This is a genomic window from Paenibacillus glycinis (genome assembly GCF_009909185.1).
Taxonomy (GTDB): Bacteria; Bacillota; Bacilli; order Paenibacillales; family Paenibacillaceae; genus Paenibacillus_Z; species Paenibacillus_Z glycinis.
On sequence record NZ_JAAAMV010000003.1, the window covers coordinates 461,373 to 517,324 of the forward strand.

Annotated in this window: 54 protein-coding genes (1 of these 54 only partly in view); 11 read left to right on the forward strand and 43 right to left on the reverse strand. The window is 62.2% G+C overall.

Annotation, left to right across the window (positions count from 1 at the left end; genetic code table 11):
* The 3 genes from GT019_RS08625 to GT019_RS08635 form a co-directional block, all read right to left on the reverse strand.
* Nucleotides 1-537, reverse strand: the 5' portion of a protein-coding gene (locus GT019_RS08625) for an AraC family transcriptional regulator (RefSeq protein WP_161742705.1). 369 nt of this gene lie to the left of the window's left edge; only the first 537 of its 906 coding nucleotides appear in the window; the start codon lies at nt 535-537; its stop codon lies beyond the left edge, outside the window.
* Between the two features lie 9 nt (nt 538-546).
* Nucleotides 547-1,728, reverse strand: a complete 1,182-nt coding sequence (locus GT019_RS08630; protein ID WP_235947265.1) for a SulP family inorganic anion transporter — start codon at nt 1,726-1,728, stop codon at nt 547-549.
* Nucleotides 1,729-1,997: 269 nt separating this feature from the next.
* On the reverse strand, nt 1,998-3,566 hold the full coding sequence (locus tag GT019_RS08635) for a HEAT repeat domain-containing protein (RefSeq protein ID WP_161742706.1): 1,569 nt from the start codon (nt 3,564-3,566) through the stop codon (nt 1,998-2,000).
* 166 nt (nt 3,567-3,732) lie between these two features.
* Here GT019_RS08635 and GT019_RS08640 point away from each other — a divergent pair, with 166 nt between their 5' ends.
* Nucleotides 3,733-4,599, forward strand: a complete 867-nt coding sequence (locus tag GT019_RS08640; RefSeq protein ID WP_161742707.1) for an AraC family transcriptional regulator — start codon at nt 3,733-3,735, stop codon at nt 4,597-4,599.
* A 170-nt stretch (nt 4,600-4,769) separates the two neighbouring features.
* On the opposite strand, the gene GT019_RS08645 is transcribed toward GT019_RS08640, so the two are convergent.
* The 12 genes from GT019_RS08645 to GT019_RS08700 form a co-directional block, all read right to left on the reverse strand.
* The gene (locus GT019_RS08645) at nt 4,770-5,510 is read right to left on the reverse strand and encodes an ABC transporter permease (RefSeq protein ID WP_161742708.1); all 741 of its coding nucleotides are present in this window, start codon (nt 5,508-5,510) and stop codon (nt 4,770-4,772) included.
* The gene (locus GT019_RS08650) at nt 5,503-6,429 is read right to left on the reverse strand and encodes an ABC transporter ATP-binding protein (RefSeq protein ID WP_161742709.1); all 927 of its coding nucleotides are present in this window, start codon (nt 6,427-6,429) and stop codon (nt 5,503-5,505) included. The genes GT019_RS08645 and GT019_RS08650 overlap by 8 nt, the downstream gene beginning before the upstream one ends.
* A 31-nt stretch (nt 6,430-6,460) precedes the next feature.
* Nucleotides 6,461-7,312 carry an ABC transporter permease gene (locus tag GT019_RS08655; RefSeq protein WP_161742710.1) on the reverse strand — a complete coding sequence of 284 codons (852 nt, stop codon included), beginning with the start codon at nt 7,310-7,312 and terminating at the stop codon, nt 6,461-6,463.
* A complete protein-coding gene (locus tag GT019_RS08660; RefSeq protein WP_161742711.1) occupies nt 7,309-8,292 on the reverse strand; it encodes an ABC transporter ATP-binding protein in 984 nt (327 codons plus the stop codon). The genes GT019_RS08655 and GT019_RS08660 overlap by 4 nt, the downstream gene beginning before the upstream one ends.
* Nucleotides 8,289-9,476, reverse strand: a complete 1,188-nt coding sequence (locus GT019_RS08665; RefSeq protein ID WP_161742712.1) for a hypothetical protein — start codon at nt 9,474-9,476, stop codon at nt 8,289-8,291. Before GT019_RS08665 ends, GT019_RS08660 begins: the two co-directional genes overlap by 4 nt.
* Nucleotides 9,473-9,997: a sigma-70 family RNA polymerase sigma factor gene (locus GT019_RS08670; protein ID WP_161742713.1), complete on the reverse strand. Its 525-nt coding sequence runs from the start codon at nt 9,995-9,997 to the stop codon at nt 9,473-9,475. Before GT019_RS08670 ends, GT019_RS08665 begins: the two co-directional genes overlap by 4 nt.
* A 147-nt stretch (nt 9,998-10,144) precedes the next feature.
* Entirely contained in the window at nt 10,145-11,779 is a 1,635-nt protein-coding gene (locus tag GT019_RS08675; RefSeq protein ID WP_161742714.1) for an ABC transporter substrate-binding protein, read from the reverse strand.
* A gap of 132 nt (nt 11,780-11,911) precedes the next feature.
* The gene (locus tag GT019_RS08680) at nt 11,912-12,823 is read right to left on the reverse strand and encodes a carbohydrate ABC transporter permease (RefSeq protein WP_161742715.1); all 912 of its coding nucleotides are present in this window, start codon (nt 12,821-12,823) and stop codon (nt 11,912-11,914) included.
* 11 nt (nt 12,824-12,834) lie between these two features.
* Complete coding sequence (locus GT019_RS08685) at nt 12,835-13,704, reverse strand: ABC transporter permease (protein ID WP_235947432.1); 870 nt, start codon at nt 13,702-13,704, stop codon at nt 12,835-12,837.
* A 115-nt stretch (nt 13,705-13,819) separates the two neighbouring features.
* Nucleotides 13,820-16,888 (reverse strand): beta-galactosidase, encoded by a 3,069-nt coding sequence (locus GT019_RS31560; RefSeq protein WP_235947268.1) that lies wholly within the window; start codon nt 16,886-16,888, stop codon nt 13,820-13,822.
* Between the two features lie 314 nt (nt 16,889-17,202).
* On the reverse strand, nt 17,203-18,261 hold the full coding sequence (locus GT019_RS08695) for a LacI family DNA-binding transcriptional regulator (protein ID WP_328803929.1): 1,059 nt from the start codon (nt 18,259-18,261) through the stop codon (nt 17,203-17,205).
* A 182-nt stretch (nt 18,262-18,443) separates the two neighbouring features.
* On the reverse strand, nt 18,444-18,977 hold the full coding sequence (locus GT019_RS08700; RefSeq protein WP_161742716.1) for a general stress protein: 534 nt from the start codon (nt 18,975-18,977) through the stop codon (nt 18,444-18,446).
* Nucleotides 18,978-19,143: 166 nt separating this feature from the next.
* Here GT019_RS08700 and GT019_RS08705 point away from each other — a divergent pair, with 166 nt between their 5' ends.
* The 4 genes from GT019_RS08705 to GT019_RS08720 all read left to right on the forward strand — a co-directional run bounded on the left by GT019_RS08705 (nt 19,144) and on the right by GT019_RS08720 (nt 22,152).
* Nucleotides 19,144-19,473 carry an STAS domain-containing protein gene (locus tag GT019_RS08705; RefSeq protein ID WP_407945070.1) on the forward strand — a complete coding sequence of 110 codons (330 nt, stop codon included), beginning with the start codon at nt 19,144-19,146 and terminating at the stop codon, nt 19,471-19,473.
* Between the two features lie 44 nt (nt 19,474-19,517).
* Nucleotides 19,518-19,994, forward strand: coding sequence for an anti-sigma B factor RsbW (gene rsbW, locus GT019_RS08710; RefSeq protein ID WP_161742718.1), 477 nt, complete (start codon nt 19,518-19,520; stop codon nt 19,992-19,994).
* Nucleotides 19,994-20,767, forward strand: coding sequence for a sigma-70 family RNA polymerase sigma factor (locus GT019_RS08715; protein WP_161742813.1), 774 nt, complete (start codon nt 19,994-19,996; stop codon nt 20,765-20,767). Before rsbW ends, GT019_RS08715 begins: the two co-directional genes overlap by 1 nt.
* A 188-nt stretch (nt 20,768-20,955) precedes the next feature.
* A complete protein-coding gene (locus GT019_RS08720) occupies nt 20,956-22,152 on the forward strand; it encodes a magnesium transporter CorA family protein (protein ID WP_161742719.1) in 1,197 nt (398 codons plus the stop codon).
* 101 nt (nt 22,153-22,253) lie between these two features.
* Here GT019_RS08720 and GT019_RS08725 read toward each other — a convergent pair whose 3' ends face one another.
* Nucleotides 22,254-23,471, reverse strand: a complete 1,218-nt coding sequence (locus tag GT019_RS08725; protein ID WP_235947270.1) for a PP2C family protein-serine/threonine phosphatase — start codon at nt 23,469-23,471, stop codon at nt 22,254-22,256.
* 190 nt (nt 23,472-23,661) lie between these two features.
* Here GT019_RS08725 and GT019_RS08730 point away from each other — a divergent pair, with 190 nt between their 5' ends.
* Entirely contained in the window at nt 23,662-24,447 is a 786-nt protein-coding gene (locus GT019_RS08730) for a lipase family protein (protein WP_161742720.1), read from the forward strand.
* A 51-nt stretch (nt 24,448-24,498) separates the two neighbouring features.
* Here the strand turns inward: GT019_RS08730 and GT019_RS08735 are convergent, their stop codons facing one another.
* The 4 genes from GT019_RS08735 to GT019_RS08750 form a co-directional block, all read right to left on the reverse strand.
* A complete protein-coding gene (locus GT019_RS08735; protein ID WP_161742721.1) occupies nt 24,499-24,849 on the reverse strand; it encodes an MmcQ/YjbR family DNA-binding protein in 351 nt (116 codons plus the stop codon).
* A gap of 102 nt (nt 24,850-24,951) precedes the next feature.
* Nucleotides 24,952-25,170, reverse strand: coding sequence for a hypothetical protein (locus GT019_RS08740; RefSeq protein WP_161742722.1), 219 nt, complete (start codon nt 25,168-25,170; stop codon nt 24,952-24,954).
* Between the two features lie 106 nt (nt 25,171-25,276).
* Nucleotides 25,277-25,453, reverse strand: coding sequence for a hypothetical protein (locus tag GT019_RS08745; protein WP_161742723.1), 177 nt, complete (start codon nt 25,451-25,453; stop codon nt 25,277-25,279).
* Nucleotides 25,454-25,602: 149 nt separating this feature from the next.
* Complete coding sequence (locus GT019_RS08750; protein ID WP_328803930.1) at nt 25,603-27,231, reverse strand: glycoside hydrolase family 26 protein; 1,629 nt, start codon at nt 27,229-27,231, stop codon at nt 25,603-25,605.
* 275 nt (nt 27,232-27,506) lie between these two features.
* Between GT019_RS08750 and GT019_RS08755 the strand changes: the two genes are divergently transcribed.
* The gene (locus GT019_RS08755) at nt 27,507-28,394 is read left to right on the forward strand and encodes a M15 family metallopeptidase (protein WP_201755287.1); all 888 of its coding nucleotides are present in this window, start codon (nt 27,507-27,509) and stop codon (nt 28,392-28,394) included.
* Between the two features lie 88 nt (nt 28,395-28,482).
* Here the strand turns inward: GT019_RS08755 and GT019_RS08760 are convergent, their stop codons facing one another.
* The 7 genes from GT019_RS08760 to GT019_RS08790 all read right to left on the reverse strand — a co-directional run bounded on the left by GT019_RS08760 (nt 28,483) and on the right by GT019_RS08790 (nt 35,156).
* Nucleotides 28,483-29,400 (reverse strand): MBL fold metallo-hydrolase, encoded by a 918-nt coding sequence (locus tag GT019_RS08760; RefSeq protein WP_161742724.1) that lies wholly within the window; start codon nt 29,398-29,400, stop codon nt 28,483-28,485.
* Nucleotides 29,401-29,424: 24 nt separating this feature from the next.
* On the reverse strand, nt 29,425-30,495 hold the full coding sequence (locus GT019_RS08765) for an ABC transporter substrate-binding protein (RefSeq protein ID WP_161742725.1): 1,071 nt from the start codon (nt 30,493-30,495) through the stop codon (nt 29,425-29,427).
* Between the two features lie 34 nt (nt 30,496-30,529).
* Nucleotides 30,530-31,294, reverse strand: coding sequence for an ABC transporter permease (locus GT019_RS08770; protein ID WP_201755288.1), 765 nt, complete (start codon nt 31,292-31,294; stop codon nt 30,530-30,532).
* Nucleotides 31,227-32,066, reverse strand: coding sequence for an ABC transporter ATP-binding protein (locus GT019_RS08775; protein WP_161742726.1), 840 nt, complete (start codon nt 32,064-32,066; stop codon nt 31,227-31,229). Before GT019_RS08775 ends, GT019_RS08770 begins: the two co-directional genes overlap by 68 nt.
* A gap of 30 nt (nt 32,067-32,096) precedes the next feature.
* Nucleotides 32,097-32,753 carry a Crp/Fnr family transcriptional regulator gene (locus GT019_RS08780; RefSeq protein WP_161742727.1) on the reverse strand — a complete coding sequence of 219 codons (657 nt, stop codon included), beginning with the start codon at nt 32,751-32,753 and terminating at the stop codon, nt 32,097-32,099.
* Nucleotides 32,754-33,074: 321 nt separating this feature from the next.
* Nucleotides 33,075-34,019 carry a hypothetical protein gene (locus GT019_RS08785; RefSeq protein WP_161742728.1) on the reverse strand — a complete coding sequence of 315 codons (945 nt, stop codon included), beginning with the start codon at nt 34,017-34,019 and terminating at the stop codon, nt 33,075-33,077.
* A 219-nt stretch (nt 34,020-34,238) separates the two neighbouring features.
* Nucleotides 34,239-35,156, reverse strand: coding sequence for a nucleoside hydrolase (locus tag GT019_RS08790; protein WP_161742729.1), 918 nt, complete (start codon nt 35,154-35,156; stop codon nt 34,239-34,241).
* 203 nt (nt 35,157-35,359) lie between these two features.
* Here GT019_RS08790 and GT019_RS08795 point away from each other — a divergent pair, with 203 nt between their 5' ends.
* The gene (locus GT019_RS08795) at nt 35,360-36,133 is read left to right on the forward strand and encodes an AraC family transcriptional regulator (RefSeq protein ID WP_161742730.1); all 774 of its coding nucleotides are present in this window, start codon (nt 35,360-35,362) and stop codon (nt 36,131-36,133) included.
* Here the strand turns inward: GT019_RS08795 and GT019_RS08800 are convergent.
* From GT019_RS08800 to hisJ, 5 genes are all read right to left on the reverse strand, one after another.
* Complete coding sequence (locus GT019_RS08800) at nt 36,105-36,461, reverse strand: DUF1904 family protein (RefSeq protein ID WP_161742731.1); 357 nt, start codon at nt 36,459-36,461, stop codon at nt 36,105-36,107. The two genes, GT019_RS08795 and GT019_RS08800, sit on opposite strands and share 29 nt — an antisense overlap.
* Before the next feature lie 16 nt (nt 36,462-36,477).
* The gene (locus GT019_RS08805) at nt 36,478-37,035 is read right to left on the reverse strand and encodes a DUF1273 domain-containing protein (RefSeq protein WP_161742732.1); all 558 of its coding nucleotides are present in this window, start codon (nt 37,033-37,035) and stop codon (nt 36,478-36,480) included.
* 149 nt (nt 37,036-37,184) lie between these two features.
* Nucleotides 37,185-38,129 carry a metallophosphoesterase family protein gene (locus tag GT019_RS08810; protein ID WP_328803931.1) on the reverse strand — a complete coding sequence of 315 codons (945 nt, stop codon included), beginning with the start codon at nt 38,127-38,129 and terminating at the stop codon, nt 37,185-37,187.
* A 31-nt stretch (nt 38,130-38,160) separates the two neighbouring features.
* Nucleotides 38,161-38,907, reverse strand: a complete 747-nt coding sequence (locus GT019_RS08815; protein WP_201755289.1) for an MgtC/SapB family protein — start codon at nt 38,905-38,907, stop codon at nt 38,161-38,163.
* Between the two features lie 207 nt (nt 38,908-39,114).
* Nucleotides 39,115-39,942: a histidinol-phosphatase HisJ gene (gene hisJ, locus GT019_RS08820; RefSeq protein WP_161742733.1), complete on the reverse strand. Its 828-nt coding sequence runs from the start codon at nt 39,940-39,942 to the stop codon at nt 39,115-39,117.
* A 229-nt stretch (nt 39,943-40,171) separates the two neighbouring features.
* On the opposite strand from hisJ, the gene GT019_RS08825 reads away from it, so the two are divergent.
* Nucleotides 40,172-41,989: an APC family permease gene (locus GT019_RS08825; RefSeq protein ID WP_161742734.1), complete on the forward strand. Its 1,818-nt coding sequence runs from the start codon at nt 40,172-40,174 to the stop codon at nt 41,987-41,989.
* Between the two features lie 300 nt (nt 41,990-42,289).
* Here the strand turns inward: GT019_RS08825 and def are convergent, their stop codons facing one another.
* Nucleotides 42,290-42,805 (reverse strand): peptide deformylase, encoded by a 516-nt coding sequence (gene def / locus GT019_RS08830; RefSeq protein WP_161742735.1) that lies wholly within the window; start codon nt 42,803-42,805, stop codon nt 42,290-42,292.
* Nucleotides 42,806-42,836: 31 nt separating this feature from the next.
* Nucleotides 42,837-43,076, reverse strand: a complete 240-nt coding sequence (locus tag GT019_RS08835) for a helix-turn-helix domain-containing protein (RefSeq protein ID WP_161742736.1) — start codon at nt 43,074-43,076, stop codon at nt 42,837-42,839.
* Nucleotides 43,077-43,241: 165 nt separating this feature from the next.
* Here GT019_RS08835 and GT019_RS08840 point away from each other — a divergent pair, with 165 nt between their 5' ends.
* Complete coding sequence (locus tag GT019_RS08840; RefSeq protein WP_161742737.1) at nt 43,242-43,628, forward strand: RidA family protein; 387 nt, start codon at nt 43,242-43,244, stop codon at nt 43,626-43,628.
* 76 nt (nt 43,629-43,704) lie between these two features.
* On the opposite strand, the gene mgrA is transcribed toward GT019_RS08840, so the two are convergent.
* The 9 genes from mgrA to GT019_RS08885 all read right to left on the reverse strand — a co-directional run bounded on the left by mgrA (nt 43,705) and on the right by GT019_RS08885 (nt 54,738).
* Complete coding sequence (mgrA, locus tag GT019_RS08845) at nt 43,705-44,694, reverse strand: L-glyceraldehyde 3-phosphate reductase (RefSeq protein WP_161742738.1); 990 nt, start codon at nt 44,692-44,694, stop codon at nt 43,705-43,707.
* A 79-nt stretch (nt 44,695-44,773) separates the two neighbouring features.
* Nucleotides 44,774-45,619, reverse strand: a complete 846-nt coding sequence (locus tag GT019_RS08850; protein WP_161742739.1) for an AraC family transcriptional regulator — start codon at nt 45,617-45,619, stop codon at nt 44,774-44,776.
* A 313-nt stretch (nt 45,620-45,932) separates the two neighbouring features.
* Nucleotides 45,933-47,372, reverse strand: coding sequence for a bifunctional 2-methylcitrate dehydratase/aconitate hydratase (locus GT019_RS08855; RefSeq protein ID WP_161742740.1), 1,440 nt, complete (start codon nt 47,370-47,372; stop codon nt 45,933-45,935).
* Between the two features lie 23 nt (nt 47,373-47,395).
* Nucleotides 47,396-48,745 carry a citrate/2-methylcitrate synthase gene (locus tag GT019_RS08860; protein ID WP_161742741.1) on the reverse strand — a complete coding sequence of 450 codons (1,350 nt, stop codon included), beginning with the start codon at nt 48,743-48,745 and terminating at the stop codon, nt 47,396-47,398.
* 3 nt (nt 48,746-48,748) lie between these two features.
* Entirely contained in the window at nt 48,749-49,984 is a 1,236-nt protein-coding gene (gene prpB / locus GT019_RS08865; protein ID WP_161742742.1) for a methylisocitrate lyase, read from the reverse strand.
* A 22-nt stretch (nt 49,985-50,006) separates the two neighbouring features.
* Entirely contained in the window at nt 50,007-51,191 is a 1,185-nt protein-coding gene (locus GT019_RS08870) for an acyl-CoA dehydrogenase family protein (protein ID WP_161742743.1), read from the reverse strand.
* Nucleotides 51,192-51,198: 7 nt separating this feature from the next.
* Entirely contained in the window at nt 51,199-52,065 is an 867-nt protein-coding gene (locus GT019_RS08875; protein WP_161742744.1) for a 3-hydroxybutyryl-CoA dehydrogenase, read from the reverse strand.
* A 320-nt stretch (nt 52,066-52,385) separates the two neighbouring features.
* On the reverse strand, nt 52,386-53,660 hold the full coding sequence (locus GT019_RS08880) for an acetyl-CoA C-acetyltransferase (protein ID WP_201755290.1): 1,275 nt from the start codon (nt 53,658-53,660) through the stop codon (nt 52,386-52,388).
* Nucleotides 53,578-54,738: an acyl-CoA dehydrogenase family protein gene (locus GT019_RS08885; protein ID WP_161742746.1), complete on the reverse strand. Its 1,161-nt coding sequence runs from the start codon at nt 54,736-54,738 to the stop codon at nt 53,578-53,580. The genes GT019_RS08880 and GT019_RS08885 overlap by 83 nt, the downstream gene beginning before the upstream one ends.
* 143 nt (nt 54,739-54,881) lie before the next feature.
* Between GT019_RS08885 and GT019_RS08890 the strand changes: the two genes are divergently transcribed.
* On the forward strand, nt 54,882-55,790 hold the full coding sequence (locus GT019_RS08890) for an ankyrin repeat domain-containing protein (protein ID WP_161742747.1): 909 nt from the start codon (nt 54,882-54,884) through the stop codon (nt 55,788-55,790).
* The last annotated feature ends 162 nt before the right edge of the window (nt 55,791-55,952 follow it).

Below are 55,952 nucleotides of genomic sequence, written 5' to 3' on the forward strand. Positions count from 1 at the left end.
CTTCGCGTCTTCGGCCGCCAATCGCGCGACCCGGACGAGCAGTTGGGAAATGAGCAGATTCGTCATGTTTTCCCTGGATGCGCCCGATCGGCCGATATCCAGCTCGAGCACGAGGCTCTTCAGGATATGCTGCACGTCCGCCGAATCCCGCAGCACGACGGTCCCTAACCCGCGCTCGAGAAAAGCCGCGAATTCCGCGTCGTTGTCCGACAGCTGCTTGGCGGACGGGTAAATGCCGCCGCAAGGCTTGAACGTGAACTCGACGTTCAGCATCCGGCACGGGCTTGCCTTCTCGACGATCAGCTTATGGGGGATACCGGCATCCAGCATGATCAGATCGCCCTTGCGCAGCGCCACGGCGCCGTCATGCGTCTCGACCGTGCAAGTGCCGGACATGACGTACATGAATTCCGTCCAATCATGCGTATGGAAGCCCATATGAAAATCATCCCATTGCTTGTAATAGTACGCGACGATTTTCGGCCGGTAATCCCCGCTCCCCCGCCATTTCGCGTCGTAGATGCCTCCTGCTTGCATGGACGTCCCCTACCCTTCCATGGCCCTGCCCCGCGCTCTGCGCTGCAGCAGCACGAAAATGCCGCTCACGATCACTCCGGCGATAACGCCGATCGCGAGATCGTGCGTCGCGACGACCGCCGCGACCGTAATGACCATGACGACGGTCTCGCTCACGGGCACTTCCCGCATCTTAAAGATTGATTTCCAATCGAATATCGCGGCGCATACCATCAGCATGATGCCGACGAGCGCAGCCATCGGAACGAGCGACAGCAGATCGCCCAGCACGACGACGAGCAGCAGCAGGAACAACGCCGCCACGAGCGTCGACAACCGGTTGCGCCCGCCCATCTTCACGTTGAGCACCGATTCCGCCACGAGCGCGCAGCCGGCCATGCCGCCGAAGAAGCCCGCGATGAAATTCGCGATGCCTTGCCCGCGCATTTCGCGGTTTTTGTCCGTCTGCTCGCCGGTCGTCCCGTCCAGCAGATTTTGCGTCAGCATCGTTTCGGTGAAGCCCACGACCGCAAGCGACAGCGAATACGGCAAAATAATAAGCAGCGTTTCCCACGAAAACGGAACGTCCGGCAGCAGGAACGAAGGCAGCGACACGTCGATCGCCGCGATATCGCCGATGCGGCTGACGCCGTGCATGCCGAACGCCCAGACGACGAACGTCAGCAGCACGACGGCCGCCAGCGGCGATGGCACGGCTTTGAAGAACCGCGGCAGGATATAGATAATCGCGAGCGCCGCCGCGCCGAGCGCGTACATCGTCCACGAGGCATGCTCGAAATAGCGCAGCTGGGACAGGAAGATCAGAATCGCCAGCGCGTTGACGAATCCCGTCAGCACCGGCTTCGGCACGTAGTTCACCAGCTTGCCGAGCTTGAAGGCGCCCATCAAATATTGAATGATACCCGTCAGCACCGTGGCCGCGAACAAGTACGCGATGCCGTGCTCCTTCACGAGGGTCAGCATCAACACCGCCATGGACCCCGCGGCGGCGGAGATCATCCCCGGGCGGCCGCCCAGAAACGTAATGACCAGCAAGATGCAAATCGAAGCGTAGATGCCGACCGTCGGCGGAACGCCCGCCATAAACGAGAATGCCAGCGAATCCGGGATTAAAGCGAGCGTTGCCGTAATGCCCGCCAATACGTTCAATTTCACGTCCGTCGTCCATTGATTACGCCAAGAACCGTTCAAACCTTCACCTCTAACCGTAAGTTTGTCCGCGTGCCTTCCATGAAGACATGAAGCTTGCTCTAACGGTTAGCATAACCCCCTCGATGGAGCAGGTCAACGTTCATTTTTGGCAGAAAGACACAGCATTATGGCGTGTAAGGCGACGATATGCGCTCGGCTATCCTGGACCGGATGAATAAGCTAACGTATTGATAGAGTGCGCTTTTAACCGCTGGTATGGCAAGTTGCTTCTATATATAGAAGATAAACAAAAGTCCAAGCTCGCTCGTTTAGAACGTGCTCGCCGGATGCGTATCCGGGCACCAGCGGGCTGTTCGGTAGTGCTGGATCAGGACGCCGATCGCTTCTTCCGTGCGAAGCGCCGTAAGGGCTTCGAACGAATAGGCGCGCGTATAGCGGTCCTTGCTCGCCAGACCGGCCCGCAATCCGGAGACGACCAGTTCGGGATCGCCGAGCTTGCCGATGCGAAGCAGCGAGAGCGCCGCCGTGTAACCCAGCTTGTTCGCGATATACGCCTGATTCGCGACGTACAGGTTCGAATTGCCGTCGCTTGCGCCGGCTTCGGACTCCCGCTCGACCGACTCCCGCAGCAAGCGAACCAAGGCCGGAATCGTCTCGTCCGCGCGTTCGCCGATCATGCCAAGCGCCTCGGCCGCATTGCGGCGGACCCATTCGCTCTCGTCTCCGAGCGCTTCGATGAGCGCCGGCACGGCCGGCGAAGCCCCGGCCCCGTTCATGCCGAGCGCGAATGCCGCGAGTCCCCTGCCGTTCTCCTCCGCCTGCCGGAGCGCTTCGACAAGACCGGGCACGGCAGCCGCGCCGGCTGCTTGAATCCCGTAGGCCGCGCGCTGCGCCGCCTGCTTCGAGCCCCGCTTCATCAGCCCGAGCAGCGCTTCCGTCCCGGAAGCGCCGATGCGGCCGAGCGCATAGGCCGCGTTCAATCCGACATCCTCGGCCGCGTCCGATACGAGCCCGGCAAGCTTGGCGGCGCTGCCCGCCCCGGCTTTGCCTATCCACCCAAGCCGGTCGGCCGCGCGGGCGCGAACGACCGCATCCGCCGCGGACAGCGCCGCATTCAGCTCATCCGGCTCGCCAAGCTCGAAGGCTTCGCCCGCTTCGGCCGGTTTCCCGTCGCGATCCCCTCTGAGCCAATTCCACGTATCCTGCCACAAGACCCGATGTCCGTCCGGCGCGTCGACCGGAAAATCCGGCTCGCCGTCCGCATGGTTCCAGCTCGGCAAAACCGGCTCCCGCAAGCGGACGAATTGGAATTTGAGCATGTAGCGGTCGAGACCGGAGGTGTTGAGCGACGCTTTATGCCAGAGGTCGAAATGGACCAGGGCGATCGTGCCCGCCTTGCCCGTCGGCAGCACCGTCTCCCGTCCCGGGAGCTTCTCGCTGTACTGCGAGCCCGGCATGACGGCGGTCGGTCCCATGTCCTCCGTAATGTCCTGCGTGTAATAGAACATCATCACCCACCACGGACGGTGGCTGCGCATCGCCGACCAATACCCGTCCTTGTGCCATTGTCCGCCGCCCGGCGCTTGATTGCCCGGCTGATTATAATGCATATGCCGGTGCGGGTGCATATAATAGTCAGGTCCAAGAACGCTGGTCAGCGCGCCCTTTACGACCGGCGTGTCGAAGAACTTCCCGATGTCCGGCACGCGCGGCAGTATATTGTTGCCGGGATTGCCCTCGTTTTGCAGCGCATAGTCGATTTGGCGCATGACGCCGCGATGAAGCTCCTTCGGCAGGTCATTTTGCAAAACCAGGTAGCCGTTGACGATAAAGTCGGCCATCTGCTGATCGGAGAGCAGATTGAGTTCGTTGTTCATGGTATACAACCCCTTCGGTTGGCGAATAGATGTGCTATAGTTAATGTAAGCGAGCGGACAGCTTTTGTATTTAGCACACAGTCAGCTAGTTGCACGATCGTCAGGTCCGTTTATGGGCTGCATAACCCGCTATGCTCATTCAAGCCAAGGAAGGGCTGGACTTGCCATGAATTTCGCCTCATTCCATCCCTATGTCTACTACGCGACGAGATACGCGTTCTCGCCGGGGCAGACCAGCCTGTCCCGGCACTGTTATTCCGCCTCGATCTACTTCGTGACGGAAGGAAGCGGCGTTCTCCGCTTGCGGGGACGCGCGCATGACGCGCGCCCCGGCATGATGGTCTACATCGAAGCCGGCCAAAGCCATGATTGGATATCGAGCAGCGATGCCCCCATGACGCATGTATGCTGCTACTTCGACTGGCAGTTCGTCGACCGCTCCGCGGCCTTCCCCGACGTTGCCGGTCCCATCGCGTACGATGCGGCCCTGCTGCAACGGGAACTGCTCGGAGCAGCGTTTCCTTACCCGATTCCGGAGATCGCGGATGTCGGCGCCTCGCTCCGCAGCTGGGTCGAGCTGCTCCAACGCTGCTACACCTCGAACGCGCATACGACCGAACGGACGTTTATCCGCAGCATGGCGGCGCAGGCTCATTTTCTCCAATTCATCGAGCATTTCCTGAACGTCTCGCTGCAGGAGCATCAGATCCCGGACCCCCGAATCACGAAGCTGCTCGCGCAGATCGAGGAGGATCTGCTGAACGGCCGCCGCGTGCAGCCGGAAGACTACGCGGAGCTGCTCGGTTTAAGCCGCGGCTACTTCTTCGAGCTGTTCAAACGGACGACAGGCGCGACGCCGATCCGTTACATGAACCAGTTTCTCGTCAACCGGGCCAAGGACGACCTGCGGTCCTCGAATCTCAGCATCCTGCAGATCGCCGAAAAATACCATATCAGCTCCGTTCATTATTTCTCGCGTCTGTTCCGCCAGTATACGGGCAAATCGCCGCAGTCCTTCCGGTCGGAAGGCTGAAAGTATGGCTAATTAGGCTGCCTAAGGCGGCTGACCGAGAAGACATGCTGAGATGCAGGTTCACGGCCTTCCCACGTCTAATCGGCAACAAAGCCGCCATGCCAAAAAGCGGCCGGGGTCCGAAACCCCGGCCGCTCCTATCGCCGCCTCGACGGCGACTCCCTAAACCGCTACCCGCTGTGCACGTCCGCCCGGCGGAAATAGAAGGCGATGAAGACGAGCGGCACGACGAAAGCGAGCGCCATCGTCGAATACCCGATGGACGCGGAGTTATGTCCCGGCGACATATTCGTCGCCAGATTCAGCGTCGCGCTCCACGGATAATACATGATGTACTTGGACTGCATGATCGTCAGCTCCGAGATAACGGCGAAGATGCCGAGTCCCATGGCCGGGATATAGCTCCGCCAGAGCAGCGCGACCGCCGCCGAGATCGGCGTGAGCGCGTATTGCAGCATCAGCAGCAGGGCGTATTTGCCGGCTTCCTTCCCCAAGATCGACATCGTCAGCGTATCGCCGGCGCCGTGGAAGAAGAAGCCCGTCCCGAGCATAAGCAGGAAGGTCAGCAGCATCACCGCCAGCAGCACCGGGAACGCGATGATGAATTTGGCCGTCAGCACGCGGAGCCGCGAGTGCGGACCCGTCAGCATGTTGTTGACCGTTCGCTCTTGGAACTCGCGCGCGAACAAATAACCGATCAAGAGCGAGAATAAGGCCGGACACATCAACATTGCCATGATTTGCAGGTTGGTCTCGAAATAATTGACCCAATCCAACGACTTGCTGTCGCTCGCGCCGTTCAACTCGACCAGAAACACGAGCAGCGCCGGCAGCACCGCTCCGAGCAGCATCAGCCACAGCATCCGCGACCGCTTCCACTTCATCCATTCGCAGGCAATCAAATCAACCACGCGCGCCGCCTCCTTCCACTAAGCGTACGAAGTAATCTTCCAGCGAATCCTTCATCGCGACCAGGCTGCTGACCTCGATGCCCTCGCGGACGAGCAGCCGGTTCATCTCGCCGGGCTGCTGGCCGTCGTCATAGACGCGGAGCCAGCCGTCGTCCTCCATCCGGACATCCCGAATGCCGAGCTCATCCCGCAGCAGATCCTGCGACTTGGAGAAATCATCGACCTGGAGGCCGATGTACTGGCGATTCTTGTGCTTCAGCGCCGTCATCGTCGACTCCTCGAGCATGACCCCGCGGTGGATGATGCCCACCTTCGTCGCCAGCTGCTCCACCTCGCTCAGGATATGGCTGGAGACGAGGATCGTGATCTTCCGCTTCTGCGCCAGATCTTGAATGAGCAGCCGAATCTCCTTGATCCCCATGGGATCGAGTCCGTTCGTCGGCTCGTCGAGAATGAGCAACTCCGGTCCGTGCAGGATCGCCCGCGCGATGCCGAGCCGCTGCTTCATGCCGAGCGAGAAGTTGGAAGCCTTGCGGTTCCGCGCATCCCACAATCCGGTCGTATGGAGCGCCTCCTCCATCGCATTCTTGTCCTGGATGCACATGAGACGGCGATGCAGATTCAGATTCTCGATCGCCGTCAGGTTGGGATAAAAGCCGGGGTATTCGATCACCGAGCCGACTTTGCGCAGCACCGCGTTGCTGCCTTCGCCGACGGACTCACCGAACAGCTTGACCGTGCCCGAGGACGGCCGGATTAGTCCCATCATCATCCGGATCGTCGTCGTCTTGCCGGCGCCGTTCTGCCCCAGGAAACCGTAGATATCGCCTTGGTTCAGCTGCATGTCGACGCCGTCGACCGCCTTGACGCCCTTGTAATGCTTGCATAAGCCTTGCACTTGCAATACCGGTTGTGCCATATTCGCCTAACGCTCCCTCTCCCGTATTCGTTTATGCGATGTCTTTGTTCTTGAACGCCCTGCAGCCCAATGCGAGCAGCGCGATCAAGTAGATAACCGTGTAGCCGATGAACGCCGGACTCGGCACGTTCGACGGCGAGAACGGTCCGAGCGAGCTCATGATATCCGGCAGCAGCGGCAGGTCGATGCCCTGGATCGTCTCGTACGTCATCCTGGAGAACAGCGAGTTCGACGGCATCACCATCGATACCCCGAGCGAAATGCTGCTCAGCGTTTCGTTGCCGCCCTTCGCATTAATGATCGATTCCGCGAAGCTGCTGAACAGCCCTAGTCCGTAAAGCATCGCGCAGGCGACGCCGTTGCCGAGCATGGGCAAATACGCGGAGCCGAGCAGCGATACGGCGAGCAGCAGCAGCGGCCCCCAACAGAACAGCAGCCAGGTCTTCACCAGACTCGCCGTCTGCATCGGCATGTTCGCCATTTCATGCACCGGCAAATAAATCATCAGAAACAGCACCGTGCTGTAGAGGAAAATCCAGAACCCCGTGCCGAAATATTTGCCGAGGTACAGCTTCCACCGCGGGATGGGCCGCGCCAACACCGCTAGCATCAACCCGTTCTCGACCTCGCCCGAGATCGTCCCCATCGTCGCGAAGAGAACCAGGAAGGCCACGATCATTCCCGCGAACAATAGGCCGAGCATCAGCATCGTCATGCCTTCGAGAATGTTCTCGAAGGGCAGCTGGACAATGCTGTGACCGCGATGCGTAACCTTGTACAGCCCGAAATTGAACAAGGCGACGAACAGGAGGGTCAGCACGGAAGCGACCAGCACGATTTTTTTGCGAAACAGCTCTTTTCCCGCGAATGCGATCCACATCATGCGCGCAACCCGCCTTCCACGCTGCCGGCGCCGGACGGTGCGGCTGCGCTCGACATGGACAAGAACCATTCCTCGAGCCTGCCCTGGACCGGCTTCACCTCGTAGAGCGTAATGCCTTCCTCCATCAGCAGCCGATTCAAGTACCCGATCTGTTCGCGGTTTTGCGCCGTTATGCGGAGCACCGCGCTCCCGTCAGGTTCCTGGATGCCCGCCGCCAGCGACATGCCGGGCAGCAGGCTGCGGCCGACCGATTCCGCCAGCTCCGGCTGCCAGCCGCCGACCGTGATATCCCAGCTCGTGCCGGCATGCAGCAGCTCGCGCATGGAGCCGACGGCGCGAAGCTTCCCCAAGTGAAGAAACGCGACCTCGTCGCATACGGCTTCGACGTCTTCCAGCAGATGCGTGTTCAGAAACACCGTCTTGCCTTCGTCGCGCAGCCGTTCCAGCAGCTGCCGCACCTCGTAGCGACCGACAGGGTCGAGCGCGGACGAAGGCTCATCCAGTATGATCAGCTCGGGATCCATGAGCAGCGCGCAGGCGATGCCGAGCCGCTGCTGCATGCCCTTGGAGTAATTCCGCACGCGATCCGCGCCGCGGTCGTTCAAGCCGGTGACCCGCAATACCTCCTTGATGCGCGAGGCCATGCGCGAGGAGCGTGTCTCGCTCAGCTTCAGGCCGCTGAGTCCGGCATGGTAACGGAGCACCTCTTCTCCCGTCAGCCATTCCTGAAAACGGAAGAGCTCGGGCAAATACCCCAGCTTCCTCCGCGAGTCCGGATGGCCGATCGGCTTGCCGAGCAGCATTCCGTTGCCGGCATCGGGGGTCAACAGGCCGATGACCATTTTGACGAACGTGCTCTTGCCGGCCCCGTTCGGACCGAGCAGGCCAAAGACTTGGCCCTCTTTTATTTCCAAGGAAATATCCATGCAGCCGGTGCCGGATGCATAGGTCTTCGTCAGTCCTCGTGTCTGAAGCATCATGTTCCCATCAATCCTTTGGCTTCCTTCATAATGTCGTTATCGGTCGGATAGTCTTTGAGCGAGCCGGTCAGCATATACATCCAGTCGTTCTGCAGCCAGATGACCGAGCGGTCCCAGGACGTGGTCGATAGGATCGCGTCATTGCCGTCGATGCTGACCGTCCGGACGTCCTTGCCGGCGCCGTCCATCGTCGGAACGGGCAGCGTGTGGCGCCAATCGCCGATCGCGGACAGTTTGGCGCGCAGATCGTCGGGCAGGATCGGCAGTCCGAGCACGGCTCGGCGAATCTGCTCGATGTCGACGTCGTCCGGCACGTCGATCGCGGGCGACGGCAGCTGCATCAACTGCTTCGAGCCGAAGCCTTCCGAATCCGGGACGTCCATGGTAAAGCTGCCCGGCATGACCAGCTTGATCGGCGCGCCGTCGATGGACGCCGGGAATTGTTCCTTCCCGCCGAGGAGCGCGATCAGCTTGTTGATTTCTTTCGGGTGCAGCTTGAACGTGATCGATTGCTCCGGCATGTAGTCGATCGTCTTCGAATCCGCGCCCGGCAGCGCCTTCAGCGGACGACCGGCCAGCTTCTCGGCTTCCTCCGCATCGATCTTGCGCTGCGTGCCGCCGCCGGTTTGTTCGATCTCGCCGTACAGCCTCAGATCCATCTGGCGCGTGCCGAGCGTGCCGTTCTCGAGCGCCTGGCGGAAGCCGTTCATGTCCGACTCGGTGAACGATATCGTCTCGAAATGCTGGACCCGGAACGTGCTCAGCATGCTCGCCATGACATCCTGGCCCCAGGACGTGAACAGCATCACGCCCGCGATTGCCGCCGCGGCCGTCGCCGTCGCCCATCTTCGCTTGGTCCGGTTCCGCTTCCGCGCCGGCACTCGCACGGCTTGATCCGCCAGCTGACCGTCCGCGTCCATCGCGAGCGGCAATCGGGCATCGGGCATCGCATTCAAACCTTGCTTCTTCGACATCGTCGCACTCTCCTCTTCATTCGCGCTATACTGTGCATCCGACTTGCTGCTTTCAATTTCAGCCGTCGACCCCTGGTCCGGCCGTTCCCGCCAGGCTTCCGGCACCGGCTCGTTCCGGACGGCGCGAAACAAACGGCTCAGCGCTTCTTCGACCTGTTCGTCCGTTACGTCCAGATCGTGCGCGCCTCTCTCCGATCGTTGATCCTTCATGAGTCCATAACCTCCTCCGTCGGCATGTTTTTCTTGAAACGGTTCGTCGCCCGCGTCAGGAGCGTCCCGACGATCTTGGGATTCACCTGCAGCGCTTCGGCGATCTCGGCATGGCTGTATCCCTGTTCCTTCATTAATAAAGCGATGCGGTCGCGCTCCGACAGCTTGCTCAGCACGCCCCGCACGACCTCCCGCTCCCAGTTCTGTATGACGGCCGCATCGTTGGCGGGATGCGCCTGCTCCTCGGACATCGCTTGCGAGAGCTGCTTCTCCGCCAGACTCGATTCGCGTCCCGATTTCCGGTAATGATCGTATACGATGCGCGTAAGTACCCGGTGCAGCCAAGCGCCGACCCGTTCAAGGTCTTCCGGCGGATTGCGGTACAGCCGCAAAAACACGTCCTGCGTCAAATCCTCGGCGGCGGCGCGGTCCCCGACCAGCAGGGTGATTTTGCGCAGCACGATCGGGTAATGCTCGCGGAATACCGCCTGAAATCCGGCCGGCCCTTCCTCTTGCGGCATAGGATTATCGCCTCCTTCATGAATTAAGACGATGCATGTCGTTGAAATATAGCATACCTCAAAAAAGAAAATACTGGCGCGCCGACGCGCCGCGCAAAAAGGCCCGGCAGGTTTCCACCTGCCGGGCCGATGCGGCGTCGCCGCCGCTTAGCCTTGCTCCGATTGCTTGAACGCGTCCAGCTGTTTCTGGATCTCGTCTTTGACTTTGTCGTAGCCCGCCGCCTTCAGTTTATCCCGCAGCGCCTGGACCGCTTTCGCCGGGTCGCCGGCTTTGCCGTACAGGATCGCCGGCATCTGCTCGCCGACCACCTGGGAGATCGACGTCATTTCCGCGTCGACGTTCGTTTTGTCGAAAACGAATTTGCCGTACGGGAACGGCTTCTTGATCGCGTCGTACTTCTTGTAGACGTCGCCGATGCCGCTCCAGTCGGTATCCGACGGAATCTCGAACTTGTCGACGCGGCCGCCCCAGAAGTCGGTATAGAACGCGTCCTTGGCATCGTCGTAGCCGGCGGGACGCGTGCGCACGCCGTCCTTGATCTCGTACTGCACGCCTTCGAGGCCGTAGTTGATGAGCTGGTACAGCTCTTTGTCCTGGCGGATGAGCTCGTAGGCCATCAGGGCGCGCTCCGGGTGTTTGCTGTGGGCGCCGATCGACGTGCCGCCGTGCGTGATCGGCATGGAGATCAGGTTGCCTCGGGTGTCGGAATAGGCGAACATTTGCAGCTCGGAGCCCGGCTGCTGTTTATCCATCTCGACGCGGAGTCCTTTGAACGTCTGCGTATGATGCGCATCCGCGCCGGTTTGGCCGGCTTTCAGCTCCGTGCGCGTGTCGCCCTTGTAGTTGAGCACGTCTTCGCGCCAGTAGCCTTTGTCCGCCCAGTCCTTCATCATCGCCGCGAAGTCGATGAACTTGTCGTTGAAGATCGGGCTGTCGACGGTATAGCGCTCGTCGTAGGACTTGCCGGTGAAGACGCCCGCGTAGCCGGTGCCGATCGGCAGATCGATATTATCCGTGTACGCCGCCTCGAAGCCCGCGTAGAGCGTGCCGTTGGTGCCGTTCGTGTCCCAGGGCACGATGCCCTTCTTGTTGTCCTTGACGCCTTGGAAATACTTGCCGAGCGTCTCGAAATCGGCGATCGGCTGCGTGATGCCGAATTCCTTCGCCCAATCGCCGCGATAGTAGATGCCGTGGTTGACCCATTGCGTATAATGGTCTTCCGGAATCAGGACGATGTCGTCCTTGAATTTGCTCTGATCCCAGTCCTCCTGCGGAATCTCCGAGTACGTCAGCGGCGCGTATTTCTCCAGCAGGCCGTTGAGCGGCAGGAACGCCCCGCGCTGCGCGTTGCCCCACGTATCCAGCCAGTCGGTGCCGATCGTGATCAGGTCGAGCGGTTCGCCGGACGCGAGCAGCAGGTTGTACTTGGTCTGCCAGTCCGCCCACTCCACCCATTTAAACTGCAGCTCCGCGTTGATTTTCTGCTTCAGGATGGCGTTGACCTTCTCCATCACCTTCTCCAGCTGGCCGTTCTTCGGCTTGTCGCCGAGCACGACGTAGGTGATCGTCTCGAACTTGCTCGTGTCGATGCCGCCTTCCGCGGCGCCGTCGTTGCCGGTCTCCTTGCCGCCGTCCGAGGAACTTCCGCCGTTGTCGGCTCCGTCCGCCGCGTTGGCGTTGCCTCCGGCGTTGTTGCCGCCGTTGTTGCCGCCGCAAGCCGCCAAGCTGATGACAAGGATGAGCATGAATACGAATCCCGCAACCTTTTTCGCGTGTCTCATTCTTTCTGGCCTCCCCATGAATTGATATCGCGTTGGTCTTGCGCCGTCCGCGAACGGGTAGCCCGGTCGCGGACGGCTATGGAACAGAGCCGCGCGCGGCGTCTCTGCGGCCATTTGTCCGAAGCTTGCGCGTTAACCCTTGACCGCGCCGACGGTGATCCCTTGGATGAAGTAGCGCTGCACGAAGGGATAGAACAGGATGACCGGCCCCGTCGCGACGACGGCGGTGGCCATCTTCATGGATTCCAGCGGCATGTCGCGCAGGGGCACGTTGGACGCCGCCGAGGAATTGCGGATGAAATCGGCGCTCGTGATGACGTTGTAGAGGAACAGCTGCAAGGGCCGGTATTTCATGTCCGGCGAGAGAAACAGCATCGCGTTGTACCATTCGTTCCAATAGCCGAGCGCGATGAACAGGCCGATGGTCGCGAGCGCCGGCGTGGCCATTGGCAGGATGAGCCGCAGAAAGATCGTGAAATCGCCGGCGCCGTCGATTTTGGCGGATTCCGTGATGGCATGCGGGATCGATTTGGTGAAGCTCTTCATCATGATGATGAGGAACGGGCTCATGAGACCGGGCAGCAGGACCGCCAAGTAGCTGTCGCCGAGGTGAAGGTATTGCTTGATCAGCAGGTAGAACGGCACGAGGCCGCCGGAGAAGAGCGTCGTGAAGTAGATGAAGAACGAGATCGCGTTGCGCTGCTGAAAATCGGGCCGCTGCAGCGCGTAACCCGTCATCGCGACGAGGAACAGACCGGCCGCGGTGCCGACGATCGTGATGCAGATCGTCACGACGTACGCGCCGACGATCAGACCGGGATTCTCGAAGACGATCTTGTACGCGAACGTCGAGAACACGCGCGGCCAGATATTGAACCCGTTCGTCGCGATCGTCCCCTCGTTGGTGAAGGACGTGCCGAGCACCAGCAGGAACGGGATGAGGCAGCAGAGCGCGAACAGGCCAATGAAAGCGTATCCAAAACCTCTGACGAACAAGGACGTCGCATCGCTTCGGATGCGTTTGCGTACGGCTTCGGCTTGCATGGGACTCCCTCCTAGAACAGTGTGTTATCCGGCGACGCCTTCTTCACCAGCCAGTTTGCCGTGATGACGACGATGAATCCGAATACGGATTGATACAGGCTGACCGCGCTGCCCATGGAAAAATTGAAATTGTTCATGAGCGAGCGGAAGACGTACGTCTCGATAATGTCCGTCGTCGAATAGAGCGACGTGTTGTTCGCGCCGACGAGGTTATAGATGAGGCCGAAATTGCCCCGGAGCACGCCTCCGAGCGAGAAGAGCAGCAGGATGATGAAGGTCGGCTTCAGCCACGGCAGCACGATGTACCGGATGCGCTGCAGCGCGTTCGCCCCGTCGATCTCGGACGCCTCGACGACCTCGGAATCGAGCCCCATGATCGCGGCGAAGTAGACGATGGAGCCGTAGCCCGTCGATTGCCACAGAAACGTCACGACGATGATGACCGGCCACACATGCGGATTGGAGTAGGTTTTGACGGGATCCGCGCCGAGCGATTTCAGGATGCCGTTCAACAGGCCGTAATCGTAGCTCAGGATGTTGTAGGCGATGAGCCCGACGATGACGAAGGAGATGAAGAAGGGCAGGAACATGATCGTCTGGGATACTTTCTTGAACCATTTCTTGCGCAGCTCGTTCAGCAGGATGGCGACGAAGATCTGGAGGAAATTGCCGAGCACGATAAAGGCCAGGTTGTACGCGATGGTGTTGAAGGTCAGCCGCCAGAGGTCCCCCGTCATGACCAGGAAGCGGAAGTTCTCGAAGGCGACGAACGGGCTCTTGAAGATCCCGTCGGTGTAGTTGTATTTAATGAAGGCCAGGTACAGCCCCGGCATCGGCAAATAAGCGAATATCGCGAAAAACAGCACGGCCGGCGCGCACATCAGGAGCAGCGTCCTGTTCGTCCAGAGCCGCTTCCACCGGGCGCCTTCCGCACGCGGGCGGGTTCTCGCTCTCGCCCTCGCCCCCGCCCTTGGCTGCGTCATCGTTTTCATCGCATTACCCCTCTCCCGAATTTTGCTTCGCCGGCTCGCCGGCCGGCGCGAAGATCAGCCGGTCCAGCCGCGAGATCGCGCCGGCTTCCACCGCTTCCAGCAGGATCGCCAGATCGCGCGCGGCTTCGCGCAGCCAAGGACCCGGCAGGTAGAACGAACGCGGATCGCCCCCGCTCAAGACCGGCCGCGACGCATTCGCTCCGCCATCCGTCCACAGCCGGCCGACGACGGTGCCGCCCAAGAGAACGGTCAGCTTCATGCCGGCGCCTGCCGCCTGCACCCGCCAGCCGCCGGCCATGCCGCGGGCTTCGTCCGGCAGCGCGCCGTAGAGCCATGCGACGCCGCCCGCTGCCAGGCTGATCGGCAGCTCCGCCGCGGCCGCTCCGGCCTTGCGGCGTTGCGCGTGCTCCAGCAGCCCGGCTTCGTCGCAGGCAGACAGCCGCCAGTCCCGCGAGACATTGCCCTCGTAGAGCGTCACTTCCCCGGCCGGCAAGCCGAGCACCCGTTCCAGGAAGACGGTGACCAGCGTCTCTTCACCGGGACGCACATGCGCGGTAATATCGACGTACGGATCGAACGGATGGACTGCGCCGGCGGACCGGCCGTTCACGTATACTTCGGCGAGCGCCTGAATCCCCTGAAAATGAAGCGTGAACGAATCGGCCGTCCGGCTGGCTGCGAAGCGACGGCGGTAATATTCGAACGCCGGATGATCCGGGGACAGCCAGCCGCCGAAGCCGACGACCGGCCAAGCGGCGTCATCGCAGTCCGGTCCGAGCAGCTCCGGCTGAATCGCGCGGGCATGCACCCTGCGCACGCGCCAGTTCGAGGTCAGCCGCTGCTTGCCCGTCACGGCCGTCAAGCCCGTCAAGCCCTTCATGCTGTTCAAGCGGAGGCCGGGCAGCCGCGGATCGTCGAAATTGGTATGTCCCCAAATCTCCGCCCTGGCCGCAAGCCGCCGGCTGCCGCCGATGCCTTCGGCCGGCATATAGCGGCTGCCGCCGCCCGGCGTGCACGTGCCGATGTAGGCGGAGTCCGCGTACAGCGAGACCACGTCGCTGCCTTGCCGCACGAGCAGGCCATGGACGGGAATGCCGGCAGGCGCGCCAACGTTCGCTTCGTACCAGGCAAAGCCGCGGTAAATGCCGTTCCGCTCCAGGAACGTCGCTTCCGCCGCCGGCAGCGCCGGCTCCGCGGACATCGGCCGCGTCGGATCCAGCACGGCCGATGTCCAGCTCACGTTCAGCTCGCGCGGCTCCGCGTCGTAAGCGAGCGGCGCTTCGAACGCCAGGCTGCCGTCCTCGCCGATGCTCCCGAGCAGCAGCGCATCCTCGCGCGCCAGTCCGAACAGCTCCAGCCGCTGGCCGTCCGCGAGCGCGATCCGGCAGGAGGCGATTTGTCCCGCCTCCGCCCGGAAGACGAACACGAAGCCGTCCTCCGTAGCTTGCGCCGACATGTTCGCGGCCTCGCCGACCGCCGCCCCCGGCGCCAGCGCCAGCGCGATCTCGCCTTCCCGCTCGGCGGCGTGGAAGACCATCGCGGTCCGTCCTTCCGAACGGCGGACGTCCGACAGCTCGGCGGTGGCGTAGCGCAGCGTCCCCCCTACGCCCCAGAGCCCGAGCGGCACGGCGACCGGCAGGATCGCGCACCGCCCCGGAATGCTCCGCAGACGCGACGTTTGCGGGACGACCGTCTCGCCGCCGCCCTGCGCCAATATCAAGCTTACGGATTCCGCTTCGTCGCCTACGTTCGCGAGGAAGAGCAGATGCCCGCCGCCGGCCAGCCGCAGCTGCCGTTCCAAGTGCGAGCCGCCTTCCTTCGGGCCGGAATCGCTGCGAGCGAGACCGGAGCTCTCCGCGGTCGGCGCCGTCGGCTCGGCGCTTTGAGCGAGCCCTTCCGTTACCGGAGCGTCCGCCTCGACCCTGCTGTCAAGCCCGGTCGATGCCGGAGCCGTTACCGGTGCCTCCGCCTCGGGGCCGGGGGCGAGCCGCGCGATGTCCGTTGCCGGTGCCTCCGCCTCGGGGCCGCGGGCGAGCCGCGCGATCCCCGACGCCGGGGCCGTCGCGGCTTCCGCGAGCGCGTCGCCGTATGCCCGGATCACCCGGCGCAGCAGCCGTCCTTCGTAGGCTTCTTGTCGTACGTGGCCTTCCGGCGAGATCATGCCGCGGAAGTCGTAATCCGACGTCATGAACGCGAGCGGGTCGCCCCAGTTGTTCGTGCCGTTCGTAAAGCCGAAATTCGTGCCGGATGCTTGCAGGTAAGGCCCGAGAAGCTTCGCCCCGCAGGAGAGCAGCCGCCGGAGCAGGAAATGCGAGCGGTTCGTCTCCGTCACGAGCAGCGGGAGATTCGATGCCGCCAATCGCGCTTCGTAAGCGGCGACTTTGTGCTCGAAGGCGGGATCGCGGTCGTTCGGGTAGAAATTGCAGGTCGGCACGACGCCTTCGGCGAAGCCGGACGCTTCGTAGAGGCCGCCTTGCCCGGCGCACGCGATGAGCGGCACGCCGATGCCCGAGCCGTGCGCCATGTCGCGCAGTCCGGCGACGTACGCCGCGGGATCGGGGCAATCATAGAAGTCGAGCTCGTTCTCGAGCTGCACGCAGATGACGGTGCCGCCGCGGTTCAGCTCGTAGCGCGCAAGGAGCGGAAGGATCCGCGAGTACCATTTCTCCACGGCTTCCATGTAGCGCGGGTCGGCGCTGCGAATGATCATGTCCGGCTTGGCGAACAAGTACGCGGGGAGTCCGCCGCCGTCCCATTCGGAGCAGATGTAGGGGCCGGGCCGAGCGACGACCCACAGGCCGGCTTCCGCCGCCAGCTGCAGGAAGGCTTCCGCGTCGCGTTCGCCGGCGAAATCCCAGCGGCCCTCTTCGAGTTCGTGATGATTCCAAGGAAAATAGACGTCGATGGCGTTGTAGCCGAAGGCTTTGACTTGATCCAACCGTTCGCGCCACAGCGCGCGGGGGATGCGGAAGTAGAAGAGCGACGCGCAGAGAATGATTTCGGCGCGACCGCCGATGCGAAGGGATGAAGCGTTTAGCTGCAGCGTCGGACCGTGTTTCGTTTCCATGTTCATGCCGGACATCCTCCCTGAACGTAAGCTTGAAGACGAATTTATGAAACCCGTTTCATAAGCAGGAAAAATAAAATACACGACTGCATGGCGGGATTAGGCGAGATGCGCGAACTTCTCAATTCCGTTGACGGCGTGTATTTCACGAGGTACAGCAGCTTGCGGCATGCTGAGCTATGCGGTTATGGAGGCGGCAGAGTGAAACCCATTTCATAAGTTTCCAAAAATGAAACCCTTTGTCAGGGCTGCCTTGATTTGAAGTTTAACTGGAAAATGATAGCGCTGTCAAGCGGGTGTTTTACAAAAATTTTCTGCCCCTATCCAGCCGGCGGCGACGTGCTTTCGCGAATGACGAGCTCCGGCTGAAGCGTCGTCAGCAGCTCGACCGGCTCGGATTTGGAAATTAACAGATGCAGCACGTTGGCGGCCGTCCTGCCCAATTCCCGGCATTTCAGCGACAGCGTCGTCAGCTCCGGAATGACGTTCGCCGCCATCGGCACGTCGTCGACGCCCGTGATGGACAGGTCCCGCGGAACCTGCAAGCCGGCCTTGACCGCGGCTTTGATCGCGCCGATGCCGACGAGGTCGTTCGCGCAGACGACGGCCGTCGGAGGCTTGCCTTCCATCCCCAGCAGCCGGTCCATCAGCTCCTTGCCGCGCTGGACGGAGAAGCCGCCGTGGTTGATCCAATCCTCGCGCACGGGCAGCTCCGCCCGTTCCATCGCCATGCGGAAGCCCTCCAGCCGCCGCACCGTGTTCGACATCTGCGGATAGCCGCCGATGAACGCGATGTCGCGGTGCCCGAGCCCGATCAGATGCTCCGTCACGCGCATCGCGCCGGCCGTCTCGTCGACGACGACCCGGTGATACCGGGCGCCCGGCAAATTGCCGTTGATGAACACGAGCGGCACGCGTTTGTTGACCTCGGCCACTTCGTTGGCCATCTCCTTGCTGCATTTATGCAGGTCGATCCGTCCGCCGATCATGATGATCCCGTCCACCTGCTTCTCGATCAGGATGTTCAGGTACTGCGATTCGCGCTTGTACTGGTCCTTGATGTCCTGATTGGAGGAGCCGGTGTCGCAGAGGAAGTACGTATAGCCCCGCTTGCGCGCCTCCTGCTCCAGCCCGGCGAGCACCTCGGGGAAGAACGGGTTCGTGATGTCGGGCAGGATGATCCCGATCATGCCCGTCGCTTTCTTGATCAGGCTGCGCGCGAGGGCGTTCGGTTGAAACTGGTACTTGTTGATCAAGCCTTGGATGCGTTCGCGGGTTGACGCTTTGACGGGGGCGGTGTTGTTCAGCACGCGTGAAACCGTTGCGACGGAAACGTTGGCTTCTTTGGCGATGTCGTATACCGTTACCGGCTTCATCATGGTTTCACCCTCTAGGACCGATTTGGAAAATCTGCCAGGAACGGACAGTTTTCCTTAGCATAGCAGAGAGTTTTCACCATTGGCAACGCTTCCTTTACATATGACAAAAGGCCGTGCCGGGAGCGTCTCGCCCCTAATCGACACGGCCGATGCCGGCCTATCCCCGTCCGTTCCGCAAAAACCTACAAAATCCGCGTCGCGTTGCTGCCCCGCAGCGCCGCTTCCGCCGTTCCCCCCAGGGTCAAATCCGGGCCGCCGTTCGTCTGCTCGCTGCCGGTGTCGGCCGCGATGACGATCGCGCCGCGCGCGATGGCCTCGCGGCAGGCGTCGATGTCGCCGCTCGGCACGCCGAGATCGGACAGCGCGCTGCCCATGCTGTTGTCGTCGTCAAGGAACGCGGCGGCGGTCACGAACGACGTGCCGGGATAAGCGAAGCCGCCCGCGAAGGTGCCCGCCATGGGCATCCCCGGCGAAGCCGCGATCGGGGCCACGACGCGCGGATCCCCCAGCCCGTGCTGATCCGTCGCGGAGCGCGTGTCCGCCAGGTCCTGCAGCTCGTCCGCGTGCACGTTCGTCTCCGACTCGATCCGGCGCGAATGCTCCCGGTCTCTCGCGATCACCGTCAGCTCCTTATTGGTGAAGCCGGCATGCTCCAACGCTTGAATGGCCTGGATCGCCTCGTTCTGCGATTCGAAAATCCCTATTTTGTAGCCCATCGTTTACGCCTCCTAATTTGGTCAGGTAAGGTTGGTATACCCTGTTTATGCAGGATTCAATCGGGCAAACTAGAACATATTTCTAGCCGGGGTTTACTTGTTTCATGATCCGGGCGCAGGGGTAATTGATCCCATAACAAGATGTCATTAAGTGTACAGGAGCGTCGTGACGATGAAGCAAAACGATAAACTGATCGTACGTACAGAGAACCAACCCGGAAAATGCATCGTGTATATCGGGGGAGAGCTGGACTTGGAATCCGCCGTGCAGATGAGGGCGGTCATGTCTCCGCTGATCGAATTGAGCGATCGCGAGCTGATCTTGAATCTGCGGGAATTGCGCTACGTGGACAGCACCGGCATCGGCATATTGGTATCCGTGCTCAAAGCGCGCCATGCCAAGGAAGCGCCGTTTGCCGTGGAAGCCGTGCCGCCTCATATCCGCAAGCTGTTCGACATGACGGGCATTACGCCGTTTCTTCTGAAACAAGCCTAATTTGCCGGTCGGCGGCGAAACAGCAGAAAGGAAAGAGATAAACGATGAACCTAACGGAAGATGTAATTACGCTGCAGGTGCCTGCGTCTGCGGAATATATTGATTTGGTGCGGCTGACCCTTTACGGGTTGGCAGTCAAGATGGGCTTCTCGTACGAGGAGATCGAAGACATGAAGGTGGCCGTATCGGAGGCCTGCAACAATGCGGTATTGTACGCTTACGGCGATCTGAGCGCCGGCGAGGCCGCTCAAGCGCCGACGCCTTCGCCGCGGATCGAAGTGCGCTTCGTCAAGAAGGACGACGCGCTGTCCATCGTCGTCAAGGATGACGGACGCAGCTTCGATGCGGTCGCGGCGGCGCGCCGCGCCAAGCCGGTCAACGGCAAATCGATCGAGGAATTGCAAGCCGGGGGACTGGGACTTTATCTGATGCAGGCGTTGATGGACGACGTCGAAGTGAACAGCGACATGGGAACGGAAGTGGTCTTGACCAAGCGCTTGGTCAAGAGCGGTGAGATGTGATGGGTGCGCAGCCGGCCAAGCAACCACCGATTACCGGCGCCGACCTCATTATCGTTTATCAGGACAGTCCCTCCAATGAGATCGCGGAACAGCTGATTACGCATTATGAGCCCATGGTTCGAATGGCTGCCGGTAAGATATCACGCAACCGTCCCGATTTGTACGAAGATCTCATGCAAGTAGGCCAGATCGCGCTCCTTCGGCTGTTCAGCCAATTCGACAGCTCGCTCGGCGTGCAGTTCGAGCCCTACGCCATGAAGAGCATCATCGGGCATATGAAAAATTATTTGCGCGACAAGTCCTGGTACGTCCAGGTCCCGCGCCGGATCAAGGAAAAAGGCATCGCCGTGCAGCAGGCCATCGACGAGTTGACGGTCAAGCTCGAGCGCTCGCCGAAGGTCGAGGAGATCGCCGCGCAGATGGAGCTTTCCGTCGAGGAGACGACGGAGATTCTCGCGGGCCGCGACCTGTATCATTACGTGTCGCTCGATACGCCGATCTCCGAGGAGGACAACGCGACCTCCCTGGGGGATTTGCTGGGTTCGCCCGGCGACGAATTCGACGACGTCGATCGGCGGCTCGATCTGCAGGCGGCCATGTCGCAGCTCAAGCCACAGGAGCAGCAGGTGCTGATGCTCGCGTATGCCGAAGGGCTGCCGCAGCGGCATATCGCCGACCAGCTCGGCATCTCCCAAATGAGCATCTCTCGCATTCAGCGGCGCGCCATCGACAAGTTGAAGGTGCTGCTGAGCGAGCAGGAAGAAGAGTTATAAACCTCGGAAGCACGCTGACCCGGTCTAACCGGCGCCGGGCGTGCTTCTTTCCTATCGGTCGGACCTGCGCGAACAACCGGAGATTTGGAACAAATTGCCGGCGCCGAGTTGTGCTCCCCGGCGAATTCGCGTTATGATGGTACTAACGTTTTGCGAGCACGTACGGACAAGCAGGAGGCCTCCTAACCATGATGCATCGGTTGCTGCAATTTCCCTCGCAATGGGAATGGCACATGCTGCATGCCAAACGACCGGACGTCTCCGGTCTCACGCGCAGCAGGAAAGACGCCAGGAATGCCGCGGCGGCGCGGCACGAGTCCGCCGGCGGACAGGCCGGAGCCGAGCTTGACATCAAGCAGGCCCACCCGGATATCGCCGCTTGGCTCCAGGAAGTGGAGGGCTGCGAGCATAACCAAATATCGGTATCCGAGCTCCCCGGCGGCCAATCCATCCTGCAAGGGACGCTGATGTTTCAAGTATCGGACGACGAGAACGACATCCAGCCCCTGCATTTTCGGGTCACCCGCGACAAGCTGGTAACGTACCAGAGCGACATGCGTTTCTCGCTCCGGCTTCAGCTCGATCCGTGGCACGATAAACTGCAGCGCTGCCAAACGGCGCCGGAAGCGCTGTTCGTCATGCTCGGCAGCATACTGGAAACCTTTCATACCGGCCTCGACCGATTCGAGACCCGGCTCGGCGATCTGGAGCGGAAGATGAGCCGCCACAACAAGACGGGACTCATGAACGTCATCTTCGAGCGCCGCTACGAGCTGCTGCATTGGAGCCATCTCTTCATCCCGATCAAGGAGATCCAGGGCGCGGCCAAGGAAGCGTTCATGGACGAGCTGTCGAATCTGGAGGAGTTCAAGCGGATGGAGCTGCGGCTCGACCGCGTGCAAAACCTCCTCAGCCACTACGCGATGGAAATCGACACGCTGCTGATGATGGACGACGCCATCTCGAACTTCCGGGGCAACGATATCATGAAGACGCTCACGATCTTCACCGCCTTGTTCATGCCGGCCACGGTGATCGGCGCCGTGTGGGGCATGAATTTCGAGCAGATCCCCTGGGCGGGCGAGCGCTGGGGCTTCATTACCGTCAGCTCCCTCATCGTCGTCATTACGCTGCTGATCTATTGGTGGTTGTGGCATAAAGGCTGGACGGGCGATTTGCTGAACGGCCGTTCCGACGGCGACATCGTCAGCGCGTCGCGAACGGACGGCTCCGAGGCGGACCGGACCGATTCCGGAGAGCGGGACGCGATGCTGCCGCCCCGCAACCGGTCTGGGCGCATACAGACGACGGTCTCGGTCGCGCCGAAGCCCGCCGCGCCCGAAGACGATTCGCCGGCGCCGCTGCCCTCGCGCTCCAGCCGCTGACCGGGCGGCGGCACGGACGAAGCGGCATTTCATAACAAAGGGAGCGCCCCGCAGGCCGGCAACGTCGGCATGCATCGGGGCGCTCCCTTCTTTGTGTTGCGCTACTTGATATCCACCACGACCAGACAGCGGTCGTCGGAGGTCAATTCCTCGGGAAGCTCGCCGCCGAACAACGCGTTCTCCAGTTCCTTGACCGGCGTCCGCATGCCGAACGGACGCAGCAGCTCCGTCAAGCTGACTTCCCGGTCTTCCTCGTAATCGCTGCCGACCAGATCGTACATGCCGTCCGTGAACAGCATGATCCGGTCGCCCGGCCTGATCTCGAGCGTATGCTTCTCCAGCGACATCTCGCCGAACAGGCCGATGGCCGCTCCGCCGAGCGCGAAATTCTCCACCCTGCCGTCGCCGCGGATCACGAGCCCCGGCGGATGCCCCGCATTGACGTATTCGAGGACGCCCTTGTTCAAATCCACGATCATGTACAAGCCCGTGAAATAATACTGGATGAGCTGGTCCGCGAATTGCAGCTGCTGCGAGCGCCGGTTCAGCTCCTTCACGACCCGCTTTGGCTCCACCTGCTTCGTCATCGCTTCCTTCAGCACGGAGGCGATGAACATGCTGGCGAGCGACGAGCTGATCCCGTGCCCCATGGCGTCGATCACCGCGATGCCGTAGCGGTTGTCGTCGATCCGGTGCCAGGCGTACAAATCGCCGGACAGCTCCTCCGAAGGGCGATAAATCGCATCGATCGCCATCCCTTCGTCGTCCACCGGCTGCGGCAGCGCCGCATACTGCACCTCTCTGGCCAGCTGCAGCTCCTCCGTTACCCTGCGGTCCCGCTCCTTATGCCAATCCTTCTGCTCCTTCAGCCGCAGCGCGACGCGGATGCGCGCGAGCAACTCGACCCGGTTGATCGGCTTCGTCACGTAGTCGATCGCGCCGGCGTCCAGCGCCTCCGCCAGCTTCTTGGAATCCCCGATCGCCGTCACCATGATGATGGGAATGTCCCGCAGCCGGGGCGACTGCTGAATCCGGGCGCAGACCGTGATTCCGTCCACGCCGGGCATCATCATGTCCAGCAGGATCAAATCGATCCCGTGGCTGTCGTCCCCCGGGACGCCCTCCGGCTCCTGGCCGTCCGCATCCAGTCCAAGCAAGGCGAACAGCTCCATGCCGCTTGCCGCCATCCGCATATCCGAATACCCCGCCCGCTTCAGAATTTCCCTGACCACGGTAATGTTCATCGGGTTGTCGTCCACGACGGCGATGCGCATGTTCCACCGCCTGGCCGTTCCGTCCTGTGCCGTCAATTTATTCATTGCAGCTGCACTGCTCCTAGTCATGAATTTTCATCCTTGCCGCTTCCGCCGTACTTTGCAAGACCCTTCTTCTTGATTACCCCCGCCGCCGCGGAATTGAATCGCGGTTCCGGCCCATTGACGTGACAGACGCCTAAGGCACCGCGGCCCAGCGCCTCATACAATGAGAACAAGGAGAGGGGGAGCAGCCATGAACAACGGCAGCACGGCGGATTTGCGAACGGCGATATTCCTGGCGGCCGTATGCGGTCAAACCTACGTGCAATACGATAACGACGGGCTATTCCTGGTGCCGGAGACGTATCGTCTGGTCGGCCCGGTCGGCGCGTCTTCCTACGACGGCAAAGAAGAATTGTTCGGCTTCGTGCTCGAATCCGACCGCGGCGTCATCCTGGCCTTCCGCGGCACGATCTCGCCGACGGATTGGATCACGGACATGATCGCCCAACAGGTCGCCTTCAAGCCGATCGGGAAAGGCTGCCTGGCGCACCGCGGCTTCACCGACGTTTACATGTCCGCCCGCGATACGATTTTCCGCCTGTTGAAGGAGACGCCGGCGGAGAAGCCGCTGTTCGTGACCGGCCACAGCCTCGGCGGCGCGCTGGCGACGCTGGCTTCCGTCGACATCGCCGTCAACCGCAAGACGGCGAGCTTGATCACGTACACGTACGGCTCGCCGCGCGTCGGCGACCCCGGCTTCGTCCGGCGCTACAACGCGGCCGTGCCGGTTTCCTTCCGCGTGCAGAACGAATTCGACGTCGTGCCGCATCTGCCTCCGCTTGTCTACACCTCGCCCAAGACGGACAAAACCTATTACTACCTGCACGTCAAGGAAGAAGTGAAGCGCAGCTTCCGGAACGGATCGGTAGGTCTCAACCATGTCATCGGCAGCTATTTCGCCGATCTGGCGAGCGAGGCGCCCGGCTTCGCGACGGCCGTCTGCTCGGCGCCGCCCGGATGGTGCCCGATCAATTGAGCCGCCCGGCGACGGATTCGCGGGCGGCCCGCCAATCGAGCGGAAACGGGCTTACGGCAGCCGAAGCAGCGCGTCGATCCGGTTCCGCTCCGCTTTCGGCAGACCCTGGAACACAAGCGCGTACGAATGCTGGATCATGTCGTATACTTCGCCCAGCGGGATCGTGCCGTCCACCGTCACGGAGTTCCAGTGCTTCTTGTTCAGATGATAGCCCGGCTTCACCGCTTCGTACTGCTCGCGCAGGTTCTCGGCGATCACGGGGTCGCATTTCAACGCGATCACGTTGTCCGAGATAATCGCGAACATTTTGCCGCCGACCTTCATGACCAGCGGTTCCGGGCCGAACGGATAATCCTTCTCCGCGCATTTCATGGACAAGCAGTAATCGATGATCGGTTTCATTCGCGAAATCCCCCTCTGAAGTTACGGCAGCTATTAGATCGGTCATTGTCCTTATCGTTAAAAAAACTGAAGGCGAGAATCACCTTCAGTTCTTCGTTTGCGTTATACGCCCATTTTCTTGCGCTGGTTGTTGACCTTTTTCGTATTCTGGCTCTTCATCGTTTGTTGGTTGCCGCCCGGACCGAACTTTTGCTTGCCGCCGTTCGCCTGTTCAAGCTTCTTCTGCGCGAGCTTCTGCTTGACGGCATCGGCAAGGGATACCTTCTTCGGCTGCTCCAGCTCTTGCTCTTGCGTTTCCGGCGTCGATTGGTTTTCTGACATTGAGATCACCTCGCCTTGATTGTACTACTCGTATTGTAGCGCTTTTTCGCCGCGCTTTCCAGTGTCTGCGCGCACATTCGCGCAGGTTCCTCGCGGCGTCGGGCGCCTATTCCCGCAGCGCCTCGTTCAGCTTCGTGGAGCGCAGCTCCCGGTCTCCGCCGCGCAGCAGACCGCGCAGCCGGACCAGCTCCCGTTGCAGGCGAAGCTTGTCGCCCCTCAGCTCCTCGATCTCCGCGAGCGCGGCCGCCAGCCGCTCCTCGAGCGAAGAATTCGGCTCGTTCATCGCCGTCTACCCCTTTCCTGCCTTTACCCGTTTTACGTATCATTGTAACGCGCGGCAGCCCTCTTGTAAAAAATCCGGATGCGCGCGAAGGCCGGAGCACGGGGCTCCAAGCTTCGGCCTATCCGGATGCGGCCTTAAATTGCGCGAACTTACTTTACGCTTACGGGGACCTTCTGCGTCGTGACGAGCTTGTTCCTGCCGTCGTATGCCCGCACGTCGACCTCGATCTTCTTGCCCCCGTACGGCGCGAAATCGATCTGCGCGGTCCAAGGCGGCGAAGCCGCCGTCGCGACGGTCCTGCCTCCGATGGCGTAGGTCACCTTCGCGAGCGTCGGCGACCAGGTTTTCACGTAGGCGGACACGCGCTGCGGCGAAGCGGGGACAGGAGAAGCGGCGCTCGCCGGCTTATAAGCGATAGGCGATTCGTCGCCGAAGCTGCTCAGGTAGAACGGGCTGCTCACGGACTGCTTGTAGCCGGCAAGCAGCTTCGGGTTGGCCGAGAGCATGTAATTCTTGATCCGCGCGGACGCGTCGTGGTTGCTGTCGAACCAGAAGACCGCTTTGACCTTCGGATACAGCATCGGGAGCGTGGCGTAAAACTCGTTCATTTTGTACACGGCCCAGTCCGTCTTGTCCTGCTTCTTCTCCGGATACATGTACGAGACGCCGCCCTCGGAGACGAAGACCGGCTTGCGCGCGGCATAGAGCTTGTAGATGTTGTCGAATTTCTCGAGATGGCTGGAACGGTCCTCGCCCTGCCCCAGCGGATCGAGCGAAGGATCGAAGATGGAGTAGAGGCTGACCCCGACCCAATCGACCGCGTCGTCGCCGGGATAATAGTCTTGGATGTTGTACTCGGGCAGCCGGTCCGGCGCCCACACCATCGCGACGCTGTTCGGCGCCTCCCGATGGAACACCTTCGCGACGAGCCGGAATTTCGCGATGTACTCGTTCGGATCTTTCGTGTGCCAGATCACCCAGTCGCCGTTCATTTCATTGGCGAATCGAAGGAACACCTGGACGCCGGAGGCTTCGATGTCGCGCGCCAGCTGATGCAGATAAGCGTCGTCCTTGACCTCGCCGAGCCCTTTGAGCGGCTGGAGCCCGAGCTCGATCGCGGTTCCCGCCGCGCGCGCATGGTCGACATGGCTCTTGATGCTGGAGAACGGCTGGCCGTACGTAAAATAAAGCAAGTACGCCGCATGCTTCTTCCCCGTCAGCGCCGGAAACCGATCCGTATAGAAGGGATTCGCGGTCTTCGGGTTGTGGACGGCCGGATCCAGTTCGGCATATGCGCCGAGCAGCGCGCCGTTCTTCGGCTCGAACTTGGCGCCGTGCGCGTTGGCGCCGCCGACCGCGCCGGCCGTCGTCTCGACGAAGAGGCTTGCCTTGCTGCGCAGCATGTCCGCCCTGCGTTTCGCCGCGATGCTGATCTGCGTTTGGCCGGCCAGTCCGGAATACTTCGCTTCCAGCTCCCAGCCGGCCACGGCGTTATCGTATTGCTGCAGCTTCGCGTAGTCGTCGCCGATCCGCCGGTACATGCCCGCGGCGTTGCCGTACTGCCGCTGTTTGACGAATTCCGGCGCGATTTGTTTGTATTTGGCGATCGCCTCCGCGTATTTCCCCTGGCCGTCGAGCTTCTGCGCTTGCTTGTACGCGCCCCACGCGTCCATCGCCTGAACGTCCTGCGCGCGCGCCGTCGAGAACGCGATCAGCGTTGCCGCCAAGAGAAGCAGCAGCTTTCTTCCGAATGTCGTTCGTCCGCGATAAATCCTCACTTAGGCAGTTCCCCCGAATTTCATAAAATGATTGGTTATCGATTTCCATATTACAGCAATCGCCAGGACGGTTGGAAGACGTCTATTGACAAGAGTCGACGATTAATTCGAATTTTCTCCTTCGCCGATCGACGAACCGCGTTGTACAAGTGCAACAAATCTCATTATAATATTCGTTGTAATAAGTTGTAGAAGAGAAACCGTACTTGTGACAAGCCGAATCTCGGCTGCGATGAAAGCAATGGACGGCCGTACATTAGGAGGCAAGGAATCTTTTGAAAAAAACCGCAATCCTATCCATCGTCGTGCTCTGCATCGCGCTCGGGGCCGTGATCATAGCGAAGCAAACCTCCATCCTTCAGAACGCGTTCGGCGATCCTTCGGCCGCGGACACCGATGGCAACACGAACCCGGCTTCCTCCGGGACAAGCAGCAGCGGAGGCAATGACGGCGGCAAACCCGCCGGCACGCAGACGGACGACGACCAACCGGCAGCGACGCAAACCTCCGCCCAATCGGAGCTCCAGCGTTTTTTGCACGATAACGCGGCGTCGCGCACGACCATCAAAAAAGACGGCGTCGCCTTCGTCACGAACTCGACCAGCACCCTCGTCCTCGTCAACAAGAAGCGCGAGCTCGATCCCGGCTACGTGCCGGGCGACCTGGTGAAGGCGCCGGTGCCCTTCTCCTTCTCCGGCGACAGCCCGAAGCAGGAGATGCGCAAGGTGGCCGCGGACGCGCTAGGCAAGCTGTTCGCGGGCGCCAAGCAGGACGGCATCGAGCTGAAGGCCGTCTCCGGCTACCGGTCCTACGCCTCGCAGAAATCGATCTTCAACGCCTATGCCAAGACGCACGGCGAAGAGGAAGCGAACACGTTCAGCGCCCATCCCGGCCAGAGCGAGCATCAGACCGGACTCGCGATGGACGTCTCCAGCGCCAGCGTCCATTACGGCCTCGAAGAAAGCTACGGCGAGACCAAGGAAGGCAAATGGCTGAAAGCCCACGCCGCGGACTACGGCTTTATTATCCGCTTCGAGCAAGGCAAAGAGAAGGAAACCGGCTATATGTACGAGCCTTGGCACGTACGCTACGTCGGCGTCTACGTCGCCCAGGACATCAAGAAGCTCGGCTTGACGCTGGAAGCGTACTTGGCCCGCTTCTAACGGACGCGCCAAGCGCCGAACGCCATAAAAGGCCGGCGGTTTGTCATCAACATGACAAACCGCCGGCCTTTGCCGTTCGTGCGGGCGTTTACGGCTCGAAGACCATCAAGTCCCGGCCCATCGTGATTTTGCCCGGGAAAATATCGCGCATCCCCTCCGTGTATTCCGCCTCCGCTTCCTCCGTCGGAAAAGGCGCCGGAATATGGTGCGTCAGCACGAGATGGGGCACGCCGGCCTGCTTGGCCAGCTCCGCGACCTGAAGCGTCGTCGAGTGATACTTGGCCGGATTGTTCAGCGATTGCGCCTGTTCCGGGAATTCCGCGATCAGCGCGTCCAGCCACGCTTTGTTGTACGATTCGTGGATCAGCAGATCGGCGCCCTGGCTATGCTTGATCATGTTCGCCACCGGAATGGTATCCCCGGAGACGACCGCCGACTTGCCGTTGTATTCGACTTTGTACGCAAGCGCGGGATACACCGGCCGGTGATCGACCTCGAACGCCGTGATTCGGATGCCGTCCTTGTCATACACGACGCCCTCGTTGGACTCGTGGTACTCGATTCGCGAGGCGTCCTCCGCCGACAGGTTGTAATTGACCCGCAGGTTGGCGTCGAAATCGAACGATTCCCGCATCTTCCCGATAATCTCGCGCGTCGTCGTCGGACCGTACACGTTCATCGGGACCGACCGGCCTTCGAACACGCGGCCCGGCACGACATGCGTCCGCCAGCTGGAGATGAAGACGTCGAAGAATCCCGAGTTGTGGTCGCTGTGATGATGCGTGAACAAGACATCCGATACGCGCTGCGGCATGATGCCGGCTTTGATCAATTGATCCACGACGGCGCCGCCGCAGTCGATCAGGAACACCTTGCTGCCGGCCAATATCGCGACCGAGGATTTGGCCCGGCCTCCGAATGCCCGCGGCGTCCCGGTGCCGAGCAGGATCACCTTCAGCTGCTCGTGGTAATCCGGGACGAGGTTGGCTTGCGTTTGAATCAGCATGTCTGCTACCTCCGAAATGATGCGTTATTTGTCTTTCTTCGCTTCGTCGAGCACAGAAGGATCGTAGAATTGGCTTAAGTCCACCTGACTCTCGTCGTCGATGCCCTTGATGTAGCCCGCGTCGAACGAGACCTTGGCCATCGTCTTGATCACGTCCAGATCCACGTCCTCGGTCAGGTTCAAATGGTCCAGCGCCGCTTTGATCAGCTTCGCGTCCATGCCTTTGCCGCTCAGCTCCTTCAATTCGTCGCTGATGATCGCGTAGGAGTCGTCCGGATGCTGCTTGATGAAATCGATGCCTTCTTCATTCGCCTTGATCGCGCCTTTGGCCAAGTCGCGGTGGTCCTTCAGGAACTTATCGCTCGCCATCAGGATCGTTAGCGGATAATTGCCGTCGTTCGGCGGAATTTTGTCCCAATCGACCAGCACGACGCCGCTGCCTTCCTCGACCATCTGCGTCCCCCACGGCTCCGGAATGAGCGTCGCGTCGACTTCCTTCTGGCGCATGGCGACGAGCGTATCGGCCGGGGCGCGGGTGATGATCTGCACGCCGGATTTGTCCGTCGTGACCTTCAGCCCTTCCTGCTGCAGCAGCAGGCGCAGGGAGATCTCGTTCGTGCTGCCCTTGGTCGGGATGGCGACCGTCTTGCCGACGAGGTCCTTCACGGAGGAGATCCCGGCCTCCTTGCCCGCGATCAATACCGCGCCCCCGTTGTTGGAGCCCGCGATGATCCGGAAGTTCTTGCTTTTCAAATATTGGTTGATCGCCGGGCCCGGGCCGACGTAGCCCAGATCGATCTGGTTCGTGGCGATGGCGGTGGAGAAGTCGGAGCCGTTGTCGAAGGCCGTGACTTCGATCTTCGCGTTCTTGCCGAATTCGTCCTGGAAATACCCGTTCTTCAGGGCAACGAAGCCCGGCGCGTGCGTGACGTTCTTCAGGATGCCGATCTTGACGGTCACCTGCTCGTCGGCCGACGCGGCCTTATCGCCGTTCGAGCCGCAAGCGGACAGCAACCCCGTCAATCCGAGCGCTACGCCCAGCAGGATCAGTTTCTTTCGGAGCTTCGATCTATTTGTTTTCTTTGTCAGATTCATCGTTTCTTCCCCCGTATCATGGATAATCGAGCTTTTATTTCTTTGCCGCATGCAGGCCGAAGCGGACCATGATGCCGTCCTCCAGCCGCTTGAAACAGAAATGATCGGAAATCGTGCCGATGACCGCGATGATGATGACCACGCATAGAATCGTCGCCGTGTCGCCGATGTCGCGGCTGTCCTGCAGCGTCTGGCCGAGGCCGAGACCCCGGCCGATCAGCTCCCCGGCCGTAAGGGCGCGCCACGCGAACGCCCATGCCACGCGAACGCCCGTGATCAGATGCGGGAAGGCGGCGGGCAGCATGACCTGATAGAACATTTTCAAGCCGTTGCCCGTGCCCATCATCTGCGCTGCCCGGAGGTGAATCTTCGAGATCTGCACGATGCCCGTTCGCGATGCCATCGACATCGTCCACGTTGCGCCGATCGTCGTGATGAAGACGACCGAGGTGTCGTTCAGCCCGAACCAGATGATGGCGAAGGGCAGCCAAGCGATGCTCGGCACCGTCTGCAGCGCCACCACGAGGAAGCCGAAGGTCTCGTCGAAGAACCGGAACCGCGCGAACAGGAAGCCGAGTCCCGTCCCGAGCACGATGGAGATGACGAAGGAGATGAGCAGCCTGCGCATGCTGGCGACGATCGAGCCGAACAGATGCCCGTTCGCGAACCCGTCGTAGAACGCCTCCAAGGTCTGCAGCGGGGAAGGGAACTTCCAACCCCAATCGAAAATCCTATATCCCAATTCCCAGATTACGATCAGGAAGATCAGGAACAGCGTTCTTCGCAATGCGATAGTCATGGCCCATCTCCTCTCTGACGACCTTCTCCAGCTCCTCCGAGAGCGTCTCCATGATTTTGTTCTCGTAGTGATGAATGAGCGGATCGCCGGCCTGATGGGGCCGCGCCGCCTGGATGGCGAATTCCTTCTTGATCCGGCCCGGCTGCGTCGACATCACGAGCACGCGGTCGGACAGCAGCACCGCTTCCCGGATGTTATGCGTGATGAACAGCACCGTCTTGCGCGTCCGCAGCCAGATGTCCTCCAGGTCCTTCTGCAAGATATACCGGGTCTGTTCGTCGAGCGCCGCGAACGGTTCGTCCATCAGCAGAATGTCCGGCTCCATGACGAGCGCCCTCGCGATGGCCACCCGCTGCTTCATCCCGCCCGACAGCTCGTGCGGGTAGCGGTCGATGAATTTGCTCAAGTGCACCGACTTGATGCCTTCCAACGCCCGCGCATGCCGCTCTTTCTTCGGCACGCCCTGCTGCTTCAAGCCGAACGCGACGTTGTCCAGCACGTTCAGCCACGGGAACAGGCCGTGCTCCTGGAACACGACGACCTTGCCCGCGCCCGGTCCCTTGACGGGTTCGCCGTTCACGCGGATCGTTCCATCGTAAGCCTTTTCGAAGCCGGCAATCAGGTTGAGCAGCGTGGATTTGCCGCAGCCGGAAGGACCGAGCAGGGAGACGAACTCCCCCTGCTTGATCGTGAACGACACCTCGTCCAGCGCCTGATAGGACGTGCCTTTCTTCTGTTCGAACGATTTACTGACCTTGTCGATCTCGATCATGCCGGTCCCTCCTCTCCAAGCCGCGCACGGTCATAGCGCCGAGAAGAAGCCGCTTGGATGATGAATGATGATTTGCTTCTTCGCGTACGTAATGAGCGCTTTCTCCCGCCATTTGTTCAGAATCTCGGTCACCGTCTGCCTGCTGCAGCCGATCACGTACGAGATCTCCTCGTGGCTCAATTGAAGCTGAACCTCGATCTGGCCATCCTGCTCCCGGCCCATCTGCATCAGGAACCAGGCGAGCCGCCAAGCGACCGGCCGGCTGATGAGCGTCTCGACCATGTTCTGCGTCTGCAGCAGCCTGCGCGCGGTGATGACGGCGAGCGCGTAGGAGAACGACGCGTTCTCGCGGACGAGCTCGAGATAGAGGCGCGCTTCCAGCGTCATGACCCGGCTCTCCGTCAAGCACTGGGCATAGCGCCTGCGGAGAAGTCCGGTAAGCAGCTCCGCGTTGCCGAACATCTCGCCGGGATAACGCAGGAACAAGGTAATGCCTTGGCCTTCCTGGGAAGATTGCGAGATTTTGATAAGTCCCGATTCCACGTAATGCGCAGCCGAAGGCGGATCGTTTTCCTGAAAAATAAATTCATGCTTGCGGCAGGTCCGCTCAGTCCCGTACGCGCGGAACACGCCCAGGATGATGTCTTTGACGTGGTCCGTCTCTTCAAAATCCTTCCGTTCGTCCATGGCCGCGTTCACCTCGCTCCGGTTTGTTTTTATCGTTCAGGCAAGCATTATTCCGACTATTCTTATGCGATATAAGGATAATAACACATTTCGATGCGTAAAAAATGTCGGGTATCCGACAAAACGATTGAAATTTTATGGGATTGCGGCACCCAGGAAGTCCAGGCATGCGAAAAAAGCCTGCCGCAAGAAGCTCGGCAAGCCCGGTCGTGATTGTTTTCTCATTTCAATTTCCAGTCATGGCCAATCAATTCGATTCATTCCGATCCTATTCGTGCCATCGCGCGCCACTGCCATGCGGCGTACATTTCCGGAAGCCCGCTACAGCCGCTGCTCCTCGATCCAGGCGATTCGCTTGGACCGACTGCCCTTGAGCACGGAATCCGCGATCGCGAATTCCGACTGCAGCTTGCTCACGACCCCGCGTACCTCGCTCACGGCCCGAAGCGTCTGATTTTGCGCTTCCTGGATCCGCTTCTGCACGATCCAATCGGTGATCAACCCGTCGAACCAATAATCCCCGAACTTGAGCATGCCGCTGATGTCGATTCCGACGTCGACGGTCCGTTCCAGATCGGCCAGCTCGTCGCGGAAATTCCGCATCAGATGGTTGGCGTTGTTCATGGACACCTTCGCCGCGTCCACGTGTTCATGCTTCATGTGCGTGCTGACGATCCCGCCGCCGCCCCACAGGTCCCAATTGCCCCAACCCTCGGCCTTCTCCAGGCTGTGCGAAGCGTCCTCCAGCGAGGTCAGCACGCGTCGGCCGGCCGTCAGCGCCTCCTCGAGCTCCTTCGCCAGAATCGACTGATCGGCGATTTGCGCTTCCATCTCCGCCAGCTCGGCGCCGTAGGACGGAGAGTTGCGCAGGCTCGCTTCCTTCTCGGCCAGCAGCTGCTTGTATTCCAGCTCCGCATTCCGGCAGTCCGCGAGCTCGTCGCCCAGGCGGAAAATATCCGCCTGCAGCTGCTCCTGCTCCTGCTTCGCTTCCTGCAGCTTCAGCGCCGCGGCCAGCGCCTGCTGGCGTTCCAGCTCCAGCTGCTCCTCCTTGCTGCGAAGCAGCGTGCGGAACAAATTCGCCAGCGACATGCGGGTCAGATTGTCCACGTCCGCCTGCTCCGCTTCCAACTGCAGCTCCAGCTCGAAGACGCGCTTCTCGTTCTCGCGGAGCCGGCCGCGCAGCTGCTCCTGCCGCCGCTGCGCTTTGTCCAGCCGATGCATGCGTTCCCTTGCTTCCGCCAAGCGGTCGAATCCCGAATCCGTCATCGTCGATTGCTCCCTTCCTCGTCACCACAGGTATATACGCGGGCAGTCGCGCCGGGATGCGGCGGCCGCAAAAAAAACCGTTCCCCGGTAGTCCCGGAAGAGCGGTTCCGCACTTGCCGGACCGCGAACGGCGGTCCCCTCGCCTCCGTTTCCCTGACCGCGAATTCGCTGTTTCCTGTCAGCCTTCCAGTCTACCGGGTAGCGAATCCGACGTTTCCCTTAGCCTTCCAGCTTGCGGAACAAGTCCTTGAACACGCCGTCCCGCTCGACGTAATCCACGTACCGGATGAAATGGCGCGACTTGTCGACGCTCCAGCGGCCGTCGTCCGACAGCACCGGGCTATGGACGAGCGAGCTCGGCAAATAATCGTCGTTGACGAGATAAGCGACCGTCGTCACGTCCCAGATCACGCGGGAATAACCGAAATGGTCCGGGCTGCAATCCCGGAACGTCTCGTACAAATATTGGCCGACGGGGCCTTTCTCCTTCACGTACGCTTCGATCTCGGAAAGCGTCGTGCGCAGATGCGACGTGACGCCCATGCACGGAATCAGGACAAGCGGCACGCCGCTGTTCAGCACGATGCGGGCGGCGGGGACGTCCTGGTACAGGTTGAACTCTCTCGTATCCGGCCAGTGCAAGGCATGCCCGCCCAGCCATACGACGACGATCCGCTCGATGATCCGCGGCTCCAGCAGGATCGCGGACGCGACGTTCGTGATCGCTCCGATCGCGAGCACGTAGAGCGGGTCCTCCTCGGACGACGCCATCGCCCGCTCCACGAGATCGCGCGCGGCGGCGCTTTCGACCGGCGTTTCCTCTTCCGGCAAGTAGCCCTCGGACCCGCGGAATATCGGAATGCCGGCCATTTCCGGCATGATGGAAGCGATGCGGAGCAGCTCGTTATAGCTCTTCTCCATGCCGTCCTTCGGGCCGGTCGACAGATCGTTGAAGAACGGCGCCGCGTAGAACGCCTCCACCGCGACGCTCTCCGGCGATTTCAGCGCGTAGATGACGGCGAACTGGTCGTCGATTTCGTTGAACGTGTCGGTGTCCAGCACCATGCGGACCTTGCGCCGCGGATGCGCGAGGCGCTGCAGCAGCTTTTGTTCGGGTATGACGGGGTAGTTGACCATGAATTCCATCCTCTCTTCGGATCGAGAAATAAGCAAAGCCCGCGCTTGCCGGACAGCGCGCAATCTTTTATGATTTGGTTATTCCTAGGCGGTCGAACCTCGATGTCATGCTCATTTTACAACGATCGCGCGAATGGTTAGTTCTACGATGTGGCTGATTGTTTTTACGATGTGGCTGGATGAAGGAAGAGAGGCGGGGTCAGATGCGCGCGGAAATGGATTTTATGTTTCAGTCGGTGCGCCCGGCGGGCTCCTACATGCCGATGCATGCCCACACGTGCTGCGAGCTTGTCTATTACGGCACGGGCAGCGGAACGACGTGCATCCGGGAGGTCGCCGGCGCCTATAAGCCCGGCACTTACGCCATCATGGCCGCGGGAACCTTGCACGACGAGCGGCGGCTGGCGGAGACCAACGTCATCTGCGTCGGTTTCCGGCTGACGGGCGTCGAGACGGAACTCCTGGAAGGCGTCCACGAGGACGAAGCGGACAGGCCCATGGAGAAGCTGCTTCATGCGATGCTCAAGGAAATGCAGGAACAGCGGCCGTATTATCCCGAGAAATTGAATTACCTGCTCGGCATGATTGTCATCGAGCACCGCCGAAGCGTTCAAGTAAGCGCGTACAAGGATACGGCCGACCATTTGGTCTACGCGCGGGCATTCATGGACGAGAATTACAATCAGAAGATTTCGGTGGAGGAGTTAGCGGAGATGGCGGGGTACAGCTATCATCATTTCAGGCATTTGTTCAAAACGAAATTCGGCCGCTCGCCGATCGCTTACCTGCTGAACAAACGCATTCAGCGGGCAACCCATCTGCTGCTGCACAGCACCCTGACCGTCGCGGCGATCGCGGAGGAGTGCGGCTTCTCGAGCGGCGCCCAGTTCAGCACCTTGTTCAAGCGCGAGCGGGGCGCATCGCCGAGCGGGTACCGGCAATCGCGGATCAATCGAACACCGGAGGTCCGGCCTTGACCATGAACGGCTGTCCGTTGGCGTAATAATGCGTCTCCCGGTAGACCTTGAAGGCGACCTCGACCTCCGGAATGCCCGTGGTCAGCAGATGGTTCGTGATCGCGTTAGCCACGTTGTCCTGCGTTTCCCGGCCGCGGTCGAACCAGGCGACCTCGACGAAAGGAAACGTCGGGACGATAGCGCCGTCGAGGATCGTCGTCGTCGTGAGGCAATCGAGGGTGAAATTATCTTTGCTGCACCGGCAAATTCGCGCCAGTTCGTCGACGAGCGCCCCGCTGATTTTCATGACTTCCGTGATGTTGACGCCTCGTATCGTAAGTTGGGGCATGGCGGAACACTCCTTTTTATTCGTAATCGTAGAACCGTTCTTCCTCGGCGGCATTTTGCAGGTCTTCCCCGGTCACGACGATGATCGCGTACCCGGGCGTAATCTCGGCGTGCTTGCGCGCGAGCTCGAGCAGAAACCGCGGCGAACCCTCCTGCTCTTCGTCGTAGACGAGCAGCAGGCCCTCCGTGTTGTCCAGCAGGAACCGGTCGCGCGCCTTGAACTGCCAGGGACCCGCGTACTTCTGCTTGGAGACGCTGTTCACGTAATCCGCGCCGGCCAGAATCGTGGCGTACGTCGTTTTTTTCTGCTCGCTCCAATTCTCGTCCTGCTCCAGAAAAGGCGTAATCACGGCCAAGCGCAGCGAATCGTATTCAGCTCTAAGCTCCAGCGCGACTTCTGCAGCCCACAGCTCAACACCCCACTGTCCGCTCACGATCACCCATTCAAGTCCCTCTTCGACCAAGGCCCGCAGCCGCTGCCTGAGCGCCTTCTTGATAATGCCCACCCCGGGATGCTTGTCGGAGAAGATGCCCAGCTCGGAAGCTTTGTATCCGGTAACCAGAACCTGTTTCATCGTCTCGTGCTCCTTGTTCGCGCTTCTAGCTAAGCGTAGCACAAATAAAGAGCGCCGGACAACCCGGCCTGCGGCAAGGCTTGCGTCCGACGCTCGATGACGGAATGGAAACTGCGCGATCCGTTATGTTAACCTTCGCGGCCGTGCGGCTACGCTTCCATCCCCTTCGGATAATGCTCCTTCGGCTCCCGGATGACATGGCCGTCGTCCAACCTGACGTACGTCGCGAAATCCCGCGCGTCCCGCTGCAGCTTGATGACGCGCGCGCCCCGCTGGAAGCCTTCCCGGCCATACGTCTGATAGCCGGTGGCCCGGCCGTAGCAGAGCCGAATATCGTGGAGAGCGCCCCAATAATCGTTGACGTGGTCGTGGCCGCAGAACGTCCCGACGACGTCCCCCATCTCCACCATGGCGGCGAACAACCCGGAATTGACCGGCGGACAGGCGACGCCCTCGTGCTTGCTGCCGAAGCACAGCTCCTTCTTCCAGACCTGCTTGTATTCCGGCAGCGGGATGTGGAAGAAGGCCAGCGACGGCAGCGGTTCCCCGCCGTTCGCGGCGGCGATCGCGGCCGACTGCGCCGCGTACCAATTGATCTGGTCGCGCTGGATCCATTGGTACCCGATCAGATGCGGAAGCTCGGAGTAGCTGCCGCTGTCGAACAGGTAAAGCGCGTTGACCGGCTTGCCGCTCTCCGGGTCGTGCACGAACAACACGGCGTTGCCCGCGCCGCTCAGCTCCGGCAGCCCCGCTTCGCCGACGCAGAACGCATGCTCCAGCTGGACGTTCATCAGCTCGCCGCGCGAGACGAGATGCTCCGTGTCGTGATTGCCGAACACCGCCGCCCACGGGATGCCCCGGCCGTCGACGGTCTTCACGGCATCCCGGAACGATTGCCGCGGATCGACGCAGTCCTTGCTGTAGATCACGTCCCCGGTGAACACGACGAGATCCGGCGATTCCGCGTCCAGCACCCGCTCCATGAGCATGCGGGTCAAGATGTCGCCCGGTTCCCCGTTTTGCCAATGCAGATCCGTGAACTGCACGATCGTGAACGTGCCGTCCTCGCGATAGTTCAATGTTTGCTTCATCATGTATCCTCTCCCCGCCGGCCTTCGCGCCGCGTTAATATGATGATTCCACGCCAGCCTCGAGCCCGAAGACGCCGTCGATCGCCGCCAGCGAGACGATGACCTCCTCGAATCGCTTGGATGGTCCCAGCTTCAGCTGCAGCCGTACGATCAGCATCTCGGCGCGTTCCGGCACGGTCTCCGCTTCTTCGTTTTCGACGATGATTTTGTTGATGCCGATGCCGCTCCGGTGCAGCTCCGCCACGACCTTGCTGAGGCTCGCGGAATCCTTGTCGACGCGCAGGACCACGTCTCTCCTGCGCTTCGTCCGCGAAAACTTCTTTTCCAGCTTGTTCAGCACGAACAGGCTGACGACCACGAGCACGGTCAGCACCGCGGAGCCGTAGTAGAAGCCCGCGCCGACCGTCAAGCCGATGGCGGCCACGACCCACAAGGATGCCGCGGTCGTCAAGCCGGAGACGGTAATGCCCGTGCGCAGGATCGTGCCCGCGCCGAGGAAGCCGATGCCGCTGATGACCTGGGCCGCAAGCCGCGCCGGATCGAGCCGCACGTTGGGGTCGGTCGAAAACTCCGCAAACCCGTAGATGGACAGCAGCACGATCGCGGCGGATCCGAGGCAGACCAGGATGTGCGTCCGGAATCCCGCCGAATGCCCGCCAAGCTCGCGCTCAAGGCCGATCAGCCCGCCGAGCGCCAGCGCAAGCACCAGGCGGACCGTCAATTCCCAATAGCTGATATGCCAAATGCCGGGGTCGTACACTTGCGTCACGGACGTCGCCATATGCATTCATTCCTTCGCTATGATCGGTACCGGAGCCGGACCGCTCCGCCTATGCCCTTTGTCTTTATCTATACGCGCCGGGCGCTTGCCATGCGTCGCGCGCAAAAAAATAAAACCCGGCCGAGATGCCGGGTCGGCATGCGCGGACAGCGGGAACGGGTGACCGTCCGCCCCCGCTGTCGTCCGCTTGCTGTCTTCAGCTGTTATTTACCGCTTCAGCCGAGCTTCGAACCAGTCGTAGCCGGCGCCGACATGCTCCGGGCGATGCGAGTCGGAGCCGTATACGAGCGCAATCCCCTCAGCTTCGCAGGCGCGCATGAACCATTCCGGCACGTAAGGCTTGCCGCAGGTCGGCACGCGGAGCCCGGCGGCGTTCGCGTCGATGCCGACGCCGCCTTTCGCCAGTTTCGGCAGGAGCGCGGTCAACCGCTCCTTGATCTGCGTCTCGTCGATCGGCGGCAATTTGGCCGCGAATTTCTCGATCAGGTTGATATGGCCGATCCGCTTGCGCATCGGAAGCCCCGAAGCCCACTCGATCGCGGCCTCCACATGGTTATAGTATTCGTCGACGACCTTCTCCATCGTGCCATAGTAGGACAATAGGTTCGCCGCGAAGTCCTCCGCCGTGAAGTCGATGCAGCGCATGCCGCCCGCGCCCGGCAAGAAATGCACGGAATAGACGACATCCTCGAGCTTGTCGATATACCGGTCCACGATCGCTTCCGTGAACGGCAGCGCGCCTTGCAGGTAGTCCAGCTCGAGCCCGACCGCGATTTCGATTCGGTCTTCGTACTTCCGTTTAATGGTGGATACGTAGTCCATGTAGAGCGGCAGCTCGGCATCGGGCATCGCCAGCTCCGCCATCAGCCGCTTGTCCGGCACCCAATCGGCCGGAAGCGGCGGGTGCTCGCTGATCGTATACCGCTGGAAACCGAGCTCGATCGCGCGCTCGATGTAGGCGTCCGATTCCGCGGAACTGCCATGGTAACAAAATTTCGTATGCGTGTGCCCATCCCATTTCAGCGCCGGCGGCATAGTATTCCTCCCGTTCTCCCTGCCAAGTGTTAAGCGGCAGTAAATGTATGCATGGTTCCAAGTATACCATCCGGGGCGAGCCAAGCAACTCTTGCTTTTTTATTCCGCCGGGCATCTTCTAACCCGCCGTAATTCTGCTATAATGAATTCTGTTCATTACGGAAATTCTAAACGCAACGCTAACCATCGACAATGTATTCCTGATGCGGAGAAAAGAGAGGTTCCATCCATGATTAGCCGATTCAAACGATTATTGATCGGGCGGCCGATGAAGAGCGCCGAGCTCGAGGGAGAGAAGCTGACCAAGCTGAAGGCGCTTGCCGTGCTCTCCTCCGACGCGCTGTCGTCGGTCGCCTACGGCACGGAGCAAATCCTGCTCGTGCTGATGGCGGCCGGATTCGCCGCGGTATGGTTTTCCATCCCGATTTCGATCGCCGTCCTGGGCCTGTTATTGATTTTGATCCTATCGTACCGTCAAACGATCTACGCGTATCCCAAAGGCGGCGGCGCTTACATCGTCGCCAAGGACAACCTCGGGGTCCCGACCGGATTGCTCGCGGGCGGCTCGCTGCTCGTCGATTACATCCTGACCGTCGCCGTAAGCTCCTCGGCCGGAACGGACGCCATCACGTCGGCCTTCCCGTCCCTGCACGACCACCGGGTATTGATCGCGCTCGTCATGATCGTGTTCCTGACCGTCATGAACCTGCGCGGGATCGGGGAATCCGCTTCCGTGCTCGCCTATCCCGTCTATCTGTTCGTCGGGGCCGTGTTCCTGCTGATCATAGCCGGCGTCGTCAAATTCGTCCTTCACGGAGCAAGCGGCGACATTCCCGAGCTCGGCACGGCCGTCTCCAACATCAGCCTGTTCATGCTCTTGAAAGCGTTCAGCTCGGGCTGCTCCGCGCTGACGGGGGTCGAGGCCGTCTCCAACGCCATCCCGAACTTCAAGAAGCCGGCGGAACGCAACGCCGCGGTCACGCTCATGATGATGGGCGTCATCCTGGGGGCCATGTTCATCGGCATCAGCCTGCTCGCCTATTGGAACGGCATCGTGCCGAGCGCGACGGAAACCGTCGTCTCGCAAATCGCCAACGCCACGTTCGGACGGGGCTTCCTGTATTACGCGATCCAGGGCATCACCGCGTTGATCCTGTTCCTGGCCGCGAACACCGCCTATTCGGCCTTCCCGCTGCTCGCCTTCATGCTGGCGAAGGACAAATACATGCCGCATGCCTTCATGGTTCGCGGCGACCGGCTCGGCTTCTCGAACGGCATCATCTTTCTCGGCGTGTTCTCCGCCCTGCTCGTCATTCTGTTCCACGGGGACACGGAAAATCTCATTCCGCTCTACGCGGTCGGGGTCTTCATCCCGTTCACGCTCTCGCAGCTCGGCATGATGCTCCGCTGGCTGCGCCTGAAGCCGGCCAATTGGATGTTCGGCTTCATCGTCAACACGATCGGCATGCTGACGACGCTGATCATTACGCTGATCTTTATCTTCACGAAATTCTCGCAGATCTGGATGGTCTTCATCTTCCTCCCGATCGTCATCTTCATCTTCTTCAAGATCAACCGGCATTACATGAACACGGCCGACGAGCTGCGCGTCAACATCGACAAGGAGAAGCCCGCGATCAAAGGCAGCACCATCGTCGTGCCCGTCGCCGGCATCACGAAGGTCGTCCTTCAGTCCATCAGCTACGCCAAGTCGCTGACCGACAACGTCGTCGCCGTCTATGTCGGCTTCGACGAGGAAGAGATCGAGCGGCTCGAGAAGAAATGGGAAGAGTGGGATCCCGGCGTCCGCCTGATCGTCCTGCGTTCGAGCTACCGCAGCATCATCCGGCCGATCGTCCGCTTCATCGAGACGGTGGAATGGAAGACGCAGGAGTCGGACCATATTACGGTGCTGATCCCGCAGTTCATCACGAAGCATTGGTGGCAGAACTTCCTCCACAACCAATCGAGCCTGCTGCTCCGCGCCTACCTGTTCAATCAGAAAGACGTCGTCGTCGCGACGGTGCCGTATCATCTGATGCGTTAACGCCGGCGTTCGTACGGTAAACAAGCGCGCCTCCTACGGGGGGCGCGCTTTTGTTATCGGCTGTGTGCGGTTGTACTGGGACCTGCAGCAGACAGGGTAACCCTTGACCGGCAGCTTCGCGGTAAAATGCGGCGTTCATCGGACACGAAGGTCGCTTGTCCCTGATTAAACGGCCGAGTGGACGCTAACGTCGTCAATAGCGGAACGTCTGGCCGCTTTTATCATCACCATGTCTTACATGGCCAGTATAGCGGCCTCCGAGTCCGCGAACGTGACGTAACACGTTCCTGCCGCTGCACGCTAGACGCGCCGCGTCAACCGCTGCGCGTCCAATACCCTGACCCGGTGCCCGGTCTCCTCGTGCACCAGGTATGTCTCCCGCACATGGTCGATGAACAGCACGCCGTTCAAATGATCGATCTCGTGCTGCATGCATACGGCGAGATAGCCGTCCGCCTCCAGCTGGACCGAATCGCCGGAACGGGTCAGCGTCCCGACCTTCACCGACTGCGCCCGCTTCACCAGCCCCCGGTAACCGGGGTAGGACAAGCACGCCTCCGCCACGGTCTGCTCGCCGGTTGCCTCGAGGATGACCGGATTGATCAGCTCGATCAGCCCGTCCCCGCAGTCCATGACGACGGCCCGGCGCAGGATGCCGATCTGCGGAGCGGCAAGCCCCGCGCGGCCCTCGGCCGCGTACAGCGTATCTCTCATGTCGTCCAGCAGCTTGATGATTCTCGCGTTGATCTCCTCGACCGGCTTGGCGATTTTGCGCAACGCCGGATCGCCGAACGGGAGAATCGTTTTCTCCGCCATGCCGTCCCCCTCCTCTTCGCGGTTCATGATTTCAGGCGCCCTTCGTAAAGGTCGGCGTATGCGCCCACAGCTCGCTTGGCGTGCAGGCCAGCGCGGTGCAAAGCGCGTCCATCGTCTCCGCCTTCAACTGTTTCGGCGGCGCGTTCAGCAGCGCGCTGATGGACGGAGCGGACAGCTCGTAGCCCGCCTTTTCCTTCAGCAGCCGGGCGAGAGCGGCGCCGGACCAGATTCCCCGCTCCGCCATGATTTGCCGCAGCATCCAGCTCAGCATGATCGTAAGTCCTCCTTTGTCGACGAACAACATTTAGGCAACGCCTAATAATATTAGTTATTGCCTAACATATCACAAGCAATGAAACGCCGCAACTTGCTCCTTCATTTACCCGCGATTGTTCCGTATAATGAACTCTACTACGTGAAGCAGGGAGTGAATCGGATGAGCAGAAGGCAAGTATTCACGGGTTCCCCTTGGGAACCCGTCGTCGGCTATTGCCGCGCCGTTCGCGTCGGCGACCGCATCGAAGTGGCCGGCACGACCGCGATCAAGGACGGGGAGGTCGTCGGCCCCGGCGATCCGTACGAACAAGCCAGATTCATTTTGCAAACGATCGAGAACGCCCTGAATGAGCTCGGCGCCAAGCTCTCGGATGTCGTGCGGACGCGGATGTTCGTGACGGACATCGCGAGGTGGGAGGAGATCGGAAGAGCGCACGGAGAGTTTTTCCGCGAGATTCAGCCGGCCGCCACGATGGTGGAGGTCAAGGCGCTGATCGATCCCCGGTTGATGGTGGAGATCGAAGCGGAAGCGATCGTCGGATCTTAGCCCTTTGCATAGGAACAAAAAGACGCAGGGTCTGCTGTTTCGCAGTCCTGCGTCTTATTACTTACCGACTATTGCGTCAAGCCAATATCGCATCGATCAAAGCAAGCTCTTCCCGCGTCAGCTCCGGCGCCTCGAGCGCGCCGACGGCGTCCTCGATCTGGCTGACCTTGCTCGCGCCGATCAGCGCGGACGTGACGCGTCCGCCGCGGAGCACCCACGCCAGCGCCAGCTGGGACATCTTCTGGCCGCGGGACTTCGCCAGTTCGTCCAGCTTGCGGACCTTGGCGAGGCGCTCCTCCGTCACATGCTCCGGCCGCATGAAGACCGAAGGACCGGCCGCGCGCGAATCCGGCGCGATGCCGTCCAGGTAACGGTCCGTCAGCATGCCTCCGGCGAGCGGCGAGAAGGCGATGGTGCCGATGCCCTCTTCGTCCAGCACGTCCTGCAGCCCGTCCTCGATCCAGCGGGACAGCATCGAATAATTCGGCTGGTGGATCAGGCATGGCGTGCCGAGCGACTTCAGAATCCGCGACGCTTCGCGGGTCTGCTCCGCCGAGTAGTTGGACAGGCCGACGTATAAAGCCTTGCCCTGGCGGACGATCAGATCGAGCGCGCTCATCGTTTCTTCGAGCGGCGTGTTCGGGTCCGGACGGTGATGGTAATAAATATCGACGTAGTCCAGGCCCATCCGCTTCAAGCTCTGGTTCAAGCTGGCGACGAGGTTCTTCTTGGAGCCCCACTCGCCGTACGGTCCCGGCCACATGTAATAACCGGCCTTCGTCGAGATGATCAGCTCGTCCCGGTAAGGAGCGAGGTCCTGCTTCAGCAGCGTGCCGAAGTTCTCTTCCGCCGAGCCGGGAGGCGGTCCGTAATTGTTCGCGAGATCGAAGTGGGTGATGCCGAGGTCGAACGCCCTTCTCGCCATCGTCCGCTGGTTCTCCAGCACGTTGATGCCGCCGAAATTATGCCACAGCCCGAGCGACACCGCGGGGAGCCGAAGCCCGCTTCGCCCGGAGCGGTTGTATGTCATTTTGTCGTATCGGGTTTGATCTGCCAAATAGGTCATTTCCGTATCCTCCTCTTTGTCCATTCACATCTATCTTAATGGAAAGCCGGAGATCGGCCAATGTCAGCATGGCTGATTGTTATGTGACAAAGTCAGGATTAGCCGCGGGAGGGATACACTGCCTCGGGGAGACGCCCTTCACTTTCTTGAACATTTTCGAAAACAGCAGCGCATCCTGATACCCGACGGAACGAGCCACTTCGCCGACGGTGTACGAGCCGCTTCCGAGCAGGTCGCATGCCTTGTCCATGCGGTAATGGAGCAAATACTGCTGCGGCGGCATCCCGAGCGCTTCCTTGAACAGCACGGAGAAATATTTGCGATCCAGGCCGATGTGCGCGGCGAGCTGGCTGACGGTGATGTTCTCGCTGTAGTGGGTATGAATGAAGTCCATGCTGCGGTGGACGTATCCGTCCTGCTTCCGGATCGGCGGCTTCGCGGCCGCGGCAGGCGCCGCTTCCGTCAAGGCGAACATGAACTCGTACAGCAGCGCGGTCAAACGCAGCCCCGCGATGCCGCCATTGGACAGCGCGTCGCTCAGCGCTTCGTGCAGGCCGGGCATCAGCCTCAGGTCCATGGGGAATACCGGATTGTCCGGCGTCAAGCTCGTTCCCGCCAGGATTTCGCCCATCTGCGCGCCTTGAAAGGCGATCCACGAATACGTCCACGGCTCGTCCCCGTCCGCTTCGTACTGCGTCACGACATGCGGATAAATGATGAACGCCTCGCCCGCCGACAGCCGGAACGACCGTTCGCCCACGTTCACGGTTCCGAAGCCGTCATGCACGAAATGCACCTTGTAGCATTCCCGGATCCCCGGACCGACGGAATGCCCCGGCGCGCATTGCTCCTTCCCCCAGTACAACAGCTGCAGATCGGGATCGGCGCTGAAAGGCCGTTCGGGGTTGAATATCGATTTTCCCATGACGGATGCCTGCCTCCTCTTGCTACGCTCGCAACGCTATCTGCTAGCAATCATAGCATATTGCCGGCCAAATAACCGCCTGGAGCGGAGGAACGGCAGGACGCATGACCTCATCCATCCGCGCATGGCAAATGGAGGCCTTCGCAAGCCCCTGAATCGAATGTCCGGCTTATTAACGATATAAAGCGGCATTCCGCGTATCGGCGGAATGCGGCGCCCACGCTCCGCAAACGGCAATGGCCGGCGGCGAACGCAGCGGAGGGCAGCCGCTTTGCATTCGCGCCGGCTATTATTGCGTACCCGGTCGACGGGGTCAGTTGGCGAGCAGGTCCATGAAACGATGCACGGGCATCGCCTCCAGCTTCTGGGGGTCGCCGAACAGCTCGGTTATGCGCTGGACCCGTTCTTTGGAATAATGCGTGCCAAGGTTCGCTTCGAATTTCTGCTTCAGCATCGGGAGGGCTTCGTTCCGCCGGCGCTTGTGGCCGACCGGATATTCCGTGACCTCCTGCTCCGTCATGCTGCCGTCCCGGAAGAACACCTGCACGGCATTGGCGATGGAGCGCTTCTCCGGATCGAGGTACTCGCGGGAGTACTGCGCGTTCTCCGTGACCTTCATCAGCCCGCGCAGCCTGTCGATGCGGGGATCGGCCGCCGCCTCGTCCTCGTAATGATCGGCCGTCAACCGCCCGTGCAGCAAACCGACGGCGGTCATGTACTGGAGGCAGTGATCGCGGTCGGCGGGGTTATGCAGCGGTCCGCTCTTGTCGATGATCCGAATGGCGGACTCGTGCGTCGAGATGACGATTCTGGCGATGTCCTCCAGCCTGTCGGCAACGAGCGGATGCAGGCGAATCGCGCTTTCCACCGCGGTTTGGGCATGAAACTCGGCGGGATAAGCGACCTTGAACAGCACGTTCTCCATAACGTAGGAACCGAAGGGCCGCTCGAGCGCAACGGGCCGGCCTTTGAACAAGGCATCGCTGAAGCCCCAGCCCTTGGCCGAGAGCGCGGACGGGTAACCCATCTCGCCGCGCAGCGTCAGGAAGGCCAGCTGCAGGGCGCGGCTCGCCGCGTCCCCGGCCGCCCAAGACTTGCGCGGGCCCGTGTTGGGCGCGTGGCGGTAGACGCGCAGCGGATGCCCGTCGAGCCACGCCTGCGAGAGCGCGTTGATGATGTCGTCCCGGGTCCCCCCGAGCATGCCGGTCGCGACGGCCGCGGAAGCGACCTTCACGAGAATCACATGATCCAATCCGACCCGATTGAAGCTGTTGCCGAGCGCCAGCACGCCTTGAATCTCATGCGCCTTGATCATGCCGGTCAGGACATCCCTCATCTGCAGCGGCGGCTTGCCCGCCGTCTCGTTCTTCCGGCTAACGTAGTCGGAGGCGGCCAGGATCGCGCCGAGGTTGTCGGACGGATGCCCCCATTCCGCCGCGAGCCACGTGTCGTTGTAATCCAGCCACCGGATCATGGTGCCGATATTGAACGCGGCCGTCACGGGGTCAAGCGCGTAGGACGTGCCCGGAATCCGGACGCCTTCGGGCAATTCCGCGCCGGGCACGACGGGTCCGAGCAGCTTCGTGCAGGCCGGGTATTTCAGGGCAAGAATGCCGCAGCCCAGCGTATCCATCAGACAATAACGCGCCGTCTCGTACGCCGAATCGCTCCGTATGCGGTAATTCGCCGCATAATCGGCGATGTCGACAAGCAGTTGATCCGGCTCGGGTCTTGCATTCGATTCGTGCGACATGCTTTCGCCACCTCGCTTTCGATTTAGCGCCGCGCGTGCAGCTCGAGCCACGGCAGGTTATCCGGTCCCGCGTACGCGGCCGTCGGCCGGATGATCCGGTTGTTCCGCCGCTGCTCCTCGATGTGGGCCGTCCAGCCGGCGAGCCGCGCGATCACGAAGACCGGCGTGAACATCGCCGTCGGAACGCCCATGAAATGGTACGCGGTCGCGCTGTAAAAATCCAGGTTCGGGAACAAGGCCTTTTCCTCCCGCATGACGGCTTCGACCGCTTCGGACACCGGGTACAAATACCCGTCCGGCGACCAGAAGGACAGCATCTCCGCCCATTTCTTGATGATGTCGGAACGCGGGTCCGAGACGCTGTAGACGCGATGGCCGAAGCCCATGACGAGCTGCTTCGCCGCCAATAGCGCGCGCGCGGCCTCGGCTGCTTCCTCCGGCGTCTTGAACCGTTCGATCAGCTCCATTACCGCCTCGTTGGCGCCGCCGTGCAGATTGCCGCGCAGCGTGCCGATGCCGGTCGCGATGCAGGAGTAGAAATTCGAAAGCGTGGACGCCGTGACGCGGGCGGCGAAGGTCGATGCGTTGAACTCGTGCTCCGCGTAGAGCGTCAGCGAGATGTCGAACACGCGCCGGGCGCGGATCGCGGCGTGCTTGCCGTGCAGCAGATACAGGAAATGGCCGGCAACGGTATAATCCTCGTCGATCGGCTGCGGACTGTCCCCGGCATCGTCGAAGTTCGGCGCGCCGGCCGGACCGCCATGCGAAGCGCCGCCACGCGCCGGGGAGGGCGGATCAGCCGACAGGAAGGGATCGACGTCGCTCGAACCGCCATCCTGAAGGCCGACGGCCTCGGGCAGGCCGTCATCCGTGTCCGCGGTGAACGCCGGCTTCTTTTGCGCCGCTTCCCCGCCGCTGCCGGAAACCTTATCGCTTGCGGTTCCGGCCGCGGCCCGTCGATGATAATGGTACCAGTGCAGCAGCATGGGACCCGTCAGCGCGATAAGCCGGTCCGCCATCTCCGCCGGCGGACGCTGCGGCGATTCGGGCTCCAGCGTCCCGAGCGCGACGCAGCCCAGCTGCAGCACCTCCATCGGGTGCGCATCCGCCGGCACCAGCTCCAGCATGCGCCGCAGCGCGTCCGGCAGCCGGCTAGCGGCAGCCAGCTTGCGGCGGTAATCCGTCAGCTCGTCGACGTTCGGCAGCTTGCCGCGAATGAGCAAATACGCCGTTTCCTCGAAGCTGCCGTGCTCCGCCAAATCCTCGATCGCGTAACCGCGGTAGGTCAGCCCGCGGCCGTCTTTGCCCACCGTGCTGATCGCCGTCTCGCCTGCTTCCACCCCGGCCAGGCCGCCGGACTTCTTCACGACCATCCATCATCCCTCCTCCGGTTTGCTTCCCGCGCCGAACAGCGCATCCAGCCTGCGCTCGTACTCGTAATAGCCGAGATAACCGTAGAGCTCCTCGCGCGTCTGCATATGACCGATCTCGTCCGCCTGCGTTCCTTTGGCTCGAATCGTCCGATAGACCTGGAGCGCGGCCGCGTTCATCGCCCGGAAAGCCGACAGCGGATACAGCGCCATCGCCACGCCGGCGCCCCCAAGCTCTACCGCCGTAAATAACGGCGTACGTCCGAATTCCGTCACGTTGGCAAGCACCGGCACCTTCACCTTGGCCGTGAATGCCCGGTACTCGTCGAGGCTGGACGCCGCCTCCAGGAACACCATATCCGCGCCCGCTTCCACGTAAGCCAGCGCGCGGGCGACCGCGCCATCCAACCCCTCCGAGGCGAGCGCATCCGTCCGGGCCATCAGGACGAAATCCGCGTCGGTCCGGGCATCCGCGGCGCTGGCGATCCGATCCGCCATCTCGCCGGGCGGCACCAGCGCCTTGTTCGGCCGGTGGCCGCAGCGCTTCGCGGCCACCTGGTCCTCGATGTGGATGCCGGCGGCCCCGGCCCGGATCATCTCGCGCACGGTGCGGGCAATGTTGAAGGCGGAACCGAAGCCCGTGTCCGCATCGACCAGCAGCGGGAGGTCAACCGCGCCGGCGATGCGGCGCACGTCCTCGGCCACGTCGTTCAGCGTCGTGATGCCGAGATCCGGGAGACCGAAGGACGCGTTCGCCACGCCGGCGCCGGACAGGTACAGCGCGCGGAAGCCGGCCGCCTGCGCCAAGATCGCGGCGTAGGCGTTGACGGCGCCCGCGATCTGCAGCGGCTTCTCCTGCCGGAGCGCCTCCCTGAACCGCGCGCCGGGCGAGACGCTGACGGCGTCGGCTTTTGGGCGGCCGCTGCCGCCAGATACGCAGCTGGCATCCCGGCTTACGGACGCTCCGCCTCCATTTCGAACGTCTGCGCCGGCGACGTCCGTCGGCTTGCCGCTGCCGCCGGAGCTGCTCCCGCTATCTCGACCGGCTCGCGCGCTATCTTCTCCGACTCCGCGGAAGCTGCTATCGCCGCCTTCGCCCGTCCCCTCAACGACACGGTAACCGCCGGCGCCCCTCCCGGCAGGGGCACGATCAATGCCATCGCACGCAAATTCATGCTCGCGCCGGTAATAACGGCCGCTCTCGCCGTCATGCCTGTTTCCGCCGCGCTTGCCGCCGTTCATCGCCTGCACCTCCTTTCGCTGCCTATCCCCGCTGCCCCTTGAGCAGCTCGCCCGAGATGACGATCCGGTGAATCTCGTTGGTCCCTTCGTAGATCTGCGTCACCTTCGCGTCCCGGAACAGCCGCTCCGCCGGATGCGCCTCCGTCAAGGCTTCCGGCCCGCACCACTGCAAGGTGCGCGTCGCGATGCGGACGGCCGCGTCGCTGGCGAACATTTTGGCCATCGACGCCTCCTTCGCGCACGGGCGGCCGCGCTGCAGCAGCTCCGCCGCGCGATAGACGAGCAGCGCCGCGGCCTCCGCCAGCGCGGTGGAATCCAGCAGCTCCGCTTCGGCGCGCGCCCGCTGGCCGCGCGGCACCCGCGGCAGCTCCCGCTCCGCCAGCGCCAGCGCCGCGCGCGCGATGCCGAGCGCCTGCGCGCCGATGCCGATGCGCCCGCCGCTCAAGGCCGACTTCGCGATGCGGAAGCCCTGCCCCTCCGCGCCGAGGCGCTGCGCCGCCGGGACGCGCGCTTCTTCCAGGATCAGCGCGCAGGTGTTGGAGCCGCGCAGCCCCGTCTTATTCTCCTTGCGCCCGACGACGAGGCCCGGCGTGTCCTTCGCCACCAGGAAGGCCGTGATGCCGCCGTCGCGGCGCGCCGCGTCCGCTCGCTGCGACGAGCCTTCGCCCTGCGCGGCCGCTTCATCGCCCGGCACGACCGCGAACAGCAAGTATTGATCGGCTTCGCCGGCATTGGTGATAAATGCTTTGGAACCCGTCAGCACGTAGTCGTCTCCGCTGCGCGCGGCGGCCGTACGGATCGTCGAAGCGTCCGAACCGGCATGCGGCTCCGTCAGCGCGAAGGCCCCCAGCCAAGCGCCGGAAGTCAGCCGCGGCAGGCAGCGCCGCTTCTGTTCCTCCGTGCCGTGATAGACGATCGGCAGCGTGCCGACCGACGTATGCACCGCCAGAATGACCCCGGCTGCCGCGCTGACCCGGGAGATTTCCTCGATCGCCAGCATATAGGAGACCATGTCGCAGCCGCCGCCTCCCCATTCGGGCGAGACCGGCAAGCCGAGCAAGCCTTCGCGGCCCATCGCGTTCACGAGCGCCCGGGGAAACGCGTCGCTTTCTTCCATCGCCAGCGCCGCCGGAGCGACCTCGGCTTCGGCAAACGCGCGCACCCTCAGCCGAAGCGCCTCCTGCTCCGCCGTGAACCGCAGTCTCATCGGGAGATCAGCTCCCTTCCCCGCCGCCGTACGCATAGAACCCCCGGCCGCTCTTCCTGCCGAGCCAGCCGGCGTGCACGTAGCTGCGCAGCAGGGGACACGGCCGGTATTTGGAATCGCCGAAGCCCTCGTGCAGCGTCTCCATAATGGCGAGACACGTATCGAGCCCGATCAGATCGGCCAGCGCGAGCGGTCCCATGGGATGGTTCATGCCCAGCCGCATGACGTCGTCGACGGTTTCCGCTTTCGCCACGCCTTCGTATACCGCATAGACCGCCTCGTTGATCATCGGCATCAGAATGCGGTTGCTGACGAACCCCGGAAAATCCCGCACCTCCAAAGGCGTCTTTCCCATCCGTGCCGCCAGCCCCGCCGCCTCGGCGTACGTTTCCTCGCTCGTGCGCAGCCCCCGGATGATTTCAACCAGCTTCATGACCGGCACGGGATTCATGAAATGCATGCCGATGACCTGCTCCGGCCGCTCCGTCGCCGAAGCCAGCTCCGTCAAGGACAGCGAAGACGTGTTGCTCGCCAAAATCGTCCCTTCGCCGCAAATGCCGTCCAGCGCCGCGAAAATCCCTTTCTTTACGGCCATGTTCTCCGTCGCCGCTTCGATGACCAGATCGGCGTCGGCCGCCGCGCTCAATCCGCCGCCGGGGACGAGACGGGCCAGCGCGGTGGCCGCCTCTTCGGGGGAGTACCTTCCTTTGGCCGCGCCTATCATCAGCGACCTGCCGATCGAATCCATCGCCGCCGATATCCGCGCGTCGTCGGTATCGTGCAGCAGCACGCGGCAGCCCGCCAGCGCCGCGACCTGCGCGATTCCGCTGCCCATCTGGCCCGCGCCCACGACGGAGATGTTGTTGATGCCCATTGGCGTCAACTCCTTCCTTTGCCCAACCATCCATCGCGAAGCGAAGCGGAACATGCCGCTTCGCGTCTGCTTCCGCGAACGTTCGCGGCCGTCTTCGGCCGCCAACCTAACGTCCATGCGCAGCGTCGCGACTCTTTTCGCGCCTTTCAGTATTGCTTTCCAAGCCGCTTTCGCAGACTGCTGCGCAGCCATTATCGCCACCGCGCCTCCGCTCGCGGCACCGCGTTCAGCTCCGCGCCTCCCGCCTTATCCGCGCCTGCCTGTGCAATCATCGATTCGCTTCCCGCATCCGCAACAAGCACCACGCGGCCGGACATCTGCTATACGTCTACCCGGACCAGCAACGCATCCCCCTGGCCGCCGCCGCTGCACACGGCGGCGATGCCGAGCCCGCCGCCGCGGCGGCGCAGCCCGTTGATGAGCGTCCCGACGATCCGCGCGCCGCTCGCCCCAACCGGATGCCCGAGCGCGATCGCGCCTCCGTACACGTTCACCTTGTCGCTGTCCCAGCCGAGCAGACGGCCGCAGGCGAGCACGACGGCGGCGAACGCTTCGTTCAGCTCGAAACGGTCGATGTCCTGCAGCCGAAGGTTGTGCCGCTGCAGCAGCTTCTGGATCGCCAGCGCCGGGGCGATGGCATACAACCGCGGCTCCACGCTGACGGCCGCATGCCCCACGACCGCCGCCAGCGGCACGTACCCGTCGCGCTGCGCGCGGTCCTTGGAGGCGGCGATTACCGCCGCCGCGCCGTCGTTCAAGCCCGGCGCGTTGCCCGCCGTGATCGTGCCGGCGTCGGCCGCGGCGAAGGCGGGCCGGAGCGCGGCGAGCTTCTCCAGGCTCGTGTCGCCCCGCGGCGCTTCGTCGGTATCGACGGCGAACACCTGGCTTTTGGCGGGCGTCCCGCCGGCCAGCGGCACCGGCACGATCTCGGCGAGGAAGACGCCCTGCAGGATGCCCTGCACCGCGCGCTCGTGGCTGCGCAGCGCCCATTCGTCCTGCTCCGTGCGGGAGATGCCGTATTCGGCCGCGATGCTTTCCGCGTAATCGCCCATATGCCCGCCGCCGAACGCGCAGGTCAGCCCGTCGCCGAGCAGCAGGTCCGCGGCGGCGCCGTTGCCCATGCGCCGACCGAACCGATAGTCCGGCAGCGCGAACGGAACGCCGCTCATGCTCTCCATGCCGCCGGCGGCGACGATCTCCGCATCGTCCGCCGCGATGATCTGCGCGGCCAGCGTAATGCTGCGCAGACCGGACGCGCACACCTTGTTCACGGTTTCCGCCGGCACCTCCACGCCGAGGCCGGCATGGCGGGCCGCCTGCCGGGCGGGATTTTGCCCCGCGCCCGCCTGGACCGCCATGCCCATGACGACTTCCTCGACCGCCAGCGAGGATACCCCGCTCCGCCGCAGCGCGCCCTGCAGGGCAAGGCCGCCCAGCTCCGCCGCGGCAAGCCCCTTCAGCGCGCCGCCGAATTTGCCGAAAGGCGTGCGCGCGCTTCCGATGATGACCGTCTCAGCCACGTCCGCTCCCCTTTCCCGTGCTCCGCCGCGCCGGCGACAAGCCGAACGCCTTGAGCATTTGCACCGCTTTCGCATCCCGCATATACCGCTCGACGGGGTATTCCTTCATATAGCCGTAGCCGCCGTACACCTGGACCGCCTGGATGCTCCCCGCCAGCGCGGCCTCGGCCGCGAAGCCGAGCGCCATTTCCGCCCGGCCCTCGTCCGCGAGCCCCGCATCCGCGCGCCATGCGGCCTGATTCACGAGCAGCCGGGCGGCTTCCGCAGCCGTCTCCATGTCGGCGAGCAGAAACGCGACCGCCTGATGCTTCGCGATCGGCTTGCCGAACTGCGAGCGGGCCTTCGCGTAGCCAAGCGCCGCGTCGGCCGCCCCCCGCGCGATGCCCGCGGCCACCGCCGCCAGTCCGCAGCGCGCGCCTGCCTCCGCCTGCCGGGCGATGGCGCTCCCTTGGCCCTCGCGGCCGAGGCGATTCCCCGCCGGGACCCGGCAGGTCTGGAACGTCAGATGCGCCAGTCCCGCGGAGCGCAGGCCAAGCTTCCTGCCCACGGGCTGAACCGCGAGTCCGGGACAGTCCCGGTCGATCAGGAAAGCGCTGAAGCGCTTGCGAGAGCTCCCGGGGCGTATCCGCTCCCCTGCCATTTCCGCATAGACGACGAACAATTCGGCCTGCGCGCCGCCGAGCACGTACGTTTGCCGTCCTTCCAGCAGGTAGCCGTCTTCCGCGCGCGCTGCCGTCACGCCGGCGCGCAGCCTCGATGCTCCGGCCGCGGTCCCCGGCAGCATGCCTGTGCCTAGCGCGCTTCCCGCGACCAGCCGACCTAGAAACCGCTGCTTTGCCTCCGTTCCCCCGAAGCGCATGAGCGGCCATGCAGCCAGGTACACATGCGCCCAAAGCGCCGCGCCGAGAGAGGCACTCACCCTCGACAGCTCCTGCAGCACCAGCGCCAGCCCGGCGAAGCCGCCCCCCGCTCCGCCTGCTTCCTCCGGCCACGGCAGCGCCGTGAAGCCCAATTCCGCCATCCCGTCGAACGATTGGCGGTCGAACGTCTCCGCCTCATCCAGCTCCGCCGCGCGCCGCGCCGCTTCCTGCTCGGCGTAGCGCGCCGCCATGTCCCGGATCATCCGTTCTTCCTCCGAAAGCCCGAATTCCATCCCCAACGCTCCTTTCTTGAAGCAAACAGAGCGCCCGATGCTTACAACCCCTTATTACATCGTATTTTCCCGGGCGGCAATTCATGATAGAGTGAAGGCAAAGCCCGACTCGTCCTTCCCAAAAAAAAAGGAGTTGAACCGCAATGGCCAGTGCCAACGATATCGATGACCACGCCGCGGACGAACGTCTGCAGGACGGCTACCGCGCCGCATGCCATGCCGTGAAGCACGGCGAAGTCGAACGGCTGCGCGCCTTGCTCGCGCAAAGTCCGGCGCTCGCGAATGCCCGTTCGATCCAAGGGCGAACGCTGCTGCATCAGCTGTGCGACTGGCCGGGCCACTATCCGCGGGGGCTGGAGACGGGCCAAGCGCTCGTCGAAGCCGGCGCGGACGTCAATGCCCGCGCGATCGACCCCGAGCGCGGCGAGACCGGTCTCCAATGGGCCGCCAGCAACGACGATGCCGATCTGGCGGGCTTTCTGCTCGATGCCGGCGCGCCGATCGACGGGCTGCACGACGACCGGCGGCCGCTTGCCCAATCGATCTGGTACGGCTGCCGCCAGGTGACGGACCTGCTCGTGCGTCGCGGCGCCGCGCTTGACCTGGAGCTTGCGGCGGCCGTCGGACGGGCAGATCTGCTGCCTTCCTACTTCGGCGCGGACGGCGAACTGCTGCCAAGCGCCGGACGGCACCGCGAGCCGGTCAACGTGCCGATTCCCGGCGGCGCCAAGCCCGAAGAGCTTCTCCAGCAGGCGCTCATCTACGCGGCCATTGGCGGCAGTACGGCAAGCGCCGTCTATCTGCTCGATCGCGGCGCGGACGTGAACGGCGTCCCCTCCGGCTTCGACCGGACGGGCGCGTCGGCGCTCCACTGGGCCGCGGCGGGCGACAATGCCGCTTTGGCCGAGCTGCTCCTTGCCCGCGGCGCGAATCTCTCGCTCAGGGACGCCAGATACGGCGGCACGCCGCTCGATTGGGCGGAGCATTTCGAGCATCCGGAGATGGCAGCCTTCCTGCGCGAGGCCGGTTCCTCGTCCCGAGACCATAGCTGAACCGAAAAAGATCCCGCATCGCCTGCAGGGAACAGGCGATCGCGGGATCTTTACATTTTCTTCGGGAAATTGTAACGAGCCGATAACGGTGCGTTAACAGTGAAGCGTTACGATCAAGGAAGAAGATCATACGCCCTAGGGAGGGAATGGAACGACATGAAA

What these genes read in the sequence shown, in the direction of transcription:
- GT019_RS08635 (WP_161742706.1), bottom strand. Translation starts at nt 3,566, where the DNA reads ATGAACAACGAACTCAATCTGCTCTCCGATCAGCAGATGGCCGACTTT.
- GT019_RS08640 (WP_161742707.1), top strand. Translation starts at nt 3,733, where the DNA reads ATGAATTTCGCCTCATTCCATCCCTATGTCTACTACGCGACGAGATAC.
- GT019_RS08650 (WP_161742709.1), bottom strand. Translation starts at nt 6,429, where the DNA reads ATGGCACAACCGGTATTGCAAGTGCAAGGCTTATGCAAGCATTACAAG.
- GT019_RS08655 (WP_161742710.1), bottom strand. Translation starts at nt 7,312, where the DNA reads ATGATGTGGATCGCATTCGCGGGAAAAGAGCTGTTTCGCAAAAAAATC.
- GT019_RS08660 (WP_161742711.1), bottom strand. Translation starts at nt 8,292, where the DNA reads ATGATGCTTCAGACACGAGGACTGACGAAGACCTATGCATCCGGCACC.
- GT019_RS08665 (WP_161742712.1), bottom strand. Translation starts at nt 9,476, where the DNA reads ATGAAGGATCAACGATCGGAGAGAGGCGCGCACGATCTGGACGTAACG.
- GT019_RS08670 (WP_161742713.1), bottom strand. Translation starts at nt 9,997, where the DNA reads ATGCCGCAAGAGGAAGGGCCGGCCGGATTTCAGGCGGTATTCCGCGAG.
- GT019_RS08675 (WP_161742714.1), bottom strand. Translation starts at nt 11,779, where the DNA reads ATGAGACACGCGAAAAAGGTTGCGGGATTCGTATTCATGCTCATCCTT.
- GT019_RS08680 (WP_161742715.1), bottom strand. Translation starts at nt 12,823, where the DNA reads ATGCAAGCCGAAGCCGTACGCAAACGCATCCGAAGCGATGCGACGTCC.
- GT019_RS08685 (WP_235947432.1), bottom strand. Translation starts at nt 13,704, where the DNA reads ATGTGCGCGCCGGCCGTGCTGTTTTTCGCGATATTCGCTTATTTGCCG.
- GT019_RS31560 (WP_235947268.1), bottom strand. Translation starts at nt 16,888, where the DNA reads ATGAACATGGAAACGAAACACGGTCCGACGCTGCAGCTAAACGCTTCA.
- GT019_RS08695 (WP_328803929.1), bottom strand. Translation starts at nt 18,261, where the DNA reads ATGATGAAGCCGGTAACGGTATACGACATCGCCAAAGAAGCCAACGTT.
- GT019_RS08700 (WP_161742716.1), bottom strand. Translation starts at nt 18,977, where the DNA reads ATGGGCTACAAAATAGGGATTTTCGAATCGCAGAACGAGGCGATCCAG.
- rsbW (WP_161742718.1), top strand. Translation starts at nt 19,518, where the DNA reads ATGAACCTAACGGAAGATGTAATTACGCTGCAGGTGCCTGCGTCTGCG.
- GT019_RS08715 (WP_161742813.1), top strand. Translation starts at nt 19,994, where the DNA reads ATGGGTGCGCAGCCGGCCAAGCAACCACCGATTACCGGCGCCGACCTC.
- GT019_RS08720 (WP_161742719.1), top strand. Translation starts at nt 20,956, where the DNA reads ATGATGCATCGGTTGCTGCAATTTCCCTCGCAATGGGAATGGCACATG.
- GT019_RS08725 (WP_235947270.1), bottom strand. Translation starts at nt 23,471, where the DNA reads ATGAATAAATTGACGGCACAGGACGGAACGGCCAGGCGGTGGAACATG.
- GT019_RS08730 (WP_161742720.1), top strand. Translation starts at nt 23,662, where the DNA reads ATGAACAACGGCAGCACGGCGGATTTGCGAACGGCGATATTCCTGGCG.
- GT019_RS08735 (WP_161742721.1), bottom strand. Translation starts at nt 24,849, where the DNA reads ATGAAACCGATCATCGATTACTGCTTGTCCATGAAATGCGCGGAGAAG.
- GT019_RS08740 (WP_161742722.1), bottom strand. Translation starts at nt 25,170, where the DNA reads ATGTCAGAAAACCAATCGACGCCGGAAACGCAAGAGCAAGAGCTGGAG.
- GT019_RS08745 (WP_161742723.1), bottom strand. Translation starts at nt 25,453, where the DNA reads ATGAACGAGCCGAATTCTTCGCTCGAGGAGCGGCTGGCGGCCGCGCTC.
- GT019_RS08760 (WP_161742724.1), bottom strand. Translation starts at nt 29,400, where the DNA reads ATGCTGATTCAAACGCAAGCCAACCTCGTCCCGGATTACCACGAGCAG.
- GT019_RS08765 (WP_161742725.1), bottom strand. Translation starts at nt 30,495, where the DNA reads ATGAATCTGACAAAGAAAACAAATAGATCGAAGCTCCGAAAGAAACTG.
- GT019_RS08770 (WP_201755288.1), bottom strand. Translation starts at nt 31,294, where the DNA reads ATGACTATCGCATTGCGAAGAACGCTGTTCCTGATCTTCCTGATCGTA.
- GT019_RS08775 (WP_161742726.1), bottom strand. Translation starts at nt 32,066, where the DNA reads ATGATCGAGATCGACAAGGTCAGTAAATCGTTCGAACAGAAGAAAGGC.
- GT019_RS08780 (WP_161742727.1), bottom strand. Translation starts at nt 32,753, where the DNA reads ATGGACGAACGGAAGGATTTTGAAGAGACGGACCACGTCAAAGACATC.
- GT019_RS08785 (WP_161742728.1), bottom strand. Translation starts at nt 34,019, where the DNA reads ATGACGGATTCGGGATTCGACCGCTTGGCGGAAGCAAGGGAACGCATG.
- GT019_RS08790 (WP_161742729.1), bottom strand. Translation starts at nt 35,156, where the DNA reads ATGGTCAACTACCCCGTCATACCCGAACAAAAGCTGCTGCAGCGCCTC.
- GT019_RS08795 (WP_161742730.1), top strand. Translation starts at nt 35,360, where the DNA reads ATGCGCGCGGAAATGGATTTTATGTTTCAGTCGGTGCGCCCGGCGGGC.
- GT019_RS08800 (WP_161742731.1), bottom strand. Translation starts at nt 36,461, where the DNA reads ATGCCCCAACTTACGATACGAGGCGTCAACATCACGGAAGTCATGAAA.
- GT019_RS08805 (WP_161742732.1), bottom strand. Translation starts at nt 37,035, where the DNA reads ATGAAACAGGTTCTGGTTACCGGATACAAAGCTTCCGAGCTGGGCATC.
- GT019_RS08810 (WP_328803931.1), bottom strand. Translation starts at nt 38,129, where the DNA reads ATGATGAAGCAAACATTGAACTATCGCGAGGACGGCACGTTCACGATC.
- GT019_RS08815 (WP_201755289.1), bottom strand. Translation starts at nt 38,907, where the DNA reads ATGGCGACGTCCGTGACGCAAGTGTACGACCCCGGCATTTGGCATATC.
- hisJ (WP_161742733.1), bottom strand. Translation starts at nt 39,942, where the DNA reads ATGCCGCCGGCGCTGAAATGGGATGGGCACACGCATACGAAATTTTGT.
- GT019_RS08825 (WP_161742734.1), top strand. Translation starts at nt 40,172, where the DNA reads ATGATTAGCCGATTCAAACGATTATTGATCGGGCGGCCGATGAAGAGC.
- def (WP_161742735.1), bottom strand. Translation starts at nt 42,805, where the DNA reads ATGGCGGAGAAAACGATTCTCCCGTTCGGCGATCCGGCGTTGCGCAAA.
- GT019_RS08835 (WP_161742736.1), bottom strand. Translation starts at nt 43,076, where the DNA reads ATGCTGAGCTGGATGCTGCGGCAAATCATGGCGGAGCGGGGAATCTGG.
- GT019_RS08840 (WP_161742737.1), top strand. Translation starts at nt 43,242, where the DNA reads ATGAGCAGAAGGCAAGTATTCACGGGTTCCCCTTGGGAACCCGTCGTC.
- mgrA (WP_161742738.1), bottom strand. Translation starts at nt 44,694, where the DNA reads ATGACCTATTTGGCAGATCAAACCCGATACGACAAAATGACATACAAC.
- GT019_RS08850 (WP_161742739.1), bottom strand. Translation starts at nt 45,619, where the DNA reads ATGGGAAAATCGATATTCAACCCCGAACGGCCTTTCAGCGCCGATCCC.
- GT019_RS08855 (WP_161742740.1), bottom strand. Translation starts at nt 47,372, where the DNA reads ATGTCGCACGAATCGAATGCAAGACCCGAGCCGGATCAACTGCTTGTC.
- GT019_RS08860 (WP_161742741.1), bottom strand. Translation starts at nt 48,745, where the DNA reads ATGGTCGTGAAGAAGTCCGGCGGCCTGGCCGGGGTGGAAGCAGGCGAG.
- prpB (WP_161742742.1), bottom strand. Translation starts at nt 49,984, where the DNA reads ATGAACGGCGGCAAGCGCGGCGGAAACAGGCATGACGGCGAGAGCGGC.
- GT019_RS08870 (WP_161742743.1), bottom strand. Translation starts at nt 51,191, where the DNA reads ATGAGACTGCGGTTCACGGCGGAGCAGGAGGCGCTTCGGCTGAGGGTG.
- GT019_RS08875 (WP_161742744.1), bottom strand. Translation starts at nt 52,065, where the DNA reads ATGGGCATCAACAACATCTCCGTCGTGGGCGCGGGCCAGATGGGCAGC.
- GT019_RS08880 (WP_201755290.1), bottom strand. Translation starts at nt 53,660, where the DNA reads ATGCGAAAGCGGTGCAAATGCTCAAGGCGTTCGGCTTGTCGCCGGCGC.
- GT019_RS08885 (WP_161742746.1), bottom strand. Translation starts at nt 54,738, where the DNA reads ATGGAATTCGGGCTTTCGGAGGAAGAACGGATGATCCGGGACATGGCG.
- GT019_RS08890 (WP_161742747.1), top strand. Translation starts at nt 54,882, where the DNA reads ATGGCCAGTGCCAACGATATCGATGACCACGCCGCGGACGAACGTCTG.